The sequence below is a fragment of the Phycisphaeraceae bacterium genome, assembly GCA_020639155.1.
In the GTDB taxonomy this organism is placed as follows: domain Bacteria; phylum Planctomycetota; class Phycisphaerae; order Phycisphaerales; family UBA1924; genus JACKHF01.
This window is the reverse complement of the sequence record JACKHF010000001.1, coordinates 692,059-749,729: the sequence shown is the minus strand read 5'-3', so window position 1 is coordinate 749,729 and position 57,671 is coordinate 692,059. Positions and strand designations below refer to the sequence as shown.

Annotated in this window: 45 protein-coding genes (2 of these 45 only partly in view); 26 read left to right on the top strand and 19 right to left on the bottom strand. The window is 54.3% G+C overall.

Annotated elements, in window-relative coordinates; genetic code table 11:
- Positions 1-853, top strand: the 3' portion of a protein-coding gene (locus H6815_03225; GenBank protein ID MCB9859440.1) for an FG-GAP repeat protein. Its footprint begins 584 nt before the window's first position; 853 of the gene's 1,437 nt are visible here — the last part of the coding sequence; its start codon lies beyond the left edge, outside the window; its stop codon occupies positions 851-853.
- A gap of 6 nt (positions 854-859) precedes the next feature.
- Here the strand turns inward: H6815_03225 and H6815_03220 are convergent, their stop codons facing one another.
- The gene (locus tag H6815_03220; protein ID MCB9859439.1) at positions 860-2,716 is read right to left on the bottom strand and encodes an ABC transporter permease subunit; all 1,857 of its coding nucleotides are present in this window, start codon (positions 2,714-2,716) and stop codon (positions 860-862) included.
- Between the two features lie 161 nt (positions 2,717-2,877).
- Between H6815_03220 and H6815_03215 the strand changes: the two genes are divergently transcribed.
- Entirely contained in the window at positions 2,878-3,324 is a 447-nt protein-coding gene (locus tag H6815_03215) for an SRPBCC family protein (GenBank protein ID MCB9859438.1), read from the top strand.
- On the opposite strand, the gene H6815_03210 is transcribed toward H6815_03215, so the two are convergent.
- Positions 3,303-4,469: a PA0069 family radical SAM protein gene (locus tag H6815_03210; protein MCB9859437.1), complete on the bottom strand. Its 1,167-nt coding sequence runs from the start codon at positions 4,467-4,469 to the stop codon at positions 3,303-3,305. The two genes, H6815_03215 and H6815_03210, sit on opposite strands and share 22 nt — an antisense overlap.
- A gap of 111 nt (positions 4,470-4,580) precedes the next feature.
- On the opposite strand from H6815_03210, the gene H6815_03205 reads away from it, so the two are divergent.
- On the top strand, positions 4,581-4,763 hold the full coding sequence (locus tag H6815_03205; protein MCB9859436.1) for an entericidin A/B family lipoprotein: 183 nt from the start codon (positions 4,581-4,583) through the stop codon (positions 4,761-4,763).
- A gap of 18 nt (positions 4,764-4,781) precedes the next feature.
- On the opposite strand, the gene H6815_03200 is transcribed toward H6815_03205, so the two are convergent.
- Positions 4,782-5,033: a DUF167 domain-containing protein gene (locus H6815_03200; protein ID MCB9859435.1), complete on the bottom strand. Its 252-nt coding sequence runs from the start codon at positions 5,031-5,033 to the stop codon at positions 4,782-4,784.
- Between the two features lie 274 nt (positions 5,034-5,307).
- Here H6815_03200 and H6815_03195 point away from each other — a divergent pair, with 274 nt between their 5' ends.
- Entirely contained in the window at positions 5,308-6,363 is a 1,056-nt protein-coding gene (locus H6815_03195; GenBank protein MCB9859434.1) for a MoxR family ATPase, read from the top strand.
- Between the two features lie 10 nt (positions 6,364-6,373).
- Here H6815_03195 and H6815_03190 read toward each other — a convergent pair whose 3' ends face one another.
- The 4 genes from H6815_03190 to H6815_03175 all read right to left on the bottom strand — a co-directional run bounded on the left by H6815_03190 (position 6,374) and on the right by H6815_03175 (position 9,574).
- On the bottom strand, positions 6,374-6,742 hold the full coding sequence (locus H6815_03190; protein MCB9859433.1) for a hypothetical protein: 369 nt from the start codon (positions 6,740-6,742) through the stop codon (positions 6,374-6,376).
- A 12-nt stretch (positions 6,743-6,754) separates the two neighbouring features.
- Positions 6,755-7,045, bottom strand: coding sequence for a hypothetical protein (locus H6815_03185; GenBank protein ID MCB9859432.1), 291 nt, complete (start codon positions 7,043-7,045; stop codon positions 6,755-6,757).
- A gap of 21 nt (positions 7,046-7,066) precedes the next feature.
- A complete protein-coding gene (locus H6815_03180; protein MCB9859431.1) occupies positions 7,067-7,645 on the bottom strand; it encodes a hypothetical protein in 579 nt (192 codons plus the stop codon).
- Positions 7,646-7,855: 210 nt separating this feature from the next.
- Positions 7,856-9,574 (bottom strand): hypothetical protein, encoded by a 1,719-nt coding sequence (locus H6815_03175; GenBank protein ID MCB9859430.1) that lies wholly within the window; start codon positions 9,572-9,574, stop codon positions 7,856-7,858.
- A gap of 224 nt (positions 9,575-9,798) precedes the next feature.
- Here H6815_03175 and H6815_03170 point away from each other — a divergent pair, with 224 nt between their 5' ends.
- The 4 genes from H6815_03170 (at position 9,799) to H6815_03155 (ending at position 13,153) form a co-directional block, all read left to right on the top strand.
- Positions 9,799-10,221, top strand: coding sequence for a hypothetical protein (locus H6815_03170; protein MCB9859429.1), 423 nt, complete (start codon positions 9,799-9,801; stop codon positions 10,219-10,221).
- Positions 10,222-10,407: 186 nt separating this feature from the next.
- Positions 10,408-10,860: a hypothetical protein gene (locus tag H6815_03165; GenBank protein ID MCB9859428.1), complete on the top strand. Its 453-nt coding sequence runs from the start codon at positions 10,408-10,410 to the stop codon at positions 10,858-10,860.
- A gap of 113 nt (positions 10,861-10,973) precedes the next feature.
- Positions 10,974-12,023, top strand: a complete 1,050-nt coding sequence (locus H6815_03160) for a hypothetical protein (GenBank protein ID MCB9859427.1) — start codon at positions 10,974-10,976, stop codon at positions 12,021-12,023.
- Between the two features lie 80 nt (positions 12,024-12,103).
- A complete protein-coding gene (locus tag H6815_03155; protein MCB9859426.1) occupies positions 12,104-13,153 on the top strand; it encodes a hypothetical protein in 1,050 nt (349 codons plus the stop codon).
- A 3-nt stretch (positions 13,154-13,156) separates the two neighbouring features.
- On the opposite strand, the gene H6815_03150 is transcribed toward H6815_03155, so the two are convergent.
- The 9 genes from H6815_03150 to H6815_03110 all read right to left on the bottom strand — a co-directional run bounded on the left by H6815_03150 (position 13,157) and on the right by H6815_03110 (position 24,233).
- Entirely contained in the window at positions 13,157-13,498 is a 342-nt protein-coding gene (locus tag H6815_03150) for a hypothetical protein (GenBank protein ID MCB9859425.1), read from the bottom strand.
- Between the two features lie 39 nt (positions 13,499-13,537).
- Complete coding sequence (gene gmk, locus H6815_03145) at positions 13,538-14,191, bottom strand: guanylate kinase (GenBank protein ID MCB9859424.1); 654 nt, start codon at positions 14,189-14,191, stop codon at positions 13,538-13,540.
- A 45-nt stretch (positions 14,192-14,236) separates the two neighbouring features.
- Positions 14,237-15,703, bottom strand: coding sequence for an SBBP repeat-containing protein (locus tag H6815_03140; GenBank protein ID MCB9859423.1), 1,467 nt, complete (start codon positions 15,701-15,703; stop codon positions 14,237-14,239).
- A 162-nt stretch (positions 15,704-15,865) separates the two neighbouring features.
- The gene (locus tag H6815_03135; GenBank protein MCB9859422.1) at positions 15,866-17,572 is read right to left on the bottom strand and encodes a hypothetical protein; all 1,707 of its coding nucleotides are present in this window, start codon (positions 17,570-17,572) and stop codon (positions 15,866-15,868) included.
- Positions 17,573-17,780: 208 nt separating this feature from the next.
- A complete protein-coding gene (locus tag H6815_03130; GenBank protein MCB9859421.1) occupies positions 17,781-18,671 on the bottom strand; it encodes a hypothetical protein in 891 nt (296 codons plus the stop codon).
- A gap of 187 nt (positions 18,672-18,858) precedes the next feature.
- Positions 18,859-20,316: a hypothetical protein gene (locus H6815_03125; GenBank protein ID MCB9859420.1), complete on the bottom strand. Its 1,458-nt coding sequence runs from the start codon at positions 20,314-20,316 to the stop codon at positions 18,859-18,861.
- A gap of 187 nt (positions 20,317-20,503) precedes the next feature.
- Positions 20,504-21,346, bottom strand: a complete 843-nt coding sequence (locus H6815_03120) for a DNRLRE domain-containing protein (GenBank protein ID MCB9859419.1) — start codon at positions 21,344-21,346, stop codon at positions 20,504-20,506.
- Positions 21,347-21,604: 258 nt separating this feature from the next.
- Positions 21,605-23,035 carry an FG-GAP repeat protein gene (locus H6815_03115; protein MCB9859418.1) on the bottom strand — a complete coding sequence of 477 codons (1,431 nt, stop codon included), beginning with the start codon at positions 23,033-23,035 and terminating at the stop codon, positions 21,605-21,607.
- A gap of 166 nt (positions 23,036-23,201) precedes the next feature.
- A complete protein-coding gene (locus H6815_03110) occupies positions 23,202-24,233 on the bottom strand; it encodes a 3'(2'),5'-bisphosphate nucleotidase (protein MCB9859417.1) in 1,032 nt (343 codons plus the stop codon).
- A 94-nt stretch (positions 24,234-24,327) separates the two neighbouring features.
- Here H6815_03110 and H6815_03105 point away from each other — a divergent pair, with 94 nt between their 5' ends.
- Positions 24,328-25,209 (top strand): hypothetical protein, encoded by an 882-nt coding sequence (locus tag H6815_03105; protein ID MCB9859416.1) that lies wholly within the window; start codon positions 24,328-24,330, stop codon positions 25,207-25,209.
- A gap of 8 nt (positions 25,210-25,217) precedes the next feature.
- On the opposite strand, the gene cysC is transcribed toward H6815_03105, so the two are convergent.
- Positions 25,218-25,841 (bottom strand): adenylyl-sulfate kinase, encoded by a 624-nt coding sequence (gene cysC / locus H6815_03100; protein MCB9859415.1) that lies wholly within the window; start codon positions 25,839-25,841, stop codon positions 25,218-25,220.
- An 870-nt stretch (positions 25,842-26,711) separates the two neighbouring features.
- Here cysC and H6815_03095 point away from each other — a divergent pair.
- The 4 genes from H6815_03095 to H6815_03080 all read left to right on the top strand — a co-directional run bounded on the left by H6815_03095 (position 26,712) and on the right by H6815_03080 (position 32,891).
- Positions 26,712-28,058 carry a hypothetical protein gene (locus tag H6815_03095; protein MCB9859414.1) on the top strand — a complete coding sequence of 449 codons (1,347 nt, stop codon included), beginning with the start codon at positions 26,712-26,714 and terminating at the stop codon, positions 28,056-28,058.
- Positions 28,059-28,482: 424 nt separating this feature from the next.
- The gene (locus H6815_03090) at positions 28,483-29,784 is read left to right on the top strand and encodes a type II secretion system protein (GenBank protein ID MCB9859413.1); all 1,302 of its coding nucleotides are present in this window, start codon (positions 28,483-28,485) and stop codon (positions 29,782-29,784) included.
- Positions 29,785-30,103: 319 nt separating this feature from the next.
- Positions 30,104-31,153 carry a hypothetical protein gene (locus H6815_03085; protein ID MCB9859412.1) on the top strand — a complete coding sequence of 350 codons (1,050 nt, stop codon included), beginning with the start codon at positions 30,104-30,106 and terminating at the stop codon, positions 31,151-31,153.
- A gap of 574 nt (positions 31,154-31,727) precedes the next feature.
- Positions 31,728-32,891, top strand: a complete 1,164-nt coding sequence (locus H6815_03080; GenBank protein ID MCB9859411.1) for a prepilin-type N-terminal cleavage/methylation domain-containing protein — start codon at positions 31,728-31,730, stop codon at positions 32,889-32,891.
- A gap of 46 nt (positions 32,892-32,937) precedes the next feature.
- On the opposite strand, the gene H6815_03075 is transcribed toward H6815_03080, so the two are convergent.
- A complete protein-coding gene (locus tag H6815_03075; GenBank protein MCB9859410.1) occupies positions 32,938-33,963 on the bottom strand; it encodes a sulfotransferase in 1,026 nt (341 codons plus the stop codon).
- Positions 33,964-34,275: 312 nt separating this feature from the next.
- Between H6815_03075 and sat the strand changes: the two genes are divergently transcribed.
- The 13 genes from sat (at position 34,276) to H6815_03010 (ending at position 57,101) form a co-directional block, all read left to right on the top strand.
- Positions 34,276-35,475, top strand: a complete 1,200-nt coding sequence (gene sat / locus H6815_03070; GenBank protein MCB9859409.1) for a sulfate adenylyltransferase — start codon at positions 34,276-34,278, stop codon at positions 35,473-35,475.
- 123 nt (positions 35,476-35,598) lie between these two features.
- On the top strand, positions 35,599-36,147 hold the full coding sequence (locus tag H6815_03065; protein MCB9859408.1) for an RNA polymerase sigma factor: 549 nt from the start codon (positions 35,599-35,601) through the stop codon (positions 36,145-36,147).
- Positions 36,148-36,160: 13 nt separating this feature from the next.
- Complete coding sequence (locus H6815_03060) at positions 36,161-36,535, top strand: hypothetical protein (protein MCB9859407.1); 375 nt, start codon at positions 36,161-36,163, stop codon at positions 36,533-36,535.
- Positions 36,536-36,726: 191 nt separating this feature from the next.
- Complete coding sequence (locus H6815_03055; protein ID MCB9859406.1) at positions 36,727-38,178, top strand: hypothetical protein; 1,452 nt, start codon at positions 36,727-36,729, stop codon at positions 38,176-38,178.
- A 260-nt stretch (positions 38,179-38,438) separates the two neighbouring features.
- Positions 38,439-41,792 carry a hypothetical protein gene (locus H6815_03050; protein ID MCB9859405.1) on the top strand — a complete coding sequence of 1,118 codons (3,354 nt, stop codon included), beginning with the start codon at positions 38,439-38,441 and terminating at the stop codon, positions 41,790-41,792.
- Between the two features lie 433 nt (positions 41,793-42,225).
- Complete coding sequence (locus tag H6815_03045; GenBank protein ID MCB9859404.1) at positions 42,226-44,601, top strand: peptidase S8; 2,376 nt, start codon at positions 42,226-42,228, stop codon at positions 44,599-44,601.
- 117 nt (positions 44,602-44,718) lie between these two features.
- A complete protein-coding gene (locus H6815_03040; GenBank protein MCB9859403.1) occupies positions 44,719-45,630 on the top strand; it encodes a hypothetical protein in 912 nt (303 codons plus the stop codon).
- On the top strand, positions 45,627-47,867 hold the full coding sequence (locus tag H6815_03035) for a hypothetical protein (protein ID MCB9859402.1): 2,241 nt from the start codon (positions 45,627-45,629) through the stop codon (positions 47,865-47,867). The genes H6815_03040 and H6815_03035 overlap by 4 nt, the downstream gene beginning before the upstream one ends.
- A gap of 63 nt (positions 47,868-47,930) precedes the next feature.
- The gene (locus tag H6815_03030; protein MCB9859401.1) at positions 47,931-51,338 is read left to right on the top strand and encodes a hypothetical protein; all 3,408 of its coding nucleotides are present in this window, start codon (positions 47,931-47,933) and stop codon (positions 51,336-51,338) included.
- A 30-nt stretch (positions 51,339-51,368) separates the two neighbouring features.
- Entirely contained in the window at positions 51,369-52,157 is a 789-nt protein-coding gene (locus H6815_03025) for a hypothetical protein (GenBank protein ID MCB9859400.1), read from the top strand.
- Positions 52,158-52,347: 190 nt separating this feature from the next.
- Positions 52,348-53,874: an FG-GAP repeat protein gene (locus H6815_03020; GenBank protein ID MCB9859399.1), complete on the top strand. Its 1,527-nt coding sequence runs from the start codon at positions 52,348-52,350 to the stop codon at positions 53,872-53,874.
- 185 nt (positions 53,875-54,059) lie between these two features.
- Complete coding sequence (locus tag H6815_03015; protein MCB9859398.1) at positions 54,060-56,348, top strand: hypothetical protein; 2,289 nt, start codon at positions 54,060-54,062, stop codon at positions 56,346-56,348.
- Positions 56,349-56,423: 75 nt separating this feature from the next.
- On the top strand, positions 56,424-57,101 hold the full coding sequence (locus H6815_03010; protein MCB9859397.1) for a hypothetical protein: 678 nt from the start codon (positions 56,424-56,426) through the stop codon (positions 57,099-57,101).
- Positions 57,102-57,160: 59 nt separating this feature from the next.
- Here the strand turns inward: H6815_03010 and H6815_03005 are convergent, their stop codons facing one another.
- Positions 57,161-57,671, bottom strand: partial view of a hypothetical protein gene (locus H6815_03005; GenBank protein ID MCB9859396.1) — the 3' end only. 533 nt of this gene lie beyond the right edge of the window; only the last 511 of its 1,044 coding nucleotides appear in the window; the start codon falls outside the window, past its right edge — the gene reads right to left on this strand; the stop codon is at positions 57,161-57,163.

Sequence of the window (57,671 nt, the reverse complement as noted above, 5' to 3'; positions counted from 1 at the left end):
GTTCGTGTACGATGGCACGCAGTGGGTGGAAGAACAGAAGCTGCTCGCATCCGATGGTTCATCGAACGACAGATTCGGAAGAGCTGTGACGATCGCAGCCGATGCGGTTGTGGTGGGGTCGCCACTTGACGATGTTGGTCAGATAGATACGGGAGCCGCGTACATCTTCACATACGACAGCACGCAATGGATGGAGCAGACCAAACTGGTCGCGTCGGACAGGTCGGCCAGTGATCTGTTCGGTAGGCTGGTTGCAATATCCGGCGATGTTGCAATGATCGGTGCGCCGAACGATGATGACAATGGCGAACAATCCGGTTCAGTCTATGTCTTCAACTTCGATGGGACACACTGGCAGGAGCAGACAAAGCTGCTTGCCTCGGACGGAGCTGCGACCGACGGATTTGGACGCCCCGTGGTACTCTCTGGTGACCGTGCGCTGATTGGTGCGCCCGGCGACGACTCGCATGGCACTGAAGCTGGCGCAGCATATCTGTTCAGGTTCGATGGGACCGCTTGGATCGAGCAATCGGAGCTGTTTCCGTTGGACGGCGCTGCACAGGACACGTTTGGTTCATGGGTTGCGATGTCCGGAGATACTGCTGTCGTTGGCTCACCAGCCGACAGTGACAACGGGCTTTTTTCGGGGTCGGCATATGTCTTTCATCTCAACTGTGACACTGTCTGCTACCCGGATTGCGATGCGAGCGGTAATCTGACAGTCTTTGATTACATCTGTTTCGGGAACGCGTATGCGCTGCAGGAGCCGTACGCCGATTGCGACGCAAGTGGTGATCTCAACATCTTCGACTACATCTGCTTCGGGAATGCGTACGCAGCGGGCTGTCCGTGAGACGAGTTATTTGATACCCGCGAGCTTGCGCACGGTGACGTCGAATGTGCGTACAAGCGTTGCGAGCATAGAGAAGATCACGCCAGCGTAAATCGCAGCAGCAGCAGCGGAGCCTGCAAGCAACGCAAGCCGCGCGGTCATCAACGGATCGCTGCTTGTCGTTGAGACAGATTCCCGCATTGCATCAACAGGTTCGATGAGCGCATACACGGTTGCAGCGGGGGAGAAAGCGCCGAGAAATGGACCAACCAGAGCAATGTCGGAACTTGCGTTCCATCCGCACAATCCGACAACACCGACCACCACAGAGACAACACCAACGGTTGCAATAACCGAACCAAGCGTTCCCTTCGACTTGAGCGACCAGTGCAGTCCAACCATGACACAGAACGCGATGAACGGCACAAATCCGATCAACGCGACGAGCCCAGCTTCGGGCAGAACCACCGGCGCATCGATGGATCCGCTGCCCGTGAGTGTGACCTTTGCTGTTTCGCCGGTCAGGAGTGCGTGCAATCCTGCAATAGTGAGTGTTATTACGGGAACAGCGATCATCGGGATGACATACGCGACAAGCCCCTTGAGCTTGCCATTGAGATACATCTTGGGCGTGATCGGAGTTGTGAGAATCAGATCGAGTGTGCCATCCTCTCGCTCACGTGAGACAGCGGTTGCTGCCATGTTCATCGCGACAAGCGAGATCGTCCCAAGCTCTGCACCGACGACTGTCATCAGCACGAGGTGGTAGGTCTGCACTGTCATGTTGCCCACGTGGAACATGACGACAATAAAGATGCCGAGCAGGAGTCCAAGCGCGATAAACGACCATCGCGCAACAATGCGTCCGAGTGTCGCGTTGCGTGATGACGCCTCGCGCCATGCTATTGGGTTGTGCCCGACCGTCTTTGGTGGACGATGCTCCGATCCCGCTGCACCGAGTTTGAACCATTTCCGTAGCGTGTTTGTAATGCCGCGCCCTTCAACAATATTGTTGAGTCCTCCGGAACGAACCGTGAGTGTTGACGCGAACATGAGCACCATGCTTAAGAGTGCGCTTCCCCAACACCATGCAGCAACAGGACGCTCGAAGAATATTGCTTTTATGCCCGAAAATGTGCCGGGTTCTGCCGATGGGTATGCGCTTGGGTTCAATAGTGCGTACACGGTCATGAACGGATTGATCGCGGTCACCCACGTCACACCCTTTGTTGCGCCGACAGTTACACACTGGCCTGTCGATCGAAGAAATGCATCAACCCCCGCAGTGACGGCCATGTAGCTGACGACCGCGATATAGAAGATGAACACGGCTCGTCTGCCAGCGAGCCGAGAAACGGAGAGCGCAATTGCAATGGCGCCAACCAGCAGCGCAGCACATCCCGAGATCATGTAGCTCGTAAGAATCGATTTGCCTGGCACGCCGCCGAAGTACTGTGTCAGTGCAAAGAGCGGAAGCGATGAGGCGAGCAGCGCGATGATGAAGAACAATCTGCCGAACAGGTTGCCCAGAACGATCTCGGATCGTGTCATGGGGGTTGTCAGCAGGATGTCCCACGTGTTGGCGTCCGCTTCCTGAGCGATCGCACCAGCCATGAATACCGGTGCGAGCACACAGATCAGGAAGATTTGGAGGTAGGCAACAAGCTCGAATGCGCGAGCGCCTTCACGTGCCAGCACGCCGTAGGACAACGCACCCTGCCCACCGGCGATCAGCATCAGCCACAGCATCGCAATGATCAGTGCTGCCAGATACCCCGCTCGGATGTAAAAATGCCGCTGTCGGCGCGAGCCGTTCTGGACCAGGCGCACAGCAATGGGGTTGGTCGGCCCCAGCCGGAGCAGTTTCATCAGAAATGGAGGCATGGACCGGGATAATACACCACGATGAGCCCTGGAGTTCGGCATCCAACTCGTCTGATGATGCCGAATCTGAACAATCGAGCAGAACGAAACATCCATCCATGAGCATCACCATCGAATCAGACGTTTGGAAGGGCAAGCGAGGCTGGCGACTCGCCTCGGAGGTGTCGCTCTCAGCACCACTCGACGAGGTCTTCCCGTTTTTCTCACGTGCACACAATCTCAACGAACTCACGCCGCCGAGTCTGCCGTTCAGGATTCTCACGCCCGAACCCATCGAGATGGCAGAAGAGTTGCTGATTGAGTACAGACTGCGAGTGAAAGGGATGCCGGTCAGATGGACCAGCGAGATCAGCGTGTGGAACCCGCCGCACCGGTTTGTTGATGAACAGAAGCGAGGCCCGTACAGATGGTGGCATCACGAGCATGTGTTTGAGCCAACCGATGGCGGCACCATTGCACGCGATGTTGTGCATTATGGCGTGCTTGGTGGTGCATTGGTGCACTCGCTTGTTGTCAAACGTGATCTGATGACCATCTTCACATACAGACACAGAAAGATGATCGAGCTCTTTGGTCTGCTTTCGCCTCAGCCGAACAACCCGAGTTGATGTTTCGAGCCTGAATAGAACGGACGCTCGAACGCGCTGGTGTTCAGCTTTGGGAGGGTTTGGTCGAGCCCGTACTTTGTCTGGAACCGTTTGAACGTGTCACGGATGATCTGCGCGAACGCGCCCTCGCCGCCCATGCGTGCGCCCTTGTTCGGGCCTTTGTTTGAGCTCACAACATTGCCATTGCGGGATTGTCTCAGCAGGCTCTCCACATGCCTTGCGCGATCGGGAAACTCGCGTTTCAGCCAGTCGACGAAGATCGCTTCGACCTGCCAGGGAAGGCGCACGAGCGTGTATCCCGCGCCGACGGCACCAGCGTCGGCAGCTGCTTCGAGAAGTGAGGGAAGCTCGCGATCGTTGATCGCGGGGATCATCGGCGCTGTCATGACGATGACCGGCACGCCCGCATCAGACAATGCGCGGATGGTTTCGAGACGTTTCTTCGGGCTCGCGGTGCGCGGCTCCATCTTCATTGTCAGATGCGGATCGAGTGATGTGAGGCTGATGGCAACGCGCGTCGCATTGATCTTCGCAAGCTGCGAGAGCAGATCGATATCACGCTGGATCAGGGCATTCTTCGTAATGATCGAGATAGGATGCTTGCACTCGGTCAGCACCTCGAGAATCCCGCGCGTGATGCGCAGCTTGCGCTCGATCGGCTGGTATGCATCAGTCACGCCCGACATCACAATCGGCTGGCACGCCCATGTAGACTTTGCCAGCTCCTTGCGCAAAAGATCCGGCGCATCGAACTTTGCGACGATCTTTGTCTCAAAGTCGAGCCCGCACGACATCCCAAGATTCTCGTGCGTCGGGCGCGCGTAGCAGTACGTACAACCGTGTTCGCACCCGCGGTACGGGTTGATCGTCCACATGAACGGAATGTCCGGCGCATCGACGCGGTTGATGATGGTGCGCGTCGCGTCAGCAATCACCTTTGTCTTGTGCTGTGTGGAGGTGCCGTCAGCCTCGTTGATCTCCTCGTCGAGAAACTCGCCGAGCACATGCAGCCTGATCCCGTCGAACCGGTTTCCGGGATTGATCTGGGATCCACGCCCGCGGGCTAGACCGCCGGTGATTGCGTCGGCGTAAGCATGGTCAGCATCGGGCTGATTGGTGGGAGTTGCCGATCTGGGCTTTGACATACCCGATCATAATACAAACAAACAAGACTGTCAAGACGCTCTACTGGCTATAGCACCCTTGCTGGTCGTCAGATAATACAATCTCACCACAACCCTTTGGAGACTCAACACATGAAACGCAACACCCTCAATCGTTCCCTGGCTCTGACCGCGCTGCTCATGCTTGCAGCTGGTGTTCTTTCCGCGTGCAACACCGTCAAGGGTGTGGGCAAGGATCTTCAGGCAGCCGGCTCAGGTGTCAGCCACGGCGCGGAAGAGACCTCCGATGCCATCTTCGATGAAGACAAGAAGTAAGCAAGCAGCTTCGTTGCTTTAGCCTTTGAGAAGACGGCTTGCGTCTGCAGGTGTTGCGTGCTGTATGCGCACAAGCTTCTCGGGATTCGTGTGCCCAGAGATGATCTCGACATCGCGCGGCTTGCATTTGAGCACACGCGCGAGCAGTTCGCAGATCGCTTTGTTTGCTTTCCCGCCCTCGGGCGCTGCGCTGACGCGAACTTTCAATCGATCACCAAGAATACCCGCGATGGCATCCTGCTTTGCGCCCGGGACTGCTTTGACGCGGATGCGGATCGCGTCTGCATGATCCGGATCGGGCTCGATGATTGCGTGGGCTGGCTGGGACACCAGACAGTGTAGTGAACTGTGCCACAACTGGTTGAATCTCAAGACACGCGGAATCTGCGCACCGGCTTGAGCGTATATTTCTACAGAGGGGGAGCCGAACCAGTGTGGCACCTGTATTTCCCGCGATCATGCGGGTTTCGGGATTGGTGATTGCGAGAATCCCTGCAATTATGCCGATCCCTACGCTGGCGTATTTACCAAGGGGAGATTGCAGATGACCGACCAGTCCGCGATGCAACAGCTTACCGAGGCAAAGGCCTCGTTCGATCAGCTTCGTGCTGAGATCCACAAGGTGATCGTCGGGCAGAACGACGTGGTTGATCAGATCCTGCTGTGCATGCTGTGCAGATCGCACGGGCTGCTCGTTGGCGTGCCCGGGCTTGCAAAGACGCTGCTGATCTCCACGATCGCGCGCACACTCTCAATGTCGTTTGCGCGCATCCAGTTCACTCCGGATCTGATGCCGTCGGACATCACCGGGACCGAGATGATCCAGGAGGATAAGACGACCGGTTCGCGATCGCTGCAGTTCGTGCGGGGTCCCATCTTTGCGAATGTTGTGCTTGCCGATGAGATTAACCGCACGCCACCCAAGACGCAGGCAGCGCTCCTTGAAGCGATGCAGGAACGTCACGTGACAATCGGCGGTCAGCAGCACATGCTGCCTGATCCATTCTTTGTGCTTGCAACGCAGAACCCCATCGAGCAGGAGGGCACATACCCGCTTCCCGAAGCGCAGCTTGACCGATTCATGTTCCAGATCCACATCGGGTACCCAACCGCGGAAGAAGAAGCGGAGATCGTCCGTCGTAGCGCGATGCGCGAGTCTATCGAGATCACGAAGATCATTGATGCAGAGAAGCTTGCACGCATCCAGAAGCTTGTGCAGCAGTGCCCCGTGCCGGATCATGTTATCAGCTATGCACTGCGGCTCGTGCGCGCAACGCGCATCAATGAGCCGCAGGACGGGGACATGCCGCGCCCGGAGATGGCGCGCGAGTATCTCTCGTGGGGCGCGGGTCCGCGCGCAAGCGAAGCGTTGATATCAGCGGCCAAAGCGTGCGCAGTTGTGGATGGCACGGGTCAGGTGACAACCGAGCACGTGCGCAAGGTGGCACGCCCCGTGCTCCGCCATCGCATCATGCCAAACTACTCCGCTGACGCAGACCAGATCACGTCGGACATGATCATCGACGCGATGCTCAAGGACATCCCGACGGATGGCATGAGCGCACGCGACCGCAAGAACATGGACCTTGTGGTGGGATGATGTGGACACCCTAAGAACGCGCGGTCTTCAGATGATCTGCTTCCCACGTTATATGCCCGTCGATCTCTGAGCAGACAGGCATGTGGTAGTGATGGCCAACACCGAAATACAACCACAATGCGACTCTGTGCTTTCCAGCAATCTCAAGAAGATTGGGGCAAAGCTCCAGCATGCGTTCGTAGATCTGCTTCAACTCGTGAAGCTCACGTAACGCGCTCTGTCGAGTGATGCGGTGCAAGTCAAGAACATGCGATTCCATTCCCAGTGAGAGTGTGTCCGAATCTGCCGAGTTGCTCATACCAATATCGCCGATCTTCCAACTCCGTCCGTCGCGGACGAGCGCAAGTGCTTGAAGAAGTTGTTGTAGCTCAGAGCTCACTTGATTGTTCTGCTACCACTGCTGAGAGCGTGACACTTTCCACAACTCTTCAGCCAGTCCATTCCAGTCGACCGAATCGAGTGCGCCATGCATCTGGAAAGATGACTCGAAGACGATCTTCGCTTTGAGTGCAACCTCTTTTACATCTGTTGCTTGCTCAAGAATGCGCACGATGCTTGTGATTTCCGGGTCGCACTCGTCAGAGTTTAGATTGCCGCGAGAGAGTCCTATCGGATCGTATCTATTGACAACGGGGCGAATAGAAAACACTCTTCGTTGCAAACGATTATTTACGCGTGACATGATGCAAGATCCCAGCGGACTTTACCCCTCAGGCATCTCGACAAACGCCAGTGGCGGCGTTGTGAGTGTGCCGACGGACCATTCGCGCCAGCGATCGACGCGCCAGTCGTGGAACGATCCGCGAAGGTACAGCGTGTATCCCTGATACAGCGGCTCACCGGTTGATGCGGGGCCTGCTTCAAGCACGGGGCGGAGCACCTCTACCTCGGCGCGTGTGCCATTGGTGCGCACACTCTTGAAGTGGTAGATCGGCAGATGTGAGTGCTCAGGTGTAAGCACGACCGTGCGATCAGATGCCTGCATCGCCACATGTTCCTGCATTGTGGGCGACATCTGCTCGGGCAGGTTCAGAGCGACCTCGCCGTCGTACCCCGCGGGTGGGAACCGTGAGACAACCCAGCCCATTGATACGGTGATGATGTCGTCAACGCCGTTGATGTTCGGGTTAGCGAACGAGGTTTGACCTTCTACGGGAGGCCAGTTCACATAATGCACGCAACCGGAGCACATCATCATCGCTGCAGCGCTGCCCACAGCGAGAAAGCCGAGGCTGAACCGTGTACGAGAAAGAATGCGCTGAGCCGAACGTGTGCGAATCATGTGTGCCTCCACTGCATATAGACCTGCGTGAAGTGCATCATATCGAGTGCGATGCGCATCTGCGAGTATGCCTGTCGATGAGGATGATCAGTGGACGCCAGAGAGCGGCTGCGGGAAGAACTATTGCATGCCGCTCGCAATAAGTTATAGGACGATTGTCGCGATATAGTTCTTGTGAAACGAAGCCATCATAACGACTGTTGCCGGTTGTTACGGGCACCCTTGGGCGAACAGCGTGCCGAATGCGATGTAATCAAAGATGTTCAGTGTGTTGTCTGCGGTGAGGTCCGCGCTGGGGCTGCCTGCGGCGTACGCATTCCCGAACGCGATGTAATCGAAGATGTTGAGTAAGCCGTCGCCAGTGAAGTCGGCTGGGCATCCAACATCGGTCACGATCATCGCATCGGCGTATTCGAGTTCCTGCTGCGCATTGAGTGTTTCAAAGTGAAGGATCATCGCGATGGAACCAAGCGCAGAGAACTGTCCGTGTCCGGTTGTGGTAGATAGGTGATCAAACTCGAATGAGCGCACAGTGCGCAGATCGCCCGAGCCTGACACGTCGATCGAGTCGCCCGTGCGCACAACGGGGTGAAATGTGCCAGCGACGTCCTGTGCGAGGAGCGCGGTGGCGTTTGCACGCTCGACACCTGCGCCGCGAAGTGTTGTTACGACAGCAACACGACCCGTGTGGTTGACAACGGCATTTCCAATTGAGTTGATGAAGACATCAGGACCAAGCGCTGGCACAGGGTCATTCTCACGGAGAATGAGTTCCAGCGCACCGTTTGAATACTTCCATACGCCTGAGTCTGTTTCGGGATGTGCTGGTGTCTCGACAATATTGCCAACAAAGACAACATCGCCAAAGTTGTTCATTGAGAATGCAGGTCGAATATCTGCGAATACACCGGATGTGCCCGGCGCTGGGTCTCCCTCACGAACGATGTCGGTAATGTTGCCCGGACCAGTGAACTTGCGTATTGCTGTATCTGTCATTGGATCTGCTGCACGGTCATGATGCCAGAAGAGGACGTTGCCGTTCCTGTCGATCTGTGGCTCAGTAGAGACTCGATCGATATTGGGGCCACTTGGAGCAGCCCATGTGACAAGTTCAAGCCCGCTACCCATATCGCGATAGATTGCATGGCGGTAGTCATCCGGTGCAGTATTCGGGTCATTCACTGATGCACGGAACACGATCTGGCTGAGGTGATTCTGTGCTGGAATGTCGACATGATCAATGACATAGCCCGCAGGCACGCCGAGTGCAACATCGCCGTGCTTTGCGATGAGTTGCAGCGAACCGGTGCGGTTCGTCCAAATACCTGATCCTGATGGCACAGGCTGAATCGCGGGATCCTCGACACTTGCTCGGAATGCGATATGCCCAGCACGGTTCATGTTCGGCACGGGCAGCGCGAGTATTGGTTCTGCGTATCCAGGAAGGATGGTTGTATCCTCGCGCGCGATGAGCGACAGCCCCGAAGGTGTTTCGCTCAGAAGCGCTTGGCCAATGCGCTCACCAGCGGTGTCATCATAGAGACCCGCCAGCAATGCAAACCTGCCCGCATTTGTGAGTGACGGAAACCCAACGCTGTCAACGAGAGCTGGCGTGATGGTGGGTAGCGTGCTTCCAGTCTGCTGGAATGGAGATATTGCGGCGTTTGACACCTCGAACAATGCATGATCGTTTACTTCCGTAACGCTCGGCCCTGTAAGCAGTGCGGTAAACGAGATCTTTCCAGCATCGTTGATACGTGGGAAATCGAAGACTTCGTAGGTTGTATCCGTGATGGGGGTGGACTCGCCAGTGAGCGCGATGACATTGATTGAAACCTGGGCAGAGACGCTCCACGGCGTGCCAGCGCAGCAGAAGACAGCGATGGATGCAAGCCTGCGACGACAGTGTAAAGCATAGTGAGTCTTCATACGAGCCCTTTCCAGTGTGAGCGACGAGTGCAACCAGAGTTCATATTTTATCGAGCTTGATGTGTATTGAGTGACACTCGGGACGAAAAATGTTTCATCAATAAACTCTTATTCTTCGAAGAAACCAGACCTCGAATCCCGCGTCCGAATGGTGTCCATGCAGAAACCAACTGCACATATTACTGCATTGGTTGTTCTCCGTGGACTATGGAGAGGTTGCATTAATGAGGAAGAGAAAAGTTCGAAATGCGAAAATGAACTCTGGGGTTTATGCGCTGGCTCATCAAGGATTTGTTCTCGTCGAGCTTTGTGCGGTATGTGTTGTTGCAGCCATCATGCTGGGGCTGCTGCTTCCACTCATGATGGGAGCCCGCCGTGAAGCACGCTTGGTGAGTGATATTGGCAAGTTCCACCAGATATCATCGCTGACAAACACGTACGGATTCGACTTTACAGACCACTTCCCAACGTTCTCGTGGCAGGAGAACTCGGGTGGCACGCCGTTTCCGACACCATATCCTGATCTGCAGTTTGCGAACTCCAATCTGGTTGCAACAACGAATCAGGCAACACATTTGATTCGAGCATTGACTGGCCGCGATGCGTTCCCTCAGACCTTTGGCTGGATCCCGTACAGACACCAGTAACTCATACTTGCTGATTATGCTGGCTATGACGTTCCGTCACTCGACTTTGTATCGAATGCAGATGTCCATCGAGTTCACTGGACGCAGGATCCGGTCAACAAGTTCGAGACGAACTTCTGGTTTCCGTACCAGCCGAACGGGACAGGTGACTCGTTAAAACGATACCCATACTCCAGCAGCTTTGAAATGAACGCCGCGATGTGGGACAGCGGGACGACATTCCGCTGGTCTCAGGCTGGCACCATTGGAGTGTGGGCTGCGCCACTGAATGGCAGCTTTGGGCAGAATCTTCAATCACAGGTGCGATATCCGTCGCAGAAAGCGTACTGGTACCCGCGCCACGCGCACCACCTTGATCGTAAAGGATACTTCTTCTGGTACCCGCAGGCGAAGCTGCCAGTGTTGTTTGCAGATGGGAGTGTATCGATCCGATCAATCGGAGATGCGAACATGAGCATGCATCCAAACGATCCCCTGAATCTCTCTCTACAAACAGAGGCAATGTATTTTCCATCAGCCTGGCAAACACCGACAACCGATGGCTCTTTGGGCGAGCACGTGACCGACCGGATTCGATTCACACGGGGTGGACTGAAAGGACGCGACTTCGGTGGGCCAGTTATTGTTGAAGCGCCATAGTCTGATTCTCATGTGATGTCATTGCAGGATGCCGGTTATTATTGGATGAGATCTATATTGCGGCTCTGTGCATCTTCGTATACCATGTCTCGACGCTAGAACTGGAGATCGGTATGCGAGCTTCACAAAGATGTTGTTGTCATCGAGCCACGAATACTTCCTCGGGGTTTGTGATTGGCGAGCTTGTAGCCACACTTGTCGTTTTGTTGGTGGTTGTTGCTGTGCTGATCCCGGCACTGCTCAATATGCGTCGGAACGCGCGGCTTGCAGGCGACATGGGGAAGCTGCACGCGATCAACGGCTGGATGCTTTCGTATGCAGCCGATTCCAATGACGACTTTGCGACGATCTGGTGGCAGGGTGGTGTCACGTATGCAGCTTCGCTACCCCAGCTCATGCTTGCATCTGATGATCTGCAAGCAGGTGCAAACCAAGCCGCTGAGATCATCCGAACAGTAGGAGATAGGCCAGATTTTCAGCGAGTAACCGGCTGGCTCGCGCAAGCACGATACGCGCACCTTGTGCTGGTGCAGTATGCAGGTCTTCCACTGCCGAGCACAGACTTCGTGTCAACAGGCGATGTGCATCGGATGAACTGGACAAAGGATCCAGAGAACAAGTTTGAAAATAACTTTTGGATCCCATACCAGCCTGCATATAGCGGGAACAGTTCTCGACGCTGGCCTTACAGCACGAGCTTTGAGTATAATCCTGCAATCTGGGACAACAGCGATGTTGGTTCACGCGCTTCGAACTCTTCTTCTTCCGTGACCTCATACTCGGTTGCGTCGGGAGCAGATCTTCGGCCTCACGCTCGTACCGAAGCTCGGTATCCATCGCAGAAGGCAGTTGTGTATGATCAGAATGCGTGGCACTTCGACCGTAGCGGGCACTTCTTCTGGTTTGATGAGGCTCGACTACCGATCCTCTTTGCGGACGGGCACGTGAGTGTTCGGGTAATCGCGAATTCGAACATGAGCATGAACCCTAATTTCCCTTTGTCAACAATCAGCCACACGTCATCTGTGTACACGCCGCGAACATACGACCCGCCAACACCGAACGGTTCTCCATCCTGGGCTCTTTCCGACCACATCCGCTGGACACGTGCAGGACTGAAAGGCCGTGACTTTGGTGGTCCCGAGGTTGTCGAAACTCCATAACAGATGCAACCTGATTGAGTCTGATGCGGTACACCTTGCGCAGCAGCATTGGGAGTCCAGTGTTGAGCGAGGAGGATCGCATGATCGACCAAGAATTGATGTTTTCTCAACGGGAACGCACATCACGGGTTGGCTTTGCTCTCATAGAACTCGCTGTCGTGCTCGCGACATGTGCCACAGTGCTCGTGCTTCTCATTCCAGCACTGCTGAATATGCGAAAAGAAGCCCGTCTTGCGACGGATCTTGGCAAGTTCCACAACATTGCGGGATGGACAGATTCGTACGCAGCAGATTTTGAGAATCATTTTCCAATATTCTCGTGGCAGGGGGGCGAGACGTATTCCGCCTCACTGCCCACACTCATGTTTGCGCAGGACGACTTGCAGGCAGCCGCAAATCAGGCGATCGAGATTATTCGTACAGCGGGAGGTAGATCTGACATCACACAGATCATTAGCTGGATCCCTCATCCAAGCTACGGGCATCTTGTGCTTGCGCAGTATGCCGATCGTCCGCTCCTAGGCACTGACTTTGTGTCTGCCGCAGACAGGCACCGAATCAACTGGACGAAAGATCCGCAGAACAAGTTCGAAGTAAACTTCTGGCTGCCGTATCAGCCGGTTTATAGCGGTTCAACAGCAAAGCGATGGCCATACAGCGCGAGCTATGAGTTCAACCCAGCGATGTGGGATCGAGGGGCAGTTGCGCACCTGCGAGTATATCAGACCACAAGCACCAGTCAGTACTCTATTCCTGGCATGGCTGATCTTGGACCCCATCTCAGAAGCGAAATGCGTTATCCATCAAACAAAGCTGTTGTCTATGACAAGCATTCGAGACATTTTGATCGCAACGGCGCCTATTTCTGGCTACCCGAAGCAAAGATACCTGTGCTCTTTGGCGATGGCAGCGCGAGCGTTCGATCCATCGCTGATGCGAATCTGAGCATGAGTCCCAACATGCCAACATACACCGCTGTGAGCACACAAGCCACACACACTCCAAGTACGTGGGAACCACAGCTACCCGGCGGTGCTCCGTCTATGTTCCTTATCGATCGAATCCGTTGGACGCGTGCTGGACTGAAAGGCCGTGACTTTGGTGGGCCAGTTGTTGTTGAATTGCCCTGAGTCTTACAACACAAAGACAAGAACAACTCCGATCAACACCGCTGCCACCGTCACCAGCGCCCATGCTGGTAATCGTTTCTCTGACACAGTATCTACAAGCTCGCCGCAGTGCGGGCAGGCTCCGATATCATCGAACGTCTCGCGGTTGCAGTTCTTGCAACGAACAGTCGGAGAGTTGAACCGTTCGATATCGTCCTGTGTTGGACCCTCCGGATCAAGGTCGTACCCGTCGTCGACATCGCCAACCACACTCTGCTTCTTTGCTGCACGCGCGCGCCGCGCGATTGCTCTGCTCGGCTGATCGTCGAGTGGGATATCGTCGTCATGTCGTGAAATGGGTGCCATTCGATAGTTCGATGCGTGAGGTGCGAAAGCGTAACAGTGTTACGTATTCTTTTCAGATACAGCAGCAAGGTTAAGCCTGCCTTGGACAAGTCCGACAACATCGCGGATTGCAATGTTCAGTTCGCGGTTCACAATGAACGCGTCGTACGAGTTGCACGAGATTGCTTCAGCCATTTCTCGCTTTGCTTCAGCAAACCGTTTCTGGATCGTCGATTCGTCCTCGCGATCGCGCGCGCGCAGTCTGCGAAGCAGTTCCTCCTCGGTGGGCGGCATAATAAACACGCCGTACATCTCCGGGATGTGTTTGCGGATCTGCTTGCCGCCCTCGACGTCGATTTCAAGAATGACGACAGCCCCAGCAGCCATCTCCTCCAGCACCCATGCCTTTCCTGTGCCGTACCAGTTGCCAAAGACTTGTGCGCTCTCAAGCAGATCGCCAGCCTGCTGCATCTCCTTGAACCGTTCGATCGAGACGAAGTGGTAGTCAACACCCTCACGATCTGCATTTGTGCGAGGTCGTGTGGTGTAAGAGACGGAGAATCTTGCGGCGGGGATCGATCGTTCAACCGCGTGCGCAATCGTGGTTTTTCCAACTCCAGAGGGACCGGAGATGACAAGTAAAAGCCCCCTGCCCGGCGGGTTGTCGGATCGGGTGGCACTGGTATCTGGGATGTCGTGCGCGTGTGTGCCCATACTGACACAGCATAGGGCGGATCACACGCTGCAGCGATTCGTCGGTTACGGGCATCCTGCAGCGTATCCGTCCCCGAAGCAGAGAAAGTCGAAGACAGTAAAGAAGATATCTCTGTTGCAGTCTGCGTAACGGAGCTCAGATGAGTACGCATTGCCGAAGCAGATGTAATCGAAGATATTCACTGCGCCATTCTCATCGCAATCGGTATAGCATGGTGCTTCAGCATTCAGCTTCAGCATGAACGTATCCGTCTGCCCAATGTAGGGTCCCGCGAAGCTCTCATTTGCTGTGCCTATGACGTGTGCCTGGCCAGCAGCGTTAACGGCAACTGCAATGCCACCCGTGATAACGCCGTCAAGGCTTGGCTGTTGCACCCAGAGTAGATTGCCAGCAGCATCGTGCTTTGTCACAAACACGCTTGGCTGGCGTTGTGTTGGCCAGCCGAACATACCGAGAGTTGTGCCGGTTGTGTACACATTCCCAGCCTGATCAACAGAAATGCCGTGACCAGAGTCCGGTCGTGATGTTCCAAACTGGGTCGACCAAGCGACAGAGCCCGACTGATCGAACTTGAAGATGTACGCGTCGTTGGAGCCGATTGATGGGCCAGCCACACTTCCATTTGCTGTGCTGGTGATGTAGACATTGTCCTTGTTGTCACCAGTTATTGCGAGCGTTCCTGCGGCAGAGAATCCTGGAAGCTGTGTTGACCATACTGGGTTGCCAACCGCATCAAGCTGCAACAGGAAAACATCCACCGTATTGCCTCCACTGTGTGGTCCGCCAACATCGCCTGTGGTCAGGCCAGCGAGCGCGATCTTGCCGCCGGTGCCAATGAATATGTGCGGGTAGAAATCGTCTTCGCTTGTCCCGAAGACCTTTGTCCATAGCGTGTTGCCGGCTGAGTCCAGTTTCAGCAGGAACACATCGCTTTCCCCGTAGCTCGTGCCTGCAAAGTCACCGTTGGTAACACCAGCAACATAGATATTTCCAGCATTATCAAGACCGATATCAACGCCGATCTCGCCGTTTGCGTTGCCCAGTTGCTTTCCCCAGACGAGCGATCCATCGGAGTGATATCGAGCAACAATCAGATCGTTCAGCCCCGCGTGCGAGCCGAACAGATCGCCTGCGGTGTCGCCAGTGATGTAGATGTCCCCCGTACTGTCTGTCACGACACCGTAAAAGCCATCGACCGAGCTTGTCCCCGCTTGAACTACCCATGCAATACCACCGACGGAATCAACCTTGATGAGGTAACCGTCAAGTTCTCCGTAACTCGTTCCGCCGATGATTCCAGCCGTTCGGCCGGTCATGTAGCTGTTGCCCGAAGAATCAAGTGCAATGTCAACACATGTGTCCCATTCTGTTGAACCGAGTTGTGCACCTGACGAAACACCGTATAAATGGGGGTCGGCAGCGAGAGAGCCCGTGCACGCAAGACCTGCCACGAGTGTCGTGGTAACTTGCATGGTTGAGTAGTGACGCGATACGTGCTTGTTTCGATTCATTGCTTACTCCCTGAAACAGACTCGACACAGTGCTGTACCTCAACGACATGCCCCTGTGCATCTGGTGGGTATGTAGTGGACGAGATCGAAGCTGGTTCCATTGTTTGGCAGGAAAAGAAAAAGCCCGCAAACAGGCGGGCCCAAAGATCGGGGGGTGCGATGTTACGGGCATCCTGCTGCGTATGCGTTACCGAAGCAGATATAGTCAAAGACGTTGAGAACACCGTTGCCATCGCAGTCGGCGTATGGATCGTTTGCCGCGTAGGCGTTTCCATAGCAGATGTAATCGAAGATGTCGAGATCGCCATCGCCATCGCAATCTGCATAGCACGTGACACTCTCGATGCAGATAAAGCCCGCATCAAACGCCACACATGATTGGCCGGAAGGAACGAGGTCCCGCAGACTGATCCACTGTGTGCCTTGATCGAGGTATGCTTCATACTGACCAAGCTGGAGTGTTGCGCCGTTCAGTATCGACAGGCTTGAGAGATAGAGAGCTTCAGCGCCGGTGCTGGCTCGGTTTCCGTTGTCGAGCATATCAACGAGGCGCAGCTCGCTCTCATTGCTGCCTTCCACCCGCAAGGCTGTAAGCTCGAAGTTGTTGGTCACCGGGCCGGTTGGCACTCCGATGTCCTCGCCGCCAATCTCCAGCATGCCGTCGGCACCAATCTGGAACGGGACAAACACGAGCTCGCCCGCCATGCTCATGGATGATTCGTTTGTCATCGCATAGGAGAACGCGCTGCCGAATGAGAGCGATGTGGCAGCGTCTGTGGAAACACTTCCCTGGGTACCAAGAAGGACCGACCGTGTTGCAAGAGAGATGTTTTCGAGAGACAAGTTGACTTCGCCGCTGAGAACAAGCTCATCCGTGACGTGCAGCGGCGCAGCACTGAGCGATGATGTGCCAACAATCTGCCATGGGGTGGGTTGATTCGCATGCATCGACATCAGGTTTAGAAGCGACACTACTGTTCCTGGAAAAGCGGTCAGCGACATGTTCACCGCGTTGGTTGCTGTAGATGTGAAATATGATTCCCAACTGAGCACATCGACATTTATGTTTTCAAGCAGATCAGCATTCAGCGTGATAGAGGCCCACCAAGAACCAGTGTTGTTAACAGTAAATGCTGAGTCAGAAACAGTAGTTGCATTGATTTGTATCTGCGAGCCTTTGCCAACACTCGATGAGTTTACGCCCGAGATTGGTCCTGATGCGATATCCACTGTGGCCTGATTGAAAAGCGCTGGCGGAATGTTCATGGTGCCGTTGAACGTATCCGCGGTGAGTGATCCACCGTTGAGTACTGCGTGCCCGTTGAACGATCCAAAGTAGGCATTCGTTCCCGCGAAGGGAATCGTCCAGTTGCCAGAGAGTGTCAACAGATCTATGTCGGCATTGCCCGTGCTGACAACTGTTGCGACAGATGAATAGATGTTGATACTGGCCGCCACTGTGCCAACATCAATGTTGACGACATTGAGCTCGACATTGTGTGTTGCCCCGCCGCAGCCGACACAGATAGACCCAGTGCCGGTGACATCATCGATGGACTTCAGAATGAAGTGGTCTTGCCATTGCGGAAGTGTGCCCGATGTCGAGACTGTCAGCGATCCGTCGATCTGCATCCCGGAGATTGTTGTTGTGCTCATTGGTGAGAGCGAAAGATCGATCACCGCGGACATGCCGCTTGGGATGACGACGTAGTACTCATCCGTGCCGTTGTTGACCGGCACGACAGGTGGTGTCCAGTTGTTTGGGTCGTGCCAGTTTGGACCGCCAGTGAGTGTGACGGTGGTCACTTGTCCAAAGGTAGATGCGGAGAGTGCAAAGGACGATGCGACCAGAATGTTGCGCAGGTTCATACTACTTCCTTTCCCGACCCGTGAACCAGGCCGAAGAAACCCGTTTGGAAATATCTCCAGTTCCAGTATGAGGTTAATACAGGAATGGGGGATTGGGACGCAAAATCTGTGAAAATGCCGCAAAATAGCAGAGCGGCACATCACCATGAGGCGATGTGCCGTTGAGGACTTAGTTGTCCGAAATCATAAAGTCGCGCAAATGGCAAAGTTACGGACATCCGACGGCGTATGCGTTGCCGAAGCAGATATAGTCAAAGACGTTGAGAACACCGTTGCCATCGCAGTCGGCGTATGGATCGTTCGTGCTGTACGCGTTGCCGAAGCAGATGTAGTCGAAGACGTTCAATGTGCCCGATCCATCGCAGTCAGCATAGCAGCCATCAGATACTGCAACAATACCGCAGAGACCCGTGCCCATTCCAGTATTGTGGACAAGCGTTAGTTGGCCGGTGGCTGGATCAGCGCGGAATACATCACCATCAAAGTCTGTCACAAACATGGTACCGCTTGAGTCAAACGTGGCATCTTCGAGGACGAGCAGATTTGTCGGGCCACCGATAAACGTTGTATTGCCGGTCGTCGCATCGACCTGTGAGATTCCGCCATTGATGCCAAAGCCGAAGAGTGTTCCGACCGCATCAAACTGCAATCCGCATCGGGCATTCGCATTGCTTGTTGAGAGAAGTGTCGCAGATGCTGTTGCTGGATTGATCTCGTAGATCCGGTACGGCCCGTTACGTTCGATTGCCAGCATCTGTCCAGTCGTGGGGTGGAACGTGATGTCACCAAGAGTTTCAATGCCGGTTGAGCCGACAAAGGTTGTCGCACCCGTATCAACATCAATGGTCCACAATCCGGTGTTCCCTGGGACCGAAACCGCAAACACCGTTCCGGTGCCCGGCTGCTGCGCCATGGAAAAGAATCGTTCTGTTCCGCCAACCGTCGCGCGCAGCACAGCTGTGCCGGTGTTTGGATCCAGCGTGTAGAGCCCGCGCGGCAAACCGCCGCCACCATTTTCTTCGAAGTAAATCAGATCGTCGGCGCACGCTGCCGAGAGCGACATCGCAATGCACGAGATCAGTGCCAGACGTGAGCGCATTCTCTCCTCCTTCAATGAGACTTCAAGATCGTGTGCGCCCTCGCCAGTGCAAGAATCATCGCACATGCGAGTTATACCACAGTTTCGGCAAGAGCACAAGACGCTCAATGGGTACGGGACACAAGCTATTAGTGGTTGTTTGCGCTTTGTTACGGCAATGTCAAGATATGGCAGGAAGCAGCGATATTTACGGACATCCGACGGCGTACGCGTTGCCGAAACAGATGTAGTCGAGGATATTCAGCACACTGTTTCCATCGCAGTCGGCGTACGGATCGTTGGTCGCGTACGCGTTACCGAAGCAGATGTAGTCGAGAATGTTCAGCACCGTGTTGCCATCGCAGTCGGCGTAGCAGATGTTCTCTCTTGCTTGGATCACGATGAACGCCTGTTCGAGAAACGTGCCGGATGCGTTCTGCAGCGTGCAGGTGGTGTAGAGCTTGCCGTTGGCAGCGAGGAAGGAATCTCCTACGAAGTGGTGGATAAACACGTTCTCGTTCAGAATACCATCGCCGTTGAGATCGACCTGATCATTCTCTCGCATGAACACGCCTTTTGTCGAATGGACAAACACCTCGTCCTCATCATGGTTGGGGTTGTTCGTGACTCCGACATATGTGAAATCGTCCGGCCCAACACTGCGCCCTGGGGAGAACGCGTAAGAAAAGGACTCGGTGCCGAACGTCTCGCCCGGCAGGCCACCCGGAACGATGCTTCCGGTACTCGCGACAAACTGGTTGTTGTAGACCAGCCAGTCCTTGTTTGCCGTCGTATCACCAACCGCGAACCAGTCGCCATTCCCCGACATCGAAGCTCTCGATATGCTCCGTGTTGTCTCGCCAAGAATGGGAAAGGTGTTTCCCTCACGTAAGAGTACTGCGCCGTTGACAACGATCACGCCATCGCTCGACGTTGGCGCGTCGAGCCACGCATGCAAGAGCCACTGGGAGCCATCGGCAGATATAAAGAAGTCGGTTTTTGAAAAGTTGCCGTAGGGTTGGATTGCGTTCACTGGAACGGTGATTCCTACCGATGCGATGACTGCGCCGTCACGGATCAGAAAGTCATCCATGTTGTCCGGGCGAGCGCCGACAGTGTCGAACGCACCGAACGCCGCGATGCCGCTGTTGGCTATGTTCATTGAATGGAACTTGGCGCCGTACACCTCGCCGGGAACGCCGGGGACCGCGTTCCCTTCCTGCGCAAGCACACTGAACGCAGCACCATCGAACAGCACAACCTGACGGCTCGTGAGCGGCGCGGTGCCCCCAAGGAATCCGGCGAACACAAAGGCCCCGTACCTGTTGATTGCGTCTTCAGAGTCCGTGATGCCGATTGTCTGGCCCGTAGGTGCCCAGGGTGCTTGATTGCCCGAGCGAAGGACAAGATTCGCCGTTGATCCCGATCCGACGAGTTTGACCGCACCGACGGATGGAGCGGCTGCGTCGGTAAAGGCGTCGAGTATCCAGTAAGCCCCGTTATCGCTCGCGCGCGGCAAACCAAATCCTATAAACCGGTCGGTTCCTCCGGGCACTAGTGATGTCGGGCTGAATGTGAACTCTGAAAAGATCACAGTCGGATATTGCTGGGCGTGTGTAGCACAAGCAAAGCACGCCGCTGTCATAGCGGTTATACCAAGGCGCATCTAATATTCCTTCCACAGCAGGCCACGGAACATGGCATGTTGCTGCACTACTATTGTACTGGAAACACAGCATTCAGCGTCTTGCTCTTCTTTGCAAAGTGTGAAGAAATGCACCTGCGTACAAAGAACAAACAAGCCCGCCGATGGCGGGCTGTGAGTTCAATAAGAAGTTGTACCTATACCTTAATTACGGGCATCCGGCCGCGTACGCGTTGCCAAAGCAGATGTAGTCAAAGATATTAAACGTCCCGCTGTTGTCGCAATCGGCGTATGGATCCTGGACCGCGTACGCATTGCCAAAGCAGATGTAGTCGAAGATGTTGAGCGCGCCACTGTTGTCGCAGTCGGGATAGCAGACCGCCGGCGGATCAAAGTCGACCACAAGCGTGGGGCGCCACGCAACGGTTGCATGTTCACGCGTTGCCCAGCGCTTTGCTGTCGGAGAACCAGCCTCATCACCGATGAGCACCCACCCAAAGTTGTTGCTGGGATTGTCAACCCAGTCCTGCACATCTGCGGTCAGACCTGCATCAGACCATGAATATGCACCAACACCTCCAACAGACGTTGTAGCGCTCGCCGCTGCAACAAAGTCGCCTCCGGGTGTTGTCCACAGATCTGTATCAAAGAATCTGTGCAGCCAGGTTGCATCACCGGGTGTTGGCACAGCGCCGCCGCCGCTGTTCCCACCGTTGCTTGTTCCTTCGCCCCAGCTTGCCATGACCTTGTGGAGTGTGTGATCATGCGATCCAGAGATTGACTTTGTCATCTGGAGTTGCAAGGACACATTTGTCACTGTGCTCCCTGCAGGAATGTTCCCAGCGATGTCAAACTCGATGAGGCAGCGGCGAATAAACCCGATTCCACTGGCTGTTGTGCCGCAGAACATGGAGTCACCAACTGCGTTGCTCGCGAGCGTGGTTCCACTGATATACATTGTGTTGTCCTTGGATGACACGAGCGTGACTGTGTCAGCCAGAGCGCCTGCGCTCGCAATGAGCACTAGACCTGCGATCGTACGAAAATGCATGTGATTCTCCTCGTCTTCCTGTTACCCCAAAGCACCCAACTTATCCACCCACTGGTTATCGCTGCACTGGTGTTGTGAGCAAACAACCCGTGGCATGCGCTACAGCATACCGACAGTGATAAGGTGTTTCACACCCACGGTATAGAGGAATCGGTCGAGAACTCGTCCTATTCGATCGCGATTTCGCGCGATGCCAAGATTCCCGAGCAAAAAGACGGGTTGGGTTCCTTTATTGAATGTCCGAGAACCAGCAGTGAACTACGGGCAGCCAATCGCAAATGCATTGCCAAAGCAGATGTAGTCAAAGATGTTCAAGCCACCGCTGCCATCGCAGTCAGCGTACGGATCCTGATTGGCGTAGGCATTCCCGAAGCAGATATAGTCGAAGATGTTCAGGGTTCCTGAGGTATCGCAATCAGCATAACACGATGCGGGCCCAATGTTCCCAGCGATGATGTATGCCTTGCCTCTGCTCGAAGAATCCGATGCTGCAGTGATGAGATAATCAAACATTCCGTCGCCGTTGACGTCGCCCATGCCGTTGGCGTCGAACCCGAAGTTTGCTCCTGCAACATCGTGTGTGAATGTTTCCAGCACCGCGCCTGTTTTGCCGGAATACACATACCCCTTGCCTCCTTGCGGTGCGCCGGAACTGTCCGCCCACGAACAGAGAATCATGTCTGCGCCACCGTCACCGTCGATGTCATCGATGATGCGTCCGATCCCGAACCCGCCGATCTGCATGTGCGTCCACAGTTTGTTGCTGTTGGTGCCGTCGAAGATGTGCGCACGGTTTGCAGCATAATCTGCAACATAGATGTCGTTTATTCCGTCGCCGTTCACGTCGCCGCCGTTCATGAACCATTGCCCGTACACGGATGTTGGTGTGTTCGCGGGGAGCGTTCTGATGAGTTGTGATTGTGTGCCGTCCCAACTGAAGACGTACGCATTCGTGCCGCCCATTGCGCCAACAGCAAGATCGTCGCGTCCGTCGCCATTGATATCACCGATAAACTCCGCAGCAGATCCGAACCTTTCGCCTGCAGCGAACCCGTCAAGATCATCTATTTGTGTAAATCCACCGCTTGAGTAGATATATACCTTGCCCTGATTTGAAATAAGAGTGGAGTCGGTTGCAGCCCCGATCGCCAGATCGTTCACACCATCGCCGTTATAGTCACCGCCGCCATTGACGTCATATCCAAGACCATACCCGACCTGCCCGATGATCTCATGGACGAACTGCCCGTTTGTGCCATCATACAAAATGGCGCGTGGTCCGCTGCCAAATGGTGCGCCTGCGATGACATCATTGATTCCGTCACCGGTGACATCGCCAGCATTTGCAACATCATACCCAAGGCGCTGCACACCGGGCTCTGCAGACTTTGACCACATCAATGTGCCTGTCTTGCCGGAGTAGACATAGATCTTTCCCGTTGCGCTTGTCGCAACGAATGTTGTCGCAGAGATAACACAATCCTGAACGCCATCGTTGTTTAGATCGCCCATGGAGTTTGACACCCAACCGAACTGATCACCAACGTTCTCGCCAGTAAATGTGTGGATAGCGTTGCATCCTTCGGTGCACTGCGCTTGTGCAATACTTGTGATGCCACACGCACAGCCCACTGCAACGGGTAGAACACGACAACGACCACGCTTTGACAAGTTAACGGGCAGACGCATCACGCTCTCGCTTTCTCAAACTCTTGTGTGTTGATATTGATCCAGTTCACGCGCGATGCCGAGACATCGCGCATACCAGCATTTTGACACGCGGAACGCGCAAGAGTTCCGACATTTTGTAGGAGATTTGGGTTGACAAGGCGGAGAGAAATGAAGACCTATAAAATCAAGCAATCTGGCACACATTGAGCGATTTGATCGCGTCGATCACCCTCGCGTGGATGTTCGGTGTCGCGCAGGCCACGCCACGGTTCTGCTCCAGCCCGCGACCATGCGAGAAATCCAAGGGCTTGCCATGCACATCGGTTACGATGGCACCAGCCTCGGTCGCGACGAGCGCACCAGCTGCATGGTCCCAGATGCGCTCGACGTATCCCTTCTTGGTCGGCAGGCGCAGGTACGCGTTGCTCTGCCCGCGCGCGACAACAGCGTACTTGCACTGGCTGTCAAGACGCACAGGCTTCCACGTTGTGTTCATGTCCGACGCGATGTGGTCCATGATGCGGTCGGTGTCGCTGACATTCGAATGGGCCTTCTCGACGCTTGCGCACACAGAGAGTGTGCCGTCGTCGCGCGATGTTGCCGATACACGCTCACCACGCTCGCGGATGTCGGTGCCGGTGATCTGGAACGTGCCCTTTCCCTTGATCGCGTAGTAGATGGAACCAGTGCGATCGGGCTCATCGAACGACGCATCAAATGATGCGCTCAGATTTGGACAACCGAGCACGCCCAGCACGGGCTCGCCATCGACAACATACGCGAGCGCGATAGCGTACTGGTTGTTACGCAGAAACCCCTTTGTGCCGTCGATCGGATCGAGTGTCCAGAACGCGTTGTCGTTCTTTGGATCTGCATGCCCTGCGTCGATCGCGTCGAGCACTTCGTTTTCAGCTGCGCCCGGCCAGGCCAGGCGCACCGCGTCGAGCACCTGCTCGCGCTGCACTGTGTTCTCAGCACTGCGCAATGCGCTCGCGCTCTCCTCGCCGACAATCGAATGCACACCCAATCGGATGCGAAGCTGCTGGCTCACGATCGCCTGGCTGGCATAGTCGGCGATGGTCACCGGGCTCTTATCATCCTTGGACATCGCCTTGATGTCGTCGAGCTTGATCTGCACGTGCCTGCAGACCGCGCACGCGTCCGAGACGGCAGCCAGTGCAGCGGTAAGAACATCATCGGTGATCGTGTGTGCCATGTGAATCGATCAAAGCCTGGCCGATCGATCGAGGCAAGCGGTTCCCGGTTTTCACCAACTGAATCTCAATACTTTCTATACTCTGTAATCACGTATGGCAGCAACTTCTGAAACATCGGTCTCGAACCGGCGCCGGACAAGCCGAATGCTCCTCTCCGCTGAGGGGATTGGTGCCCTGTATGACGCCAGCCGCTACGAGCGCGTTGTCGCGAACCAGACCGAAACAGTGAAGCATGCGTGGAGTCTGATCTGGGCTGGGTATGCGCTGACTCTCATTCAGTTTGTGCTGCTGCTGAATACATTGTCAGCCCACTCCAGCGGCACCGTGGAAGCGCTGTGTGTCGGCTTTTCAACCGCCGCGCTGTGTGTACTCGGTCTGGCTGTGTACTGGTTGTTCGAGCGCATCGCTCTGCAGCGTCTGGAGCGCGTTGCAGGCGCATCACACGACGTGCTGGCACACGTATGCACGAACCATGTCAGGTCGTGGATGGTTCGGTATACGATGTCCATGCTGGCCTGCTGCCTTATCTATATGGTGCTGCTCATTTATGGATTGCACAATGTGCCGCGTGCTATGAGTATTGCTGGGATCACAAACGCTGTTTGCGTTGGCCTGCTGTTCGGCGTGATTGTTCACGCGATGGCACGATCACGGAAGAACGATCGGGGTCAGTCCCTGTGGAACGTTGCGCTTTGCGGGATCATCGGCGTGTGCGTGCTGGTTGTGATGATAACGATGGAGACCCGACCTGACATCCAGTCGGGTCTGATCCTCTCGCCGGTCTTTGCAGCGGTGACGATGTTGTGTCTGGCGATGATTGATGCGCCGTTTCGCGAGGCGAGGGTGCTCATGGCTGCAGGTGTGCTCGATGCACGCGAACTGGCGATCCACGGGCTCGGCAAAGGCAGCAGATATGAAAACGCGAGAGCGGTGTGGCTCTCGCGTCTAAAAGTCCGTGAGATATCAAACAAATAGAACTGATATTATTTCATCAATCCCTTGCTCGTCAGGTAATCCACGACGTCCTGCACGCACTCATTGATGGACCTGCCCGTCGTGTCGATACGAAGTTCAGCGTTCTTTGGTGCTTCGTACGGATCGTCAATGCCTGTGAAACCCTTGATCTCGCCAGCGCGAGCCTTCTTGTAGAGCCCCTTGGGATCGCGTTTCTCGCACTCCTCAATCGGGGTGTCCACGAACACCTCAATGAACGGGAGTCTTGCCTCGTCATGGAGAGCGCGGGCTGCGTCACGATCGGCAATGTACGGACTGATGAAACTGGTCAATGTGATGGTGCCCGCGTCTGAGAAGAGTTTGGCGACCTCGCCGATGCGTCGGATGTTCTCTGCACGATCTTCGGCACTGAACCCGAGGTTCTTGTTGAGTCCGAACCGGATGTTGTCGCCGTCGAGCCGGTAGCAGTTCACGCCAGACTGGACGAGCACCTGCTCAAGGGCGCTAGCGATAGTGGACTTGCCACAAGCGGAAAGCCCTGTGAACCAGACGGTTGCGCCCGTGGTGGCAAGAGCTTTCCAGCGTTCGTCGCGGGTGAGATTTCCCTCGTGCCAGTGGATGTTTGTGGCTTTGATCTCGGTGGCTGTGCTCATTATGTGGTCTTCCAGCAGGCTGTGATGTGATCGGCGCAGGTCAAAGAGGCGCCAGACTCAAGTGTAGCGGGAAACCGGGTTTCGTCATCCCATTACAGTTGTGTTCGCTGCTCCTGACGCCGAAAGCTCAAGGTTATCGCCCATGGCTGCTTGGTTGCGGTGCATCTGTAACGAGTCAGATCCAAGTCTGTGCAGAACGCAGAGATGCCCTCGCGTTCAGCCGTGTTCAGGGGGCGATCCAGCGCGAGCAAGCCGCGCTCTGAAACAAGCAGACACGGCTGGCTATGCAACTGATTGCCAAAGATGGAGAACAGATCGCTGATCTGCAACAACACTCCGCGTCTGCTCTCTCGTTATCTTGCGTCGAGGAAATCTGTACAAAGCTCAAAAAGTCTGCGGACTTCTTTGGTGAGCATTCTGCACGATCTGCGACTGTCTTTGTGTGCTTTTAAATTGATGCGCATCATATTCATCCACGCGCTCATGAAAGGTATTGCATAAATGTGACCAAGAAACAGGTTGTCATCATCGCATTATTACTCTTCTGCAATCTTTGTCCGTTGCTGTCCGTATATGACTGAAAACAAAAAACTCAAAGCAGGTGACATCGTGTCGATCGTTGACAATCGCGCAAGCATCTGCCATTCTGATCTCTACATTCAGTTTTTATAACACTGTATTACTTTTACAGCAGTTTCACAATATTGAGTAAATGTGGGTTTATGCCGCACACAAATGTGTCACACTGGTTTCAAAATATACGCAGTTTCTCTTATTCACTGGTATGCAGCTTGACAGTTTCAGCTTGCTCCGTCATATTCCCTGAAACAGAATCTTTGAAGTGTCAGGCAGAAACACAAGGCCGATCAAATGACAAGAACCAGACATAAGAACAGCGATGCTGCAGCGATCCAATGGAAACCCCTTGATCGCGTTGGCCAGAAAGACTCGCAAATGTTCAATCGTTTTTCTACTTGCAGATCGTGCGGTGTAATTGCCTTTGTGTGCGCTCTTGTGCTCCAGCTCTCTCCTGCATGTGCGCAGACAGTTGAGGATGTCCGAGCATGGTTTACAGCACGGACAGAGGAGGGGAGATCGTTCCCTGAGATCGGAAAAAACGAGCTACAGATCAGTGCAACGCTCTACTGCCCGTACACAGCAGATGACGTTGAGATGTGGCGGCCGCAGGTAAGGGAGGCATTTGATCATCCCAAAGGGGCAGTTGTTGGGTGGTATGACACCGAGCAGAAGGAAGGTCCTGAGGTGTTGACTGTTCGATATTGGTGCACCGGGCAGAACAGGGTGCGGTATCACATCAGTGGTGGAAGACAATATGACAATCCTTACAAACCTCCACGACAACCTGGTGCTGGTGTATTTATTGGCGCGTTGGGGCGTGAGCCGCAGATGGATATGGGGTTAAACGCTTCTGAAGCATGGGTGCTTGAAACGCAGGATCTGCGGGTTGATAACGAATCTGCCGTTGACAGAAGTGTCAAGCAGAGCTGGGAGGAGTATGGGATACCTGGGCTGGTCGATATTAGAATGACCGAAGTGCGTGATTGGGTATCGTATCTGCTTCAGAGTGGTATCACGCTTGAACTCAACAATCTTGTTTCTATTCGAGAAATAAATGAAGTCAGCCCCGATTGTTTTATCGTGGTGACCGAATCAAAGCGCACCAAGCCACCACTGGTATCCGAGTTTCGCATCAGGTATATGCCGGAGTTTGAGGATTTCGTTGTTGAACAAATGAAATGGATTGCTGGCCCTTACGACGCGCCAAACGCGTGGAGCAGTGTTCGCGAGTTTCATGACCATCGACGAGATCCTGTGACCGGGAAAGTACATCCGTACTCGGTAGAACTGTCAGGATGCCAGACAAAGTCACGAACTGTTCTGAAACTCGAAAAGTACATCCCGCTGGAGACGTCGCCATCAAAGAAGTTGTTTGCAACACCCGAAGTGCCGTTTGGCGATGATCCTGTGCGAGGAAGCTATCAGGTGATTGCATTCCATGATCTGCGAAACGGATCAACAAAGACATTCAACTACGACGGCACTCCATACAACTACCACGTCTCAGCGGATTCACTGAAGGGGAACAGGTACGCCATGCTGGGTTGGATGCTGTGCGGGATCGGTGTGATTGTGCTTGGTGTGTTCGCAGCGCGAAAGTACGCGTCTGTGGGAGTTCGTGTTCGATTGGGTCGATAAGGAATGAAAGCGAGGTTATATGTATCGGAAAAGCCATGCGATTCTTGCAGCGTGTGGATGTGTTGCTGCGGGAGGAATTCTGTGGGCGCAGGCCGGAGAGTATCCATGTTATGAAACGGTAACGCACTTTTCGTTGTGCTCGTTTCTGCCACCTCCGCCCCCAGGCAATCCCTTGACATGTGAGGTGTATTATATTACTCAGGGAGGCGAAATAACCGATTGTCCGTCGGCTACCAACGGATTTGACAATACGGACATTCGCCCAAAGGTAACAAAGTGCTGGACCTGTGAGCTTGGGATGGATTCGTTTGGAAACTGCCGGGTAGAGCTTGGTTGCAGTTCGCCAGCATCCACAACGCATGAGTGCTTTGCATTTGGAGCAAGCTGTGAAGGCGGCGGCGGTGGGGGAATGGGGAACTAATCCATGATTATATCGCAACAGTCACGAAATCGATTTTCGCCTAGCCAGACACTTTCGTGGCTGTTGCGATCGGTTTGTCCACTTGTCTTCGTTGTTGCTGGAGCAGCCAAGCTCATCGCACTGGATGAGTTCGTTGCAAGCCTTGACAACTGGGTAATTATTCCTGAAGGGTTCGCTGGATACGTTGCGCCTGGTATTGCGCTCTTTGAATTTTGTATTGGAGGTGCGTGGTTTCTCTGTGGATGTTCAAAGCGGGTTGAGTTATTTTGCCTTGGTCTGCTTGCAGTGTTCATTGGTGCATACAGCTTCGAGAGCTGGTATAACGTCCCCCCCGACTGCAACTGTCTGGGACGTCTGTCGCAATGGGTATACCACGATGCGATGCTGAACAAAGTAATCCCCCGCAATATTGTTCTGATTTTAGTGCTGGTGGTTGGTATGGGATTGCAATGGTGGCTGGCGAAGAGAAAATATGGAGATTTGGGCGGCATTTGTGTGAGTCCAGCACAATCAGGCGAAGAGACATCAGACCGATCTTCGCGTAGAGCAACTCATGGATTCACTTTGATTGAAACGATCGTCACAATAGCGGTAATTGGCCTGGTGATTTCGATTGTTGTCCCGTCGCTCAAGCAGTTTCGGAAACAGGCGTATCGCACCGCAGCGATTTCAGCGACGAAGCAGCACACTACAATATTTCTGGCATACGCAAACGATTTCTCAAACCAGTTCCCATTCATGCTGAATGTTGCTCCAAACTCGAATCCGCCAATACAAGTGAACACAACACCTCCAGCGTCATGGCCGGTCGAATCTCACTTTGTCCAGTCATATATGTGGAATGTGCTGTTGGCAGATTCTTACTACGATGGTCGATTTATTGGTGATGATTTCAGCTTGTATTCAAACAGCGATAACGACTTTTGGCCCGAGTTATATTACAGTTGCAGCCTGCTGGCGAGCCCTGAGTTCTGGAATCCGCAGACACGCACCGGACCCAAGCAATGGCGTTCTGTGCGAACAACTGAAGTCAGATATCCATCGAAGAAAGCGATCCTCTTTGATGATTATGTTGACGATACGGTTACGTACACACAATCGTCGAGATTGCTCGCAGGGAGAGAGCGTCCAATCTGCATGGGACTGGTGGATGGTTCGGCACGATATGTTGCACCTGATCAGTTTGGACAGGGTTACTACGGCTTTGGAGTTTGGCCGGGCTATCCGTTTCTGCACACCCCCGGTAGTTCATTGCCAGCCCAATGCACACTTGATGGCGCTCGAGGGCGTGACATTGTTGATTGACTAGCAGCAGCTCATTGTTCGGCCGTTGTCAGTATAGGTATATTTATGTATTTTTTAGGGTTGTCGTTATTTGTTATTGACACACAATGTGAAAATCAGTAATCTGCCGATAGCATCTAGGGTACGCCTGTCATAGAAAGGTTAATCTATGTTGTGCAGTGTGAGGTGTCTCTTGCTGCTGTTTGTTTTTTTGGCTGCACTTTTTGTTCAGAGAGCTACTTTTGCTCAATCTGCAGGTGATGCAGAGCAGTGGTTTCGACAGCAACTTGCTTTGGGAAAAAACTATCCGGTTCTGGGTGAGAACGAGCTTGTATTTACTGTGACGAGATACTGTCCAATAACCAAAGAACAGGTAGAGAGACTTCGTCCAATCGTTCGGAACGCAGTAGATCATCCCGATGGTTATTGTGTTGGCTGGTACGACACAGAGCAGCGTGAAGGCCCGGAGAAACTTACGCTGCGATATTGGTGTCGGGATGAGCAATCTGTTCGCGTTAGTGAATCTGGTGGACGGACGTATGTCAATCCATACCAACCACAGGCTGATGAGCCTGATACAAGAATCAGGTTTGGGAAAGCAGGTCGTGATAAGATTCGTGACTATGGCATGAACTCAAAGGATGCTTGGGTTCTTGAAACAGCAGATTTACGAGTAGACAGCATGCGTGCAGGAGTCGTGCAACAGTCTCACGCCTCAGAGGACGGGTCGAGTGTTGTAACGACAAGAGTTGCGGAGGTTCACGGTTGGGTTTGTTGCCTGATGCAGTGGGGACTGGCATACCAGCTCGACGCAACAAAGCAGATCACAAGCTGTATCTCGCAAGCACCAGATATATACATGCTCACGGTAGAGGTGTTGTTGCCATCTGGTCTTATGCAAGTTGATTACACGGTTTGCTATCTGCGACAGTTTGACGACTTTGTCCTTCAGCAGCGGGAGGTTGTGCGGGCGCCGTTTGATCTGTCGGACTATCCAAGACGAAAGACAGTCTTTACAAGCTTCCAGCGTGATTCAACGACTGGACGCGTTTTGCCTCGTGTTGCGGAAACGTCAGGCAGTTCGTTTTGGCCGCGGGAAGTTGTGGAGCTTCAAAGCCTCGGATCATCGGCGGTGGATGTGGCAAGCCCGTTATTTGCGACTCCAAAGATCCCGCAGGGTTCTGATCTGATCAGAGGAAATTATGTATTGAATACTGTTCACGATCTTCGAAATCATAAAATAACAAACTATGACTCAGATGGAAGTATCCACGATTACCATGCCGCCATCGAGGGGTTGCGTCCCAGTCACTACGGAACGCTGGCATGGGTATCTGGAGCGATTGCACTGGGAGTCCTTGGCGTGGTCGGAATACGGAAGCATCGGTAACCATTGTAAACTTAGGAGATCAGACAATGATATTATGTAAAAAGAGGATAGTTGCAAGTATGTGCTTAACCCTGTTTGGGGCGAGCATTATGTATGCTCAGGCTGGCGAAACGCCATGCTACGAAACAGTAAGTCATGCAGATTTGTGCAGCCTTGTTGGTGTGTCTGCACCAGGCAACCCGGGAAGTTGCGGAAGCCAGAATATTGCAACAGGTGGAGCAATTACGCACTGTCCTGAAACACAGGGTATTGGCTCAGATAACACTGCGATACGGCCAAAGGTCACTACCTGTCAGGCATGTGATCTGCTGGTTAATCCGTCAACATTAAACTGCGATGTATTGGGTGCTTGCAATGATGCGGGCAGTACAACGCATGAATGCTATGCGTCGGGCAACCCATGTAGCGGCGGTGGTGGTGGTGGAAATGATTGATTGTTACGGCAGCAAACTTAATATAGTAATCGCTAATCGATAGTTATTATTCTTATTTCGTTGGTATGCAAAGAAGCAAACGCGTAGTTCTGTTGGCTATTCGCGCCGTATGTCCGGCTGCTCTATTTGTTGCTGGTGTAATGAAGCTCATCGATTTGGGCGAGTTTATCAATGGTGTTCGAGAATGGACGGTTATTCCAAGTTCGATCTCTTACTATGTCGGAGTTTTCATTCCATTCGTCGAAGTGGTTCTGGGAGGTTCATGGTTTGTTGTTGCGTCCCGTCGTCGAGTGGAGCTTATGTGTGTATTGCTTGTACTCGTATTTACTATGGTGTATGCTGCCGAGAGCCTGTTCAATGCTCCGCCGAACTGTAACTGTCTGGGGTTAATAACACGATGGACGCGCCACAATAGCATTATCCACGATGCGCTGCCTCGTAATGTTGCGATAATGGCTCTTGGCGCGTTTGGTTTGTTTTTTCATACTAATCACAAGGTTTGTGTGGTGCATTCAGAGACGACAAGAGATAGAGATCAAGGCGTGTCTTGCCGATCCGCATTTACACTGATTGAAACCCTTGTTGTTGTTGGGATTGTTGGGATTGTTGCTAGCCTTGTGATTCCAGGGCTGCGGCACCTTCATCGCGAAGCTCGCAATGTCTCTGCACTGAATGCGACCGCGAGTCATGCCCAAGTATTTCTGGCATATACCACTGATTATGCCGAGCAGTTTCCATTTCTGTTGAATGTTGGGCCAGGAGCAAATACGCCTGTAACTATTCCAACGCAACCGTCAACGAGTTGGCGTGTTGATTCGCACTTTACGCAGTCAATCATCTGGCCGGTACTGATGGCTGACGAGTATTACGGCGGACGATTTACCGGTGAGGACTTCCGCTTGTACCAGTCAAATGCGGAGGGTTTTTCAGAGCTTCTTTATTCTTGTAGCATGCTTGCGAGTCCGGGCTTCTGGAATCCACGCACTCGAACGGGCCCAGAGCAGTGGAGGTCGGTCAGAACGGGTGAGGTTCGTTATCCATCGCTGAAAGCAGTGCTCTTCGATGATTATTCAGATGATGATCGTGTGTGGACAGCAAAGACTGTTTATGTGACTGGGAAACCCCGTCCCATTTGCATGGGGTTGGCTGATGGCTCGGGTCGGTGGGTTTTGCCGAAACAGTTTGGGCCGAGTTACGTTGGGCTTGGTTCTTGGCCTGGGTATCCACCATTGCATCCGCCAGGAAGTGTTCTTTCACCACAGTTCACACTGGATGGTGCTCGAGGGCGAGACATTATTGATTGAGCTTGAGACGCGCTGATGTGTTCTTGTCACACATATGCAACCAGCATTACCCTCGTGCGCGAAGCACAAGTCTGCGGAGGATGTACGTCCAGCTTGCCCCCATCTGTCGATGAAACACAACTTTCTCCTTCAGAAACCTGACTGGGCCGATGATGCGCAACCATCGCGATGACATTCTGTCCTGCAAGCGGAGTTTTGGTGGCGAAACACGATGCGGCAGATCAGGGTAGAACTCCTGCACCGCCTCCATGTCGATGATCGAATCGACCGCATGCAGCTGCGCAGGTGTGCATGTCTCAATGTACTTGTTTGTTCTTGACTTTGAGAGTCCGGTGCCAGAGCCGCTCAGGGTGTACTTCCCGTCCCTGCTCTGATTTACATGAGGGACATCGAGCATCTCAGGTGTAAACGGAATGTCGAACGCATCGCACAACGCTTTGACCGAGTGCTGACCTTCGTTCACCATGTGCTCATATTGCATGATTCGAAACCGATCAGGTGCGCGCTTTGACCAGTCGCGTGCAATCCTGATCCCGCGATTCCATGCAACTGTGGGCGCCCACACGTTGTCATACCCAGGGTTGCGCCGAATGCGTGAAGCCACAATGTCGTACGGATTCCGTAGAAGATACACCATACGAGCATCGGGAATCTGTGAGAAGATTGTGTCGACGTGGAAGATATAGCTTGTTGCCTTTTGTACCCAGAAGGTGTTGCCAGATTCGATTGTTGCGATGTGCATCGCTGTTCGGTAGAGATCGATCGATGCAACTGATGGATTCGACTGGAGCATGGCAGACAGCGAAGATCGGATGATCGATTCTGCTTCGGCATGTTCAAGCCTGAGCAGTTTCATCATCAGTTCGAGTCGCTGTGCAGGTTCGTGCTCATTGTCGACTTCAAACTGTCGCTCAAAGAAATCATTTTCATCGATCTGCGCGTAACACCCCCGCGCTTTCCCAAGCATCAGCGCCAGCACCGTGTTGCCGGAATGCTGGCGCCCCGACAGAAAGATGGGGCCGCCGGAGAGTGCCGGAAGTGGTGGGGTTGGAGTTGTGGACGTGGTGCTCATGTGCTGGCAGTCTATCGATCCAAATCGGTGTGATGCGTTCGCACTTTTTCTTCTCAGCAGCGGATACATCGGCGAATGCAGAAGCGATCCATTTTCCCTGTGCTCGTGTTTCTGGACCTTGTCCCTATTGGATGTGGTTCTACACTTGGACAGCAGGGCATCGCATTCTTGCTGGCAGCATCGAGTGTTAGGATTACTTTCGTATACGCGGTGACGCGTACCCTTTCGATATTGCTGGCGCGTGTGCCCGGATTTGCCTGAGACAGGCGATTCCGCGTTTTTCGCAGTCTCCTTTGAAAGGGAAAGAAAAGTATGTCAGACCTTATCGCGCCGCACGGCGGCAATCTTGTTGATCGCGTCGCTACGGGCGCACGCCGCGACGAGCTCGTCAAGGAAGCCGCTTCGCTCCCTCGCATCGACATGACCGCGAAACAGTCGTGCGATTGCGAGATGATCGGCATCGGTGCGTTCTCGCCGCTGACAGGTTTCATGGGGTCGGCTGATGTGAAGTCGGTCATCACGAGCATGAAACTGGCGACCGGGCCAGCGGCTGGGCAGGTTTGGCCGATCCCCATTACGCTCTCGGTTGATAGCGCGAAGGCTCCCAAGGCAGGTGATCGTGTCGCGCTCTATGCACCCAATGGCACACTGCAGGCTGTGATGTCTGTCGAGGAGGTTTTCCCTCACGATCGTGCAAAGGAATCAACGATCTTCTTTAATGCATCCGGAGACGACGATGGCAACCATCCCGGCGCAGAAGCTGTGAAGAAGGAAGGCGATACATGCATCGCCGGACCGATCGACGTGGTGACGGTCTGCGTTGACCCCGAGGGCCCCGAAGCGTTTCTTGATCATCGTCTCACACCAGCACAGACGCGCGCCGAGTTCGCAAAGCGAGGCTGGAAGACAGTCGCTGCGTTCCAGACGCGCAATCCCATCCATCGTGCGCACGAGTACTTGTGCAAGTGTGCACAGGAGATCTGCGACGGGCTGCTGATCCATCCGCTTGTTGGCGAGACAAAGCCCGGCGATATTCCCGCTGATGTGCGAATGCAGTGCTATAACGTGCTTATCGAGAACTACTTTGTCCCTGAACGCACGTGCCTGACTGTGATGCCCGCAGCAATGCGCTACGCTGGCCCTCGCGAAGCAATCCTTCATGCGCTAGTTCGCAAGAACTACGGCTGCACGCACTTCATTGTTGGTCGCGATCACGCTGGCGTTGGCAGTTATTACGGCACATACGACGCGCAGAATATCTTTGATACGGTTTGCGAGGACTCTGTTGGCATTGTGCCGCTCAAGTTCGAGCATGCTGCGTATTCCAAGAAGGCGCAGGGGATGGTGTCTGGCAAGACGTTTCCGAAGATCGAAGGCGATCAGGTGTTCCTCTCAGGCACGAAGGTGCGAGATATGCTCGCTGCTGGCGAGCGTCCCCCTGGCGAGTTTTCGCGTCCGGAGGTTGCCGACGTATTGATCGCGTGGGCAACGAAGACACCTGTGGGCGTCTGATGCAGCCATTTGTTCAGTTCTGATTTTCCCTGTACCCGCAGCCAGCTCTGCGGGTTTTTCTTAGAAAGATTCAGGAGTCCTATGAACCGCCATCGGTCGGCGCGCGACCATACTCAAAGAGTCATGCAACGCGATCGTTTCCATATCTTCTCGGAACTTCTGGTGCTGCAGGCCCAACTGGGCGATGAGCAGGCGATAGATGAACTCGTGAGACTATGGACCGATCGTTTGGCATGTCGTGCGCGGCGACTACTCGGCGATGATGATGGTGTGCTGGATGTTGTGCAAGAGACTTGGCTTGGGATCGCGCGCGGGCTGCGATCGCTCAACGATCCTGCGCTGTTCGGACCATGGGCGTATCGGATCGTGTCGAACAAGTGCGCGGATGTTGTCCGCAGACGCGTGAACCATCGCAAGCTGCGCCACGACGCTAGCGCTGCCGAGCAGGCAAGCCGTTCTGATGGTGATACACGCGATGAGATCGGGATTGCAGTGCGTGAAGCAATCTGCCTGCTCCCGACTGACTTGCGCGATGTTGTGGTGTTCCATTACATGGATGGGCTTGGTGTTGAAGCGATCGCGAGCATCATGCAGGTGCCCGCTGGGACAGTCAAGACCAGGCTGATGCGAGCACGATCCAGACTCAAACCGTTGATTGAAAACTCACTCTGAAAGGAGACGCATCATGGATAATCTCGACGAAAAAATCCGCTCTGCATTAAGCACAAACGACGCGAAAGATCTGGGCGATCCCAACGACGGGCTCAGGCTTGATCGCATGGTGTTATCGACACTGCGCGAGAGCAACAGGTTCACCACCGTGGTCGCGTTCGTGTTTACATTTGTGATGCTTGGCGTTGCTGTGTTCTGCGCGATCCGTTTCTTTGCGGGCGAGGGAACAAAGGAACTCATCGGCTGGGCTGCTGGATTCCTTGTCTGCATGATTGCAGTCTCGATGGTCAAGCTCTGGTTCTGGATGGAGATGCAACGCGTTGCTGTGACCAGAGAGGTGAAGCGTGTGGAACTGCTTGTTGCGCGATTGATGCAACGCGAAGACTGAACCTGCCCTCTCAATGCACCGATAAGTATCCTTGGATTAAGAGAGTTCGACAGTGCATATGGATGGATATTGATTCTGTATTGAACGAATGGGTGCTGGGTTGTTTCAAGTGATATGCTGCATCCGTCTGCCAGTTCGGACGGATAGACGTACTGCTGCGTCAAACCCCACGAAGATCTGAAAGGTGAGTTATGCGTCCTTCATTGCTTCCATGTGTCCTTTCTCTCACCATTCTGGCTGGTATTGTGAATGCAGATAGTGTCTTTGATCCGGAGCAGGTGTACTACGACTGGGTGCGGGCGGACGGCTCGCTTGCTGGCGGCGTTGTGCTGATGGATACGAGCGCAGATGAGCCCGCAGAGATTGATGCAAGTGCAGTTGCAGGTGTTGTCAGGGTGTGGCCAAACGGCGCTTCACCAGAGATGATGCTCGGAAGTTCGCCCAATCGACTCGATCTCGTGATCGTCGGCGATGGGTACCAGACAAGCCAGCTTGGCGCGTATGCAGTCCATGCACAGAACGCGATCAACGCGATGTTCAGTCGTGAACCGTTCAAAACATACCAGAACCTGTTTCGTGTGCATCGGGTGGACGTTGTGTCGAATGATTCCGGCGTTGACAACGATCCAGCACAGGGGATTCTGCGTGATACCGCGCTTGACATGGCGTTCTGGTGCAACGGGACAGAGCGACTGCTGTGCGTCAGTCTGTCCAAGGCGATGCAGTATGCCAATACCGCTCCATTCGGACGAAACCAGGTGCTTGCGGTGGCAAACTCCAGCAAGTATGGTGGTGCCGGGTATCCGTCGAGCGATCTCGCCACAGTTGCGGGAGCGAATGGCTCAGCCGCCGAGGTTGCGATCCATGAGTTTGGCCACTCCATTGGAAATCTTGCTGACGAATACAACTATGGTGGCCCCACCACATACACGGGTGGCGAGCCCAGTTCTCCGAACTCGTCAAAGCTGCAGAACGCCACCATGCTTGCCCAGCAACAGAAGTGGTTCCGCTGGCTCAACGAGAGCTTTCCGCAGTTTGACGGGCTGGTGTCAACGTACGAGGGCTCGTCGTATTCACAGCTTGGTGTGTACCGACCGTCAAACAACTCATTGATGCGGAATCTTGGCAGACCGTTCAATATGCCATCGGCTGAAGCGTTGATCATCCAGATGTACGCTTTCGTTGATCCGATTGATGATTCCACACCAACAACCCAGGTGCTGGATGGTTCCGAGATCGTGTTCGTTGATCCGATCGACCTTGTCGGCGCGTCGCTTGATGTGCAGTGGTTTCTTGATGCCGTTGCGATTCCTGGCGCAACATCAGACCAGATCGATCTTTCGGTGCTTTCGATATCAAGCGGATTGCACCTGCTCGAAGCCGTCGTGACGGACAACACCCCATGGGTTCGCAACGAGCAGGCACGAGCATCGCTGATGCGCGAGACCCGCCAATGGGCGGTATTGGTCGAGCACTGCTACGCCGATTGTGACGGAAATGGCATGGTAAATGTGTTTGATTATGTCTGCTTTGGCAATGCATTTGCATCACAGCAGCAGTACGCAGACTGCGACGGAGATAGCTTGTTTACCGTGTTTGATTACATCTGCTTTGGCAATGCGTACGCGACTGGCTGCCCATAAGTGGTTCACTGTGAGTCATAATATTCCGATAAATAACTCATTGTGAGCACCGCGCGAAATCAGTTGACACTCCGCGTCGTGCCCCTTGTTCTCGGTGGGTATTCGTGTACACTCGGTCAATCGTCACCCTCGCGGGTCGCATGCTGTGGCATTGATGCATACGTGCCCATCGTGTTGCTGTGTTTTCAGGCTGCAGTTCGTGAGGGATCCGAGAGTCGCGCGGTGCCCTGCGCGCTGGCAGCACTGAGAAGGAGAACACCATGTTGCACACACATTCACCCATTGGTTTCCGGGGTTCGCATATTCGTTGTTCAGCTGCTGCTGCGCTCATGCTTGCAGCAGGCAGTGCGCATGGTCAGATGTGGAATGTTGGCAACGGCAACTGGAACGTCGCGTCGAACTGGTCGCCGATGACCGTTCCAAACTCCATGACAGCTGATGTCACACTCGGTGGTGCGTCGGGATACATAGTAACGATTGGTTCGATCAGCCCGATCATCCAGAATCTTGCGATCAGCAATGCGAACGCGGTACTGACAATTGGGAGCTCACGCGCGTTGCAGCCGCACGGCGATACGGTGATCAACAACGGTCTCATCAATGTGAACACAAATGGTGCGAACGGTTCGTATATCCAGTTCTTCAACGCGGACACATTGCTGACCGGAAATGGTGTGATTGCGCTCAACGCCGCCGGCAATATTCTTGATCGTGCGTATCTGTGGTACGGGGTCTCGACGGACGTTCTGACACAGGACGTCAATCACTCGATCCTTGGATCCGGCAATATCTATGTTGCGATGGTCAACAATGGAACGATCAATGCAGATATTGATGGCGGTATCCTGCAACTGTTCACAACCAACAAAGCCAACGCAGGAACAATTGGTGCGACAAACGGCGGGATCTTGCGCATTAATGGGATCAGTATCGATCAGACCGGTGGTGGTGCCATGTATGCGCAAGGTGCAGGCACAAATCCATCCGAGATCAGGCTTTCGAATGCGACATTGACCGGCGGCACGCTCGACATGCTCAGTCCGGCAGCTGCATTTGTGACTGCTGGTAATGCAACACTCATCGATACTGTTGTTTCCGGAACTATCAACGTCGAAAATACTCGAAATCTGCACATTGGTGGTGCGCTGTACGATCATGATGGCACGATCAATGTCAACTCTCTGTCGGGATCAAGCGGATCAAGCATTACCTTTGGTGATCCAGCAACAACACTCTCGGGCACGGGTGAGATCGTGCTCAACGCCAGCGGCAATATCCTTGATCGGGCGTATCTGAACTACACCGTCAGCTCCAACGTTGTCACACAGCAGGCTGGTCATGTGATCCACGGCTCTGGTAACATCTACACAAACATGATCTTCAACGGCAGGGTTTCTGCCGATCGCGATGGGCAGCTTGTTGCGATGATCATAACCCCCAAGACAAACAACGGCGTGATCGAGGCTGTTGATGGCGGGATTCTGCATGTCAACGGGATCGCAGTGAACCAGTCCTCAGCCGGCCAGATCAAGGCCGACGGCGCGGGCACGAATCCCTCTGAGATCAGATTGTCGAACGCCTTGGTCACCGGCGGTCATCTCGATGCAATGAATGGAACCTCCATTGAGGTTGTGAGCGGTGCTGCGACACTCGACAGTGTTGAAGTTACCGGCCAGGTGAACATCACTAACACACGGACACTGAACATTCTGGGGTCGACGTACGACCACACCGGTCGTGTTCTTGTGAACTCAAACGGTGGTTCCAGCCAGACAGTTCTCAGCTTTAATGACCCAGCAACAACACTCTCAGGCACGGGTGAGATCGAGCTTAACGCCACCGGCAATATCCTTGATCGGGCGTACCTCTCCTACACCCAACCCAGCAATGTTGTGACACAATCGGCCGGCCACGTTATTCATGGCTCTGGCAACATCTACACAAACATGATCTTCAATGGCCGGGTTTCTGCCGATCGCGATGGGCAGCTTGTTGCGATGATCACAACCCCCAAGACAAACAACGGCGTGATCGAGGCTATCAATGGCGGGATTCTGCACATCAACGGGATCACAGTGAGCCAGTCCTCAACCGGCCAGATCAAGGCCGACGGCGCGGGCACGAATCCCTCCGAGATCAGATTGACAAACGCGTCGATCACTGACGGGCATCTCGATGCAATGAATGGAACCTCCATCGAGGTTGTCAATGGCACGGCAACGTTTGACAGCGTCGAGGTCACAGGCCAGATCAACATTCTAAACTCGCGGGTACTCAACGTTCTGGGCACCGCCTTCGACCATGATGGTCGTACTCTCGTGAACTCAAACGGTGGTCCCAACCAGACAGTTCTCAGCTTTAACGACCCTGCGACAACGCTGATCGGGACGGGCGAGATCGAGCTTAACGCCACCGGCAATATCCTCGATCGGGCGTACCTCTCCTACACTCAATCCAGCAATGTTGTGACACAATCGGCCGGCCACCTCATTCATGGATCTGGAAACATCTACACAAACATGGTCTTTAATGGGACTGTGTCCGCCGATCGCGATGGGCAGGGTATGGGTCTTGTCACGAACAACAAGACCAACAACGGCACTATAGAGGCGGTCGATGGTGGGTTTCTGCTGATTTCCGGCATCACGCTCGATCAGACCGGTGGTGGTGAAGTTGTCGCGCAGGGCGCGGGGACGAATCCATCCGAGATCAGACTCAATGGCGCAACAATCACACATGGAACCATCGATGCACAACCTGGCACATCGACCAACATTGTCAGTGGCAATACAACATTGAACTCAGTGACAACATTCGGTCAGATGAACGTAGAGAACTCACGCCAGCTGCGCATCAACGATGCGCTAACGAATAACGGCACAGTTGCAATCAACTCAGGTGGCGGCACCAACCCGACGCTGTTCATCTATCTCAACCCGGCAACACTCGATGGCAATGGCGAACTGGTGCTCAACGCGACGGGTGGTATCCTTGATCGTGCGTACATCACCGCGCAGTCGTCAGCCGACGTGCTCACACACGGGCAGAACCACACCATCTCAGGCAACGGAAACTTCTACGCAAACATCAGGAACGAGGGCACGCTTGATCCGGGCGGCGATGCGATTGGCCGATTTGGTCTGGGATCGGGAGGTGTGGATTGCGAGCCGACAAGTGTGGTTCGTATGCAAATCGGGGGTGATCAGCCTGGGCAGTTCGACAGAATCAACGGCAGCGGTACGTTCGAGTGCGAGGGGACTCTGGTGATCGAGCATCTTGGCGGGTACCCGGGCCCGGTGTGGGGGACCTTTATCGATATCATCTCGGCAAGTGCGGTGACCGGAACCTTTGACAATGTTCAGGTACCCAGCCTTTCAGGTCAGGACAGATATGAGGTTGTGTACCTTGCCGATCGTGTCCGGTTGCTGGTGACGTGCTACGCGGACTGCGATGCCAATAGCGTACTGAACATCTTTGATTACATCTGCTTTGGCAACGCATACGCTGGCAATCCAGTCAGTGTCTTGTACTCGGCCGATTGTGACGGCAGTGGCACGTTGAACATCTTTGACTACATCTGCTTTGGCAACGCCTACGCAGGTGGATGTCCGTAATAGTGGGCGTAATATCACTCTGTATACAGCCCCGGGAATGGGTTGTGGTCCAATAATTTGAGCCCCTTGAGATTCCATCCTTCAAATTTGAGGGATGGTTCTTTTATGACCTTGCCTTCCGGAGCAATATCGGACAGATTCCTGCAAAGCGATCGTAGGAATGTTGCGGATTCTTCGGAACAACCTGTACATCTTTCGCGAATTTCCGTTACACTGAATCTGGTTACGTGCTATTCGTGGACAACTCGTCGGGGGACCAGACCGATGACATGCATCGGTCTGCGGTACGAATCTCGTTTCACAGCATTGATGTGATTCGAATCGAGGCATCGCTGATTGATAACAGGGCTGGTGTTCGGCCTTGTTTACAAGGAGTCATGTTTTTATCAGATGAGGGCGGAGTGAGCCCTGGTACCCAGACTGGAGGATTTCGATGAAGAAGTATTCGACTGTGGTTCGCGCGGTTGCGCTTGCGATGCCCCTGATGCTCGCGGGTGCTGCTGGTGCGGCAGTGAGCGTCGACGAAACATCACCCGTGGTCAGCTCAAACGGTATGAATGGTCTCGCGTTCCCGGGCGGCGATGTGTTTTATACAACATCAAACACCATCAGCAACGCAAAGTCGACTGTCATCCCGGGCTCGACCACAACGGTCATTACCTGGGAAGAGGGAGCGACATCATACTATGCGGTGAGCTTTGACGGCTCGACGCTTGCAGGTCGCGTCCGTGACACTGGCAATCAGGTTCGTCTCCGCTACGCCAGCTTCGACCCCGTGAATGGTCAAGCCCCCGCGGTGAATCCCGCTCTGCGTGCAGACGCAAACAACACCGTGTATCTCGTGCAGTTGAACTCGGTCTCCACCGATGCAGCGCGCGATGCAATCACGGCAGCTGGCGGCGAGGTCGTTCGCTTCCTTGCTGACAACACACACATCGTTCGTGCTGACGCGAATTCGATCGCAGCGATCAACAACATGCCAATGGTCCGCTGGACAGGCGCGTTCCATCCCGCATACCGCCTCGACGACGCAGCAAGCGCGTTTGCAATGTCAACCGAAGAGTCCACCGCGCAGCGCTGGACCATTCAGGTCTATCAGCCGTTCGGCGCTGAGCAGGAAGTTGTTGCAGAAGCAATCCGCAATGCTGGCGGATTCGTTCACTACACCACAAGTGACGAGACATACCTGTTCGATGCAACGCTGACGCCCTCGCAGCTTGCAATGGTTGCGCACATGAACGAGGTTGCATTCGTCGACGCGTGGGGCGGCCCCGGCGAGTGGGACATGGACATCGGTCGTCAGGTGCTTGGCTCGGCATACGTGCAGTCCGGCGTGCTCGACTTCGAGGGCAGCGGCCTGAACGGCGAAATCTTTGATACAGAAACACCGGATACCAACCCCGAGTGGAACGCAGCAACCGGCGGCAATGGTGTGATTCACCACGGCCCGAACGGCAACTCCGGCACACACGGATCGTCCTGCTTCGGTATCTGCTTTGCTCGCGGTGTCAGCCCGCAGTACAAGGGCCACATGCCAGAGGGCCAGGGCATTTTCTTCCACTATGCCAAGTCCACATCGTTCGGTGGCACCTACGGCACACGTCTGCAGATTGCGCAGGAGTCAATCGATCCGGCCGGTCCGTATCGCTCTGTCTTCCAGACCTCCAGCGTGGGTAACAACCGTACAGCAAGCTATACCAACCTGTCCGCAGAAATGGACAACGTGCTGTTCCTGACAAACTACCTGCACTGCCAGTCGCAGTCCAACGCGGGTAACACACAGTCACGTCCGGAAGCATGGGCAAAGAACATTCTTTCAGGTGGTGCTGTGCAGCACAACAATAGCGCCAACCCAGCAACATATGGCATCTCTGGTGCATCGACTGGCCCGGCGACCGATGGTCGTGTCAAGCCAACACTCGCTGGCTTCTATGACAGCATCGCAACAACATCCAGCACCGGCTACACCTCCGGCTTCGGCGGCACCTCCGGTGGTACACCGATGGTGTGCGGCACGGTCGGCATCTTCTTCGAGATGTGGCACCGTCAAGTCTGGCCTGCTGCGAACCCCAACCCAGGCGCAACCATCTTTGACGATGCGCCTGGTATCACAACTGCCAAGGTTGCGATGATTGCAACAGCACGCCGCCTCTCACAGCTTGAGCGTCGCCGTCAGGGCTGGGGCCTGCCCAACCTGCAGAAGCTGTACGATCTGAAGGACAAGTCTGCGTTCCTTGCAAATGAGGATGCAGCGCTTGGGAATCTTGAGACCCATTCATACTGCTTCGAAGTTGGCGCTGGCGAGCCCGAACTGCTCGTCTCCATGTCCTACATCGATCCGCAGGGTACCGTCGGTGCAGCAGTGCATCGCATCAATGATCTGTCGCTGCGTGTGACAGCTCCGAATGGCACCGTGTACTGGGGCAACAACGGCATCACCGTGACCACAGCCCAGTACAACACATCGGGCGGCTCGTCCAACACCGTCGACACCGAAGAGAACGTCTTTGTCCAGAACCCGGCAGCGGGTCAGTGGACCATCGAAGTGATCGGTGACGAGGTTGTTGCTGACACCCACCCAGCAGCAGGCACAAATGCTCGCTACAGCCTCTTCGCTGCTGGCGGAACAGAGTGCGGCGGTTGCTATGCTGACTGTGATGGCAGCGGCTCGCTCAACGTGTTCGACTACATCTGCTTCGGCAACGAGTACGCAGCTGGCAACTCGTATGCTGACTGCGATGGCAGCGGCTCGCTCAACGTGTTCGACTACATCTGCTTCGGCAACGAGTACGCAGCAGGTTGCCCATAATCATTTGATTGCTGAGTAGTTCACGGTGCGGGGTTGAAAGGCCCCGCACCGTTTTCTTCAGAATGATCACTTCATGCGTTCGGAGTAGCACATCTCATCACTCGGAAAGGCGCCCTGATGCTGGTCTGCAATCATCGTGCGTGTTGTTTCCTGCTATCAATATGTGGTATCGCAGGAGTATCCACTGCACAGGTTGTTCACCATCTTGATCTTGTTTCTACCGATCAGCCCAGGGAGGCAGTCTTCCAGCTGCGCACACACGATGCTGCAACTGTGTTGTGGCCCGAGCACGAGATAGGCTGGCTGTTTGTGCGTGGTGCGGGCAGGCAACTGAACCGCCACGAGGTTCCAGCTGTGCAACCGAACGGTGTGCAGGCTGTTGTACCACTCCCGATACAGGTTGAACCCGGCGGGCTTTCCAAGGTGGGGCTCGACCTTGATCCGCGCATTGAGGTTGTTTCGCGTGACGCGTTGCAAGAGTTTGTGGTTTCTCGTGCTTTGCATGTGCATCCTGAGCAGATCGATGAACTTCCAGAACAGATACGTCTGTTGCGGATTGAGTCGCTCAGCGCACTTGTACGAGAGCCAGCCGATGCACAGATCCAGCCCTCGCCTGTCGCGACGCAGAAGGCGGGGCAGATTGTTGAGATCCGTCCGATCTTCGATCCGACGGTCTTCGGTTCGGGGAGCGACCTGCTGGTGCGCACCTATGTTGCAGGAGATGCGCTCAAGAGCGAACCGGTGATGATTGTGCCGCCGGTGGACGCCGCATTTGCCGGTGCGGGAGTGCGCGTGTTTTCATCGTGCACGCTTCCAACAGATGACAAGGGGATTGCAACCCTGACTCTGGACAGGCCCGGTCGATGGACGTTGGAACTCGCGCATCTTGTGATCGCGCCAGCTGCAGAGTATGACGCGGTTCTGTACACCGGCTCGTTGACATTTGATGCGCCTGGTGTGCCTGTGCATGGGCAAGCGCAACCCAGACTCCCAAACTCCGGTCAGGACACGACGGGAGGGCGCCCATGACATATCAATGGTCGCGCAGTGTTGTGCCTGCTGTACTCACGGTCGTTAGTGTTTCAGCGCACGCCCAGCAGTGGGAGTCTCTGGGGCCTGCACCGATCTCGTGGTTTGGCGGATCTTCAGGTCGGATTAGTGCGGTTGCGCCAAGCACGACAAATGCTGACCGTATCTATGTCGCAGGTGCTGACGGTGGCGTGTGGCGCACGACAGACGGAGGCGCGACGTGGCAACCCCTGACGGACCACATGCCAACCACTGCCACTGGTGCTCTTGCAGTCGATCCGACGAATGACATGATTGTCTATGCGGGCACTGGAGAGGCCAACTACGCGAACCATTCGCGGTACGGGCTTGGTGTCTTCAAAACGATCGACGGTGGCGACACATGGTCACATCATGCAGAGACCACGTTTGCTGGGCGCTGCTTCTCCAAGATAGCGATTGATCCGAACAACACAGATGTGTTGTACGCGTCGATCACGCGCGCTGGCGGCTTTCCGGCACTCGCGGCAGCAAAGGAGCACCCCGGTAAGGATGGGCCGGTTGGTGTGTTCAAAAGCATTGATGCCGGTGTAACGTGGACACGGCTGACAAATGGACTTCCAGATCTTATCGCAACGGATATTGCAATTAGTACGGATAGCACAACGGTCTTTGCTGGGATCGGCGACATCTTTGGCGATTCGGGCAACGGCGTATACCGCTCAATAGATGCTGGCGCATCATGGCAGAAGATGACGAGTGGTCTTCCAGCGTCCGTTGTCGGGCGGGTCAGTGTAGCAACAGCCCCATCAAACTCTGATGTTGTGTACGCATTGTTTGCGCAACCATCAAACTCTACAGGTGGTGGTGCGTTCAACCTTGGTGGATACAAATCAATCAACGGCGGCGATACGTGGACGACGTATGGCGATGTAAGCCAGTCGTCGTATGGATGGTATCTGTCGTGCATTGGTGTGAACCCAGCCGATGAGAACATGGCGTTCTATGGCGGGCTTGACATGGAGCGGGTGACACAGAGTGGCAGCGCAACAATTACACCACCGCACGTGGACTGCCACGCAGTTGCCTTTGATGCGAATGGACATCTGCTTGCTGGCGATGATGGCGGACTGCATCGCTCATTGAACTTCGGCAATGACTGGGAGAGTGTGAACGACGGGCTTGGTGTTGTGCAGTTCTATGCGGGTGTTTCTATTCATCCGCTTGATGCGAACGTCGTGATAGGCGGCACTCAGGACAATGGCACAAATGCGCGGTACGACGGTTCGCAATCATGGACAACAGTGAATGGCGGTGACGGAGGCTGGACAAGGATCGACCAGCAGCAGCCGAATATCTGGTTTGCAGAAGCTCAGGGTACCGGTAATCTTTCGCGATCAACAAACAGTGGTCAGTCATTCGGCAGTGCCGGGGGCGGGCTCTCAGGACGAAACTGCTTCCTTCCGCCGTATGTCATCGATCCTTCGAGCCTGAACACGGTCTACTACGCGACGCATCGCATCCACAAGCGAACATTCGGTAGCACGGGATGGCAGGTGATTTCGGGCGATCTGACAAAGGGCGCTGGCGCGATTCGTGCGCTTGCGATCTCGCCATCGAACCCCGATGTGCTGTATATGGCGACAAACGATGGCAATGTCGGTGTGTCAACAAATGCAGGTGTTGACTGGACTGTTGTGATCTCAGACAACCCCGGCTGGCCCCGTGTTACTCGGGAGATCTCAACTCATCCCACCGAGCCCGGCACAGCATATCTCGCGGGTGCTGTGTTCGGTCAAGCGCACGTTCGCCGGACAACAAACTACGGACAATCGTGGGAAACACTTGACGGAAATCTGCCGGACGTGCCGGTGAACGTTGTGGATATAGATCCTCGCACCTCGCCTCCGACACTCTACGCAGGCGCAGACGATGGTATCTATCGCTCGACTGACGATGGGGTGACGTGGGTGCGTTTCGGGCAGAATCTTCCCCATGTGCCGGTGATCGACGTCATCATGGACATTGCACGAGAGCGCATCGTCATCGGCACACAGGGACGAGGCGCATGGGTGATGGATCTGTCATCATGCATTGCAGACTGCGATGGCAACGCCCTGCTGAACATCTTTGATTACATCTGCTTTGGCAATGCATATGCCATGGGTTCGCTGCAAGCAGATTGTGATGGGAACGGCGTATTGAACATTTTCGATTACATCTGTTTCGGCAACGCGTTTGCAGCGGGCTGCCCGTAACCAGAATATGGCATTGGAAGAAAGAGAAGGAAGTACATGTATCGCAACCTGGGAGATCACGCTATGCACACAAAGGGAAAGCACATTGTCTGCTGCATCGGAGCAGTCGTCGCACTTGGAGGTTCAGCCCTTGCCGGGCCCGACGTGCCAGCAACACAGCTTCGCGTTGATCCCATTCTCTGGGAACAACTGACGGACAGACACAGTCAGCCCGTGGTAATCGATGGCGTATCACTTCCTGGTGTTGATGCACCCGTTACGCTGCAACTTGAGCCGTTTACACCTGTCACTGCGACGACACGATTTGTTGTAGGGAGTGTTCGCGGCCCTGATCGTGACTTTGCGTTCGATACGACCATGGTGCAGAGTTATCGCGGGTGGGTTGCGGACATGCCTGGATCCCACGTGTTTCTCACAATCTCGCCGTACCAGGTGCAGGGAACGATTGATCTTGGCACATCAGCCGGCATTATGACAGGCAGCGTCTTCGGCGTGTCGAACAAGACTGTTGACGGCGGATTTGGTGATATGGGCGTGCTGACAGTGTTTACACCGACCGGCGGGCAAACCGGCGGCGTCGGTATTGCATCGTGCGGCACCGTGACCGATCCGGAAGCAGCGATGCATCAAGCGGATCATCTTGCAAAGCGTGCGATAAATCGTGTTTCCGGCATCACAACAGATGGTACGAACATCCACGATCTCAGGCAGGTTGAGGTTGCTGTTGAGACAGACTTTGAATATTACTCACTGTTTGATGATCTGAATGCTGCTGGCGCGTATGTTCTCCAGACGTACGCAGCGATCAGCGATATCTATATCCGTGACGTGAATACACGAGTCGACGTGTCCTATGTCCGGTTGTGGGATGATCCGAACGATCTGTTCAACGAGCAGGAGCCGCTTGACCCGTTCCGCCAGTACTGGAACGCAAACATGGGCGGCGTACATCGTGATGTTGCACAGTTTTTTACGGGCCGGCGCAATCTCACCGCTGGCGGCGTTGCCTATCTCAACGGTTTGTGCAATAACAACTCCTACTCGTGGTCCGGGTACATCGTCGGCTCGTTTGTGGATCCCACAACTCCGAATATCTTCCAGCGCGATGTTACTGTGACAGCGCACGAGCTTGGGCACAACTGTGGTACAGCGCACACACACGATTATGGGCTTGACACATGCGATAACGGCGCGACACCTGCGACACGCGGCACGATCATGGCGTACTGCTCGCAAACGTTCACGGGTGGTTCTGGCAACAACGATGCCCGTTTCCACGCGTTCACGCAGGCAATCATGGAGGACTACATCACATCGCGCACATGTGTTATTACAGACTGCAACCAGAACGGCATTGATGATCTGATGGATATTACCGTGGGCACCAGCCTCGATGTCAACGGCAATGGTGTGTGCGACGAGTGCGAGGATTGCAACGGCAATGGCGTCCTCGACCCGCAGGACATTGCGAACGGTACATCAACGGATCTCAATGCCAACGGGATTCCCGATGATTGCGAGCCGGACTGCAACGGCAACAGCATTCCTGACGATCTTGATCTTGTTACATCCTTCGGCACACCTGTCTTCTTTGATACATTTAACACGGATACCGGTTGGGTGCTTGAGAATCTTGGTGCAACGTCGGGCGACTGGGAGCGCGCGATACCAGTGAACGACCCGAACTGGCAGCACGATCCCGAGTCTGACGCGGACGGATCCGGCTGGTGTCTTGTGACAGACAACGCGCCCGGAAACTCAGATGTCGATAATGGCGCGACGCGTATCACGTCGCCGCAGCTCGATTTTTCTGCGGGCGGGCTTGGTGTGTTCTACAACTACTTCCAGAAACTTGGCAACAATGGTGGCCCCGACATCATCACGGTTGAGATGAGCGATTCCGGGCTTGCCGGGCCGTGGGTGCAGATCGCCGCGCATGGGCAGAACAACGGGCTTGCCTGGACAGCGCACTTTGTGACACCGCAGGAACTTGCAAGCGCTGGTCTGACTCCAACCAGTGATTCGTATGTCCGCTTTACCATTGTTGATGCAAATCCACAGTCTGTTGTCGAGGGCGGCATCGATACGTTCGCGGTTGTGCCCGTCTTCCCGGCGATCAGCGTGGATCTTGACAACAACAATGTGCCGGATGAGTGCCAGCCCGACGCGAACAACAATGGCGTCGTTGACTGGTACGATATCGCAACAGACATGTCGCTCGACTTGAATCGCAACATTCTCTTTGACGTGTACGAGGACTGCGATAATAACTCTGTGCCCGATCTCACGCAGCTCGATGGTGCTGGATCAATCTGGATTGGACATCATGACGCATCCGGCACGCTGAAGCGGTATCTGGGCGGCACGGGCACACAGGAAACACAGACACAGGATAACGTTGTGCTGCTTCCAAATGATGTGCTTATTGATCAGATGTCCGGACTTGTCAATGTGACGAGCGCGGACGATCGGATTGTGCAGTTGTACCGGTTTGGTGGTGTCGCGCGTGATCTTGTCACTGCTGGTGCAGGCGGACTCAGCAATCCCGGCATGATGATGTTCCATGATGGTGGCACACTACTTGTTACCAGTACCGGCACGAACTCAGTGAAGATGTACGATGCCAACTCTGGCGGATACATCGGTGATTTCTCTGCAGCTAACGCGCCGCTTGAACTCCCGTTCGGCATTGCAAAGGGCCCGAACAACAACGTGTTTGTGACATCGCAGGATGTGAACAACGCTGGTCGTGTGATTGAACTGCACGGCCAGACCGGCGCATACATCCGTGACTTCGTGCAAGCCGGCGACAACGGCGGGCTGTCAACGCCTCGCGGGATGCTGTTCCACCCCGACACGGGCAATTTGCTGGTCTGCTCGTTTGATACCGATCAGGTGCTTGAGTATGACGCGACAACGGGCGCGTTCGTCGGTCAGTGGCACAACGGCGGTACGTTTGAGCCAAACAGGTTATGGCTGGACAATCCGTGGGCGATTCGTGTTGGACCCGATGGGAATATCTATGTTTCTCGTCACAACGAGGACGAGTCTGCGGGTTCGCCGGGTGGTGAGTTGCACCTGACCGACGCTGCTGTGTACATCTATCAACGAACGAAGGGGCATCTGCTGCGTGCGTACATCCAGGGTCAGAATGCTGGTCTGCATCATCCATCCGGGTTTGATTTCCTCCCGCGCGCCGGTATTGACTGCAACTACAACCAGGTGCTCGATACATGCGACATCGCGTCAGGGTACAGCCAGGACGTGAATAACAACGGCATTCCCGATGAATGCGAGGACGCGTGCTACGCAGACTGCGATTCGAACGGTGTGCTCAACATCTTTGACTACATCTGTTTCGGTAATGCATATGCAACTCAGAGCCCTTCAGCAGACTGTGATAGCAACGGATTGTTCAATATCTTTGATTACATCTGCTTTGGTAATGCATACGCGGCTGGGTGTCCATAACATGCCGTGACTCGTCAGAAGGAGGCTGATATGTACGTGCGGTCATGCGCGCTTGTGCCTACTTTGCTCGCAGGTGCATCCTTCGGGCAGGCGCTGAAGATTGATCTGAACAGCCACTTTGGTGTGCCGTCGGCATCACATCTTCCCACTCCCCATTCAGTCGAGGGACAGTGGAATGGAGTTGATACATTCTCGGCGAATGACCCCCCGGTCGAACTGGTCGGCTTGGATGGGACACCATCGGGTGTTTTTCTGTCGATGCCGTTGAGCACAACCGCCCCAGTTGCTGTGCACGCAACTGATCCTGTGGTGACCGGTGATAATCTGGCGCTGCATGATGATGGGTTTGCTGCGGGTCAGTCGCCAGAGCGCATCCGTCTTGATGGGCTGGAGGACCAATGGTACTTCATAATGAGCTTTGGTCCAGCAAGCATAGAAGCACCAACAAGCATAACTTTTCGTGCAAACTTCTTGTCCAAAGCTTTTTATTCTTATACCGGAGGATGGAATGCTGGCAGCAGTGCATCCCAATGGGGTGTGAACTACGTAAGTACGACGCTCTATGTTGAAGGGGGTTGGCTTGAGATAGACTGGAAAGCAAACTCTGCAACGCATGACGGGGTGCTTTCCGCAGTGCAGATTGTGCCTTGGTGCTATGCTGACTGCACACAGGACGGAGGGCTGGACATTTTCGATTGGATATGCTTTGGTAGCGAATACGGAGCTGCGTACTACAGGGCTGACTGCGATCAGAACCAGGTCTTAAACATCTTTGATTACATCTGCTTCGGCAATGCGTACGCGGCAGGGTGTCCGTAGCCGAAGGCAGTTGTGATCTCGTTTAACTCAAGACGGAGCGACATGTTGGTGTCGCTCTGTTTTTCTTTGGGCTGATGAGATCTTTGTTGCACACAGTTTTTATCTTCTACGCAATCTCCATGGAACGAATCAGAGTCTCAGGCATATCTACTACAATGTGTAGTAAAGTGTCTTTGAAAGGAGAGTCTGAATGCTCCACGGGAATTTCAACGTGCTGCAAGGCATATGTGCAGCCAGCATAGTTATAGGAACATCATGCAGTTTGTCTGCTCAGCCTGGCATCTTTCTTGAAAAGGATGTGGAGGTGTTGTGGTACGCTGATGGTGAAGCTCCCGGAGATGAGTTTGGGTATACATGCAATCCGATTGGCGACATCACCGGAGACGGGGTCACAGAGTTTATTGTATCTTCAGCGTATCACGATGCTGGTGCGCCGAACGGTGGCAAGGTCTATATCTATGACGGAGCGACACGTGCTCTGCTCAAAGCGCACGTTGGAACTGTGACAAACGGTGCATTCGGATTCAGGGTTCAGCCAGGTGGAGATCTGAATGGTGACGGTGTTCCTGATTACGTTGTCAGCGGACCGGGTGTGCTCGGGACGGCAACAACGGGCGAGGTGTTTGCATTCTCGGGCGCTGATCATTCTGTCATAGCTCATATTCCATCGCCGGTTCCAAATGCGCGGTTCGGCCAGGGATTGTCCGTGCCCGGCGATATCAACGGCGATGGGGAAGACGATCTTGTCATTGGTGCATCTCGTGATGGGACAGGTGCACCCTTAGCTGGAGTTGTTCGAGTTTATTCGCGGTCTGACTGGACGACACCGTGGCGGGAGCACATAGGTACAACAACGGATGCTCTGTTTGGCCACGCATCGCAGGGGCTTGCGGATATCACAAACGATGGAGTTCCTGAGTACATCATTGGAGCGCCTGGTGATGGTCCAACGCAGGGTGGTGTTGCGTATGTGTACAATGGCCTGACTGGATCGCTTGAGTATTCCATTGCTCCTTCCTCATCGACAGCAGTTGACTTTGCTCGGTTCTTCGCAAATGACGTAGGCGATCTGAACAATGATGGCGTTCGTGACATCTTTATTGGCGATTTCAACGATAACGCACTCGGTCCGTGGACAGGTGTGGCGTACACATTCAGTGGTGTTGACGGATCACAACTGCATCGGATCAATGGTTTGGGAGCCTACTGCTCAATCGGGTTTGGTGGGCGATACCTTGGCGACATGGACTGTGATGGGCACGACGACTTTCTGACAGCATATCTGTATGTGCCGGGAGCGTCTGCTGTGTGGGGCGGGCAGGTTGCGATCTTTTCAGGAAAAACAGGTGAGACATTGCGCACCATCACGTCGCTGACAGGCAACAACGCCCAGCTCTATGGCGAGCAGTTCGGGTATGACTGCGTGCGCCTTGGGGATCTTGACGGCGACACAGTTCCCGAGTTGCTCATCACTGCCGGTCTCAACAACTCCAATGGGAATCGAGCAGGCCGCGCATACATAATCAAAGGAGAGCTTGTAGAACCGCAGTGCTACGCAGACTGTGATCGGAATACTGCGCTGAATATCTTCGACTACATTTGCTTCGGAAACTATTATGCTTCACACGATCCATGTGCAGACTGCGATGGCAACGGGAGCTTGAACGTGTTTGATTACATCTGCTTTGGCAACGCGTACTCGGCGGGGTGTTCGTAGCTACATGCTCAGGAGCAGGATCCTGTGCGGGGTGGCATCCACATGCCGTCCCGTTTTTTTTGTTAAATCGTGTGCTTCCAACTGCGTTGAGTGCAGTCGAGTATCTCATTTGTTGATCAACCAGTATCGCAACTGCCGAAGCCAGTAGGTTGGTGACATTGTTCACATTCAGAAGGAGACCACGCATGCGATTTCGATCAACACCTCTTCTGCTGATAGCAGGTGCTGGCACAACGTCATGTCTTGCGCAAGTGCAGTGTGAAGAAGCGGTTGCGTTGCTGCCCTATTCGAATGTGCCCGGAGTTTCGGGCTCGGTTGAGTCATCGCTTGTGTGGGATCCGGACGGCGCGGGACCGCAGGACAGCGTGCTCGTTGTGTCGGGACGGTTTTCACAGGCAGGCAGCACGATCGCAAGAAACATTGCTGCGTGGGACGGTACGGCCTGGCATTCGTTTGGAGATGGCATTATTGCTGAAGCACACACGTTGCTGTCGCATGACGGCATGCTGATCGCTGGCTCACAGTACAACCTGTTTGAACTCCCATACACCGGAACGGCTCGCTGGAATGGGACTGCGTGGGAGCGAATGGGTGCGAATGCGCATGCTCACACCGCACAACTGCTCGCACAACGTGGTGATGACCTTCTTGCGTATGGTTATCTCACCGATGCAAACAGCACGGTAACCTTCAGAGGTGTGCTCGTATGGGATGGGGTTGACTGGCGGCCTCACACACCAGAATCACCAGCATCGAATCCATACGCGTTCACCGTATTCCAGAATGCACCTGTGATTGCGGACTATGCTGCAGTCTACCAGTGGGTGAATGACCAGTGGGTATCACTTGGGTATCCCGGGTTTTCAACCTATACGGTAACTGTCTTCAATGATCAGCTCTACGCCGGTGGATTTGCTGGGATAGGAACACACTCGGTGGCGCGCTGGGATGGATCACAATGGGTGCCCGTCGGTGAACGCATCGGAGGTCCTTCCGAATATGTGGATCGTCTGAGTGTTCTGGATGGGAAGCTCTTTGCTGTTGGAGGGTTCAGCTTCTGGAACTCGGGAAGTCTGACAGGCGGTTCGAGTGTTGCATCATGGAACGGGTTTGAGTGGGAAGGGATCGGAACAACAGGGGCAGATTTCGGCGGCTGGGTGCGAACAGCGAATGTCTTTCAGGGGCAGCAGATTGTCGGTGGTGATTTTCTCAGCGTTTACAACGCGCAGGTGTCAGGTATTACCGCATACGATGGCTTGGAATGGACCGCACTTGGTGGGTACACGCCGTCGCCTTCTCCGAAAGCTGCAATCGAGTATGACGACAAGTTTATTGTGGGTGGGCAGCCACAGTCGGCACAGGGCTCGTTTACTTCGGATGCACTGACGTATTGGGATGGAACAACTTGGCAGCCGTACAACAGCGACTTTGGTGTTGGATATATCCTGTCGCTGTTTGAAAAAGAGGGATCATTGTATGTTGGTGGAAACTTCACAGAACTGAACGGAGTTCCCGTCTCATCGCTTGTCCGTTGGGATGGAAACACATGGAGCAGTGTCGGCGAGCCGTTCGCGTACCCGAACTACTCGGTAGAGGTGCAGGCTATAACAGACTATGAGGGAGATCTGATCGCAGCGGGCAGGTTTACCCAGGCAGGTGCAACGGATGCAAGAGCCATTGCTCGATGGGATGGCACCGCATGGCATTCGCTTGGTGATGGATTGCATTGGCAGAATGATCCGATATTTCAATCTGCGGTGCGAGTGAACGCCATGGTTGGATTTCAGGGAAATCTTGTGGTTGCGGGAAGTTTTCATGATGCTGGAAGCATCCAGGCGAACAACATTGCTTCATGGGATGGTGTGGCTTGGTCGCCGCTTGATGAGGGAGTGGAGGGTGGGGACATCACATCGCTTGCTGTATACAACAACGAGCTGTATGTCGGCGGGAGTTTTAAGATAGTTTCTGGTGAGCCGACCAAGGCTGTCGCTCGATGGGATGGCTCAGCCTGGACGTCGTTTACAACCCCCATCAACGTTGGTGATCCTCGCATCGATATGCTGCAAGTGCATGACGATTCGCTGTATCTCTTTGGAATGTTCAACTTTACGACATCGAACGGCATCGCTGGATCGGTTGCGCGCTGGGATGGGAATGAACTACATCAGGTGCAGATTCCATACGACCGGACGACATTCAGCGCATCAGCCAATGTAGGTGGAGTGCTGACACTGGCTGGTATGCAGAATATCGGATACGTTGGAAGTCAGCCAGCGTACGGACACATCGAGTGTGCTTCGGTGTGCCTCGCCGATTGCAACCGGGATGGATCGCTTGATATCTTCGATTACATCTGTTTTTCCTCGTACTATTCAGGTGGTTGGAGCTATGCAGACTGCGATGGCAACGGGAGCTTGAACGTCTTTGATTACATCTGCTTTGGCAACGCGTACTCAGCGGGGTGTGACAGGTAAACAAACAGTTCATTTTCTTGCACCTTGGGACATTCCGTCTTGCATCGTGGTGAAGGGTTCTGTACACTGCCCGCCATGATGAGAAGCACACCCTTGGCCGTACCGTCTCTTATCTTGCGCGCTGTTCTGCTTGCAGTTATTGCCGCCGTTCTTGTGCCGCTGGGCGGGTGTGAGCGGCCTGAAGACGGGGTGCTTGAAACGTATCACGCAAGCGAGCATGCGCTGGCAAATCGAGATGCTCAGGCATACCTGACATGGATGACTCCCGAGTCCATCGAGCTAACGAAGGAGCACATCAGGCTTGCACGATTTGCGACCAAAGAAGAGGCGCAGGCATTGCCGCCAATGAGGCTGATTTCTGTGCTCCATCTTCGCAGCAAGCTTGGAAAGAACGAGTTGCGCGAGATGACGCCATTCTCATACTTTGAATGGATGATGGACGAAGGAGTTTACTACGCCGACGAAGACGACGGTATCAAGCCGATTACAACGTGGGTTGAAGGTGACAAGGGATTCTGCAATGTGGGTGATCCCGCAAACGGCGACGTGTATTACACTGCGTACTTTCAGTTGAAAGACGGGTATTGGTACCTTGATCATGTTGCTGGTGATGCAGCCTCGGACAAAGAGTTTATTGACGATGCACGCGCGATGGGAAAAACAGTCCTCCAGCACATTCTTGACGAGTATAAGGAGTACTACGGGGCGATACCGTCGAATGTGTGGACGCCACCCGATGTAGAAAACAGATGAAGAAAACCGCCCTGTCGATCACTCGACAGGGCGGCGTAGATTCAGTCGGTCACGGATGCTTACTGCTCCGCAGTGAATGATTCGGTGACGTTTGCCACTGTGTTGTTTGCCTGTTGTGAGAGCTCGTTGTAGTTGCTGATGAAGTTCGTGTTGCCAAAGAAGGCGAACTGCTTGAACGCGCGAGCACCCTGCGATAGAGGCACGAGATGCTGTGTTGATACGAAGGACTGGCCCTCGGTGCTGGTCAGCCATCCTGTGAACGCAGAAGCATCTGAGCCTTCACTTGAGGTGCTGGTGGTCGCAAAGACAGGGAACGAGAAGCTGTATGTACCGTCCTGGATTGTGCCCGTGGATGGGAACACGCCATCAACTGCAGCACTTGTATAGCTCGATGTACCCGAGTTGCTGTTGGAACGCCACGATGAGTAGGTTGAGAATCCGATCGCGTTCGGGTGTGTGGAGACGTACTGCTCAAGCTGCTCTGTGGTGTTGAATGTCACCGCGCTTGACGGTGCTGTCCACGCAGAGTTGCCAAAGAGGAACGCGTGAGAAAGGAACTCGACGCCGTCG

Excerpts from the sequence above, each read along its gene's own strand:
- H6815_03105 (MCB9859416.1), top strand. The coding sequence starts at position 24,328 with ATGGCAGCAACTTCTGAAACATCGGTCTCGAACCGGCGCCGGACAAGC.
- H6815_03165 (MCB9859428.1), top strand. The coding sequence starts at position 10,408 with ATGAACGCCGCGATGTGGGACAGCGGGACGACATTCCGCTGGTCTCAG.
- H6815_03180 (MCB9859431.1), bottom strand. The coding sequence starts at position 7,645 with ATGATTCGCACACGTTCGGCTCAGCGCATTCTTTCTCGTACACGGTTC.
- H6815_03095 (MCB9859414.1), top strand. The coding sequence starts at position 26,712 with ATGACAAGAACCAGACATAAGAACAGCGATGCTGCAGCGATCCAATGG.
- H6815_03065 (MCB9859408.1), top strand. The coding sequence starts at position 35,599 with ATGCAACGCGATCGTTTCCATATCTTCTCGGAACTTCTGGTGCTGCAG.
- H6815_03115 (MCB9859418.1), bottom strand. The coding sequence starts at position 23,035 with ATGCGTCTGCCCGTTAACTTGTCAAAGCGTGGTCGTTGTCGTGTTCTA.
- H6815_03050 (MCB9859405.1), top strand. The coding sequence starts at position 38,439 with ATGTTGCACACACATTCACCCATTGGTTTCCGGGGTTCGCATATTCGT.
- H6815_03155 (MCB9859426.1), top strand. The coding sequence starts at position 12,104 with ATGATCGACCAAGAATTGATGTTTTCTCAACGGGAACGCACATCACGG.
- cysC (MCB9859415.1), bottom strand. The coding sequence starts at position 25,841 with ATGAGCACAGCCACCGAGATCAAAGCCACAAACATCCACTGGCACGAG.
- H6815_03080 (MCB9859411.1), top strand. The coding sequence starts at position 31,728 with ATGAAGCTCATCGATTTGGGCGAGTTTATCAATGGTGTTCGAGAATGG.
- sat (MCB9859409.1), top strand. The coding sequence starts at position 34,276 with ATGTCAGACCTTATCGCGCCGCACGGCGGCAATCTTGTTGATCGCGTC.
- H6815_03110 (MCB9859417.1), bottom strand. The coding sequence starts at position 24,233 with ATGGCACACACGATCACCGATGATGTTCTTACCGCTGCACTGGCTGCC.
- H6815_03220 (MCB9859439.1), bottom strand. The coding sequence starts at position 2,716 with ATGCCTCCATTTCTGATGAAACTGCTCCGGCTGGGGCCGACCAACCCC.
- H6815_03075 (MCB9859410.1), bottom strand. The coding sequence starts at position 33,963 with ATGAGCACCACGTCCACAACTCCAACCCCACCACTTCCGGCACTCTCC.
- H6815_03030 (MCB9859401.1), top strand. The coding sequence starts at position 47,931 with ATGCACACAAAGGGAAAGCACATTGTCTGCTGCATCGGAGCAGTCGTC.
- H6815_03140 (MCB9859423.1), bottom strand. The coding sequence starts at position 15,703 with ATGAATCGAAACAAGCACGTATCGCGTCACTACTCAACCATGCAAGTT.
- H6815_03125 (MCB9859420.1), bottom strand. The coding sequence starts at position 20,316 with ATGCGCCTTGGTATAACCGCTATGACAGCGGCGTGCTTTGCTTGTGCT.
- H6815_03045 (MCB9859404.1), top strand. The coding sequence starts at position 42,226 with ATGAAGAAGTATTCGACTGTGGTTCGCGCGGTTGCGCTTGCGATGCCC.
- H6815_03120 (MCB9859419.1), bottom strand. The coding sequence starts at position 21,346 with ATGCATTTTCGTACGATCGCAGGTCTAGTGCTCATTGCGAGCGCAGGC.
- gmk (MCB9859424.1), bottom strand. The coding sequence starts at position 14,191 with ATGGGCACACACGCGCACGACATCCCAGATACCAGTGCCACCCGATCC.
- H6815_03150 (MCB9859425.1), bottom strand. The coding sequence starts at position 13,498 with ATGGCACCCATTTCACGACATGACGACGATATCCCACTCGACGATCAG.
- H6815_03170 (MCB9859429.1), top strand. The coding sequence starts at position 9,799 with ATGAGGAAGAGAAAAGTTCGAAATGCGAAAATGAACTCTGGGGTTTAT.
- H6815_03055 (MCB9859406.1), top strand. The coding sequence starts at position 36,727 with ATGCGTCCTTCATTGCTTCCATGTGTCCTTTCTCTCACCATTCTGGCT.
- H6815_03040 (MCB9859403.1), top strand. The coding sequence starts at position 44,719 with ATGCTGGTCTGCAATCATCGTGCGTGTTGTTTCCTGCTATCAATATGT.
- H6815_03135 (MCB9859422.1), bottom strand. The coding sequence starts at position 17,572 with ATGAACCTGCGCAACATTCTGGTCGCATCGTCCTTTGCACTCTCCGCA.
- H6815_03210 (MCB9859437.1), bottom strand. The coding sequence starts at position 4,469 with ATGTCAAAGCCCAGATCGGCAACTCCCACCAATCAGCCCGATGCTGAC.
- H6815_03015 (MCB9859398.1), top strand. The coding sequence starts at position 54,060 with ATGCGATTTCGATCAACACCTCTTCTGCTGATAGCAGGTGCTGGCACA.
- H6815_03025 (MCB9859400.1), top strand. The coding sequence starts at position 51,369 with ATGTACGTGCGGTCATGCGCGCTTGTGCCTACTTTGCTCGCAGGTGCA.
- H6815_03020 (MCB9859399.1), top strand. The coding sequence starts at position 52,348 with ATGCTCCACGGGAATTTCAACGTGCTGCAAGGCATATGTGCAGCCAGC.
- H6815_03060 (MCB9859407.1), top strand. The coding sequence starts at position 36,161 with ATGGATAATCTCGACGAAAAAATCCGCTCTGCATTAAGCACAAACGAC.
- H6815_03195 (MCB9859434.1), top strand. The coding sequence starts at position 5,308 with ATGACCGACCAGTCCGCGATGCAACAGCTTACCGAGGCAAAGGCCTCG.
- H6815_03130 (MCB9859421.1), bottom strand. The coding sequence starts at position 18,671 with ATGCGCTCACGTCTGGCACTGATCTCGTGCATTGCGATGTCGCTCTCG.
- H6815_03035 (MCB9859402.1), top strand. The coding sequence starts at position 45,627 with ATGACATATCAATGGTCGCGCAGTGTTGTGCCTGCTGTACTCACGGTC.
- H6815_03175 (MCB9859430.1), bottom strand. The coding sequence starts at position 9,574 with ATGAAGACTCACTATGCTTTACACTGTCGTCGCAGGCTTGCATCCATC.
- H6815_03205 (MCB9859436.1), top strand. The coding sequence starts at position 4,581 with ATGAAACGCAACACCCTCAATCGTTCCCTGGCTCTGACCGCGCTGCTC.
- H6815_03185 (MCB9859432.1), bottom strand. The coding sequence starts at position 7,045 with ATGTCACGCGTAAATAATCGTTTGCAACGAAGAGTGTTTTCTATTCGC.
- H6815_03010 (MCB9859397.1), top strand. The coding sequence starts at position 56,424 with ATGATGAGAAGCACACCCTTGGCCGTACCGTCTCTTATCTTGCGCGCT.
- H6815_03160 (MCB9859427.1), top strand. The coding sequence starts at position 10,974 with ATGCGAGCTTCACAAAGATGTTGTTGTCATCGAGCCACGAATACTTCC.
- H6815_03090 (MCB9859413.1), top strand. The coding sequence starts at position 28,483 with ATGATTATATCGCAACAGTCACGAAATCGATTTTCGCCTAGCCAGACA.